The following is a 56,769-nucleotide window of genomic DNA, read 5'->3' on the forward strand; positions in this document are numbered from 1 at the left end:
ACGTTGGTGTCACGGTCCGCGCGGCTGAAGCCCAGGCCCGCGGAGAGGAACTCACGGATCTCATCCCCGTCCAGCACCTCCACCCGCCGCCCCTCGCCACGGAGCCGCTCGGCCAGCGCGTACGCGATGGTCGTCTTGCCCGCGCTGGGCAGGCCGGTCAGCCAGACGGTGGCTCCGCTCACGGAGGTGTCCTCCCGCTCCGATCGGTTCTGATGATCCGTCACAGGTGTATCCCGCACTCGGTCTTGGCGCTGCCCGCCCAGCGGCCGGCCCGCGCGTCCTCGCCCGCCAGGACCCGGCGGGTGCAGGGCGCGCAGCCCACGGAGGCGTAGCCGTCCATCAGCAGCGGGTTGGTGAGGACGCCGTGCTCGGTCACGTACGCGTCGACGTCGTCCTGCGTCCAGCGGGCTATCGGGGCGACCTTGACCTTGCCGCGCCGCTCGTCCCAGGCGACGACCGGGGTGTTCGCCCGGGTCGGGGACTCGTCGCGGCGCAGGCCGGTCGCCCAGGCGTCGTACCCGGCCAGGCCCTCTTCCAGGGGCGCGACCTTGCGCAGCGCGCAGCACAGGTCGGGGTCGCGGTCGTGCAGCCGCGGGCCGTGCTCGGCGTCCTGCTCGGCCACCGTCCGGCGCGGGGTCAGGGTGATGACGTTGACGTCCATCACGGCCTCGACCGCGTCCCGGGTGCCGATGGTCTCGGGGAAGTGGTAGCCGGTGTCGAGGAAGACGACGTCGACGCCGGGGCGGGCGCGGGAGGCCAGGTGGGCGACCACCGCGTCCTCCATGGAGGAGGTGACGCAGAACCGGGGTCCGAAGGTGTCGGCGGCCCAGCGCAGGATGTCCAGCGCGGAAGCGTCCTCGAGCTCGCGGCCCGCGCGCTCGGCGAGCGCGCGTACGTCCGTACTCTGACTCTGACTCTGACTTTGACTCTGTTCGAGCGTCATATCCCTTCCTCTCCGCTGTCGTTGCGCGGCACGCCGCGGCTGAGCAGGCCGAGGAACTTCAGCTGGAAGGCGCGGTTGCAGGCGGCGCACTCCCAGGCGCCGTGGCCCTCCTCGCTGGGGCGCAGGTCCTCGTCGCCGCAGTAGGGGCAGTAGAACGGGGCGGCTCGCTCGCTCATGACAGGGCCTCCTCGGAGGCGCGCGCCGCCCAGGTCGCGAAGCGCTCGCCGTCCTCGCGCTCCGCCTGGAAGCGGGTCAGCACGCGCTCGACGTAGTCGGGCAGGGCGTCGGCGGTCACCTTCAGGCCGCGCACCTTGCGGCCGAAGCCGGCCTCCAGGCCCAGCGCGCCGCCCAGGTGCACCTGGTAGCCCTCGACCTGGCGGCCCTCGTCGTCCAGGACCAGCTGCCCCTTCAGGCCGATGTCGGCGACCTGGATGCGGGCGCAGGCGTTGGGGCAGCCGTTGATGTTGATGGTGATCGGCTGGTCGAACTCCGGCATGCGGCGCTCGAGTTCGTCGATCAGCGTGGAGCCGCGGCCCTTGGTCTCGACGATGGCCAGCTTGCAGAACTCGATGCCGGTGCAGGCCATCGTTCCGCGCCGGAACGGCGACGGGGTGACCCGCAGGTCCAGTGCCTCCAGGCCGGAGACCAGCGAGTCGACCTGGTCCTCGGTGACGTCGAGCACGATCATCTTCTGCTCGACGGTGGTGCGCAGCCGGCCCGAGCCGTGTGCCTGGGCCAACTCGGCGATCTTGGTGAGGGTGGCGCCGTCGACCCGGCCGACGCGCGGCGCGAAGCCGACGTAGAAGTTGCCGTCCTGCTGGCGGTGCACGCCCACGTGGTCGCGCCACTGCTGGACGGGCTGCGCGGGGGCGGGGCCGTCGACCAGTTCCCGCTCGAGGTACTCCTCCTCCAGGACCCGGCGGAACTTCTCCGCGCCCCAGTCGGCGACCAGGAACTTCAGCCGGGCGCGGGTGCGCAGCCGGCGGTAGCCGTAGTCGCGGAAGATCGAGATGACCCCCTCGTACACGTCAGGGACCTCGTCCAGCGGGACCCAGGCGCCCAGGCGCACGCCGATCTTGGGGTTGGTGGAGAGGCCGCCGCCGACCCACAGGTCGAAGCCGGGGCCGTGCTCGGGGTGCTCCACGCCGACGAACGCGATGTCGTTGATCTCGTGCGCCACGTCCAGCAGCGGCGAGCCGGAGACGGCGGACTTGAACTTGCGGGGCAGGTTGGAGAAGTCGGGGTTGCCCACGATGCGGCGGTGGATCTCGTCGACGGCGGGCGTGCCGTCGATGATCTCGTCCTCCGCGATCCCGGCGACCGGCGAGCCGAGGATCACGCGGGGCGTGTCACCGCAGGCCTCGGTGGTGGACAGGCCGACGGCCTCCAGGCGGTTCCAGATCTCGGGGACGTCCTCGATGCGGATCCAGTGGTACTGCACGTTCTGGCGGTCGGTGATGTCCGCTGTGCCGCGCGCGAACTCCTGGGAGATCTCGCCGATCACCCGCAGCTGCTCGGTGGTGAGCCGGCCGCCGTCGATGCGGACGCGCAGCATGAAGTACTCGTCGTCCAGCTCCTCCGGCTCCAGGATCGCCGTCTTGCCGCCGTCGATCCCGGGCTTGCGCTGGGTGTACAGGCCCCACCAGCGCATGCGTCCGCGCAGGTCGTTGGGGTCGATCGAGTCGAAGCCCCGCTTGGAGTAGATCGTCTCAATGCGTGTCCGCACGTTGAGACCGTCGTCGTCCTTCTTGAACTGCTCGTTGCCGTTCAGGGGCGTGAAGTGACCAGCGGCCCACTGGCCCTCGCCGCGGTGGCGTCCGGCCTTGCGGCGAGGCGTGGCGGGGGAGGGCTGTTCCGGGGTGGCGGCCATGGAGGTACGTCCTTCGGGACTGCAGGAGGGCGGCTCTGACCTGCACACTTCAACGCCAACAGGGCGTCGGTGCGCAGCGGTTCAGGGTAGTTCGGGGAGGATGCGAAAGGTGTCGGGAAAACGCGGGACGCGGCGGAGCTGGTGGAATCAGCTCGCCGGACAGATGGCGCTGGACACGCGGCCGAGGTCGACGTGCCGCCGACTCACCAAGGCAATCCCAGTTCCAGACATGGCGGAAGCGTGTCACGCGGATCCGACGGCAGTCCACCATCATCCAGAATGTGGACGACACAGTCCCGCATCATGGGACGGTGTGTCGCGGGTCACGCCGCTCACGGTTCCGGAGCCCGGAGCCGGTCCAGGTTCCGGAGCCGGGTCCTGTCCGTGTGACGGAGCCGGGGCCACGGTCGGGGTCAGCCGTGCGCGCCCGGCCATGGGCCGGGGGTCGCGCCCTCCTCGGCCTGCTCCACCTTGGTGTCGAACAGCCGGAAGCCCCGCCGGAGGTAGTTGTCCATCGCGTGCTCGCCGTCCAGCGAGCAGGTGTGCACCCACACCCGCTTCGTCGCCGTCCGCTCGTCCGGCCAGCGGTCCGCCAGGTCCCAGGCCCGCGCCACCCCGTACGACAGCAGGTGGCCGCCGATGCGCCGGCCGCGGAAGGCCGGGATCAGGCCGAAGTACATGATCTCCACGACCCCGTCGGGCTGCGGGTCCAGCTCCACGTACCCGGCCGGCGTGCCGCGGTCGTACGCCACCCAGGTCTCGGCCGCCGGCCGCTCCACGATCGCCCGCCACTCCTCGTAGCCCAGGCCCAGCCGGTCGCCCCAGTGGATGTCGCCACCCACCGCCGTGTAGAGGAAGCGGCTGAACTCGGGCGAGGGCACCTCGGCCCGGATGACGCGGACGTCCCCGTCCGGGACCGCCGCCGGGCGCAGGTCGTCGGGCGAGGTCTGTTCCAGGGACCAGGTGGTCAGCGTGATGCTCATGCGCCCCATCGGATCACGCGTGCTCCACGGCCACCTGCCCGGGGCCCGCGCCCGCCGCCCGCGCGCCCAGCACGGCCGGCGCGGTGGAGTGCGGCAGCAGGTCCCAGGGGTGCTCCGGCCGGACCACCTCCACCCGGACCTCCTCGGCGAAGCGGTACGGACGGTGCGCGAGGACCGCCGCGAGGTTGCGCCGGATGCGCGACATCTCGGCGCGCACCGTCACCGTGCGGGTACGGTCCCCGAACACGTCCTCGGCCAGCTGCGCCGCGCTCCGCCCGCCCGGGTGCAGCGCCAGCACGTACAGCAGCTCCGCGTGGCGCGGGCTCAGCTCGTGCGTCCACGACCCGGCGGGCCCCGACACCGACAGCGACCAGCGGCGCGCCCGGCTCAGGTCGAGCACCACCCGGCTCGCCTCCTCCGGCTCGCGCGGCGCCTCCGCCACCCGTACCAGCCAGCCGCCCGGCAGCGGCTCCACCGCGCACATCCCGAGCCGGGGCAGCCACACCCGCCCGGCCCGGAAGGACTTGGGCAGCGCGAGCCGGTCCACCGGCGCCATCCCGGTCACCGCCGCCGTCCAGCCGTGCGCGTCCACCGCCACCGCGCGCCCGCCCACCCGGCACAGGATCGGCGCGGCCACCGAGCGCAGCCGCTCGATCGTGCGCAGGTGCCGTTCCCGCAGCTCCGCCTCGGCCAGCTGGGCCACCGAGTGCACCAGGGCCAGGGTCGCCGGGTGGAAGCTGGAGGCGGGCCCGCTCACGTCCACCACACCGAGCAGCGCCCGGTCGCGCGGGTCGTGCACCGGGGCGGCGGCGCACGTCCAGTTGTGCAGCGAGTGCACGAAGTGCTCGGCGGAGTGCACCTGGACGGGGCGGCGCGCCGCCAGCGCCGTACCGATCGCGTTCGTCCCCGTCGTCTGCTCGCTCCAGGCCGCGCCCTCCTCCAGGCAGATCGCGCTGGCCTGGCGCATCACCCCCGGGTTCCCCTCCCGCCACAGCACCCGGCCCTGGTCGTCGGTGACCACCATGATCTGCATCGAGGCGTCGGCGATCCCGGTCAGGCCCGCGCTCAGGGTGCGCATCACCTCGCCGAGGACCGTGGTGCGCCTGCGGTGCTCCAGCTCGTCCTGCTGCAGCAGCACGCTCACGGTGCTCCGGTCCGGGTCCAGGCCGAGGCGGACCATCCGCCGCCAGGACGCGTCGATCACCGGCCGCGGCGCGACCGGCGGCCGCTCGCCGGCCAGCGTGGCCGCCCGCACCTGGTGCAGCAGCCGGCTCGCCCGCTCGGCGTCCAGCGAGGCCAGCCGGGCCAGGTCGAGCTCGGAATCGGTCATCGGGTCCCCCCGCCTGCGGTCGTGCCGGTCCGGTGCTGCGAAGCGGTGGCGTGCGGGCCGCCGCCCCGGCCCCGCGGAGCCCCCGGTTCCCATCGTGCCGCCGGTACGCCCCCGCCGAGGGGCGCTTCACATAATCCTGCAACGGTTTGCAACTCTGGCGGACCGGGGCGCGGTCCAAGAAGGTGGCAGCAAGCAGGGGGTGGTGCCGTGTCGGCGCAGCACCACCCCCGGCTTCCCGGGCGAACCGGACCGGACGCCTCCGCGGGGCGGAGGCCCCCTCAGACCGCGACCCGCGCCCGCTCCACCACCGACGCCAGGTCCAGCGTGTGCGGCAGCGTCCCGAACGCCGCGCCCCAGTCGCCCCCCAGGCGCGACCCGCAGAACGCGTCCGCGACCTCCGCCGGCGCCCAGCGCACCAGCAGCGACCCCTGGAGCACCAGCGCCATCCGCTCCACCAGGCGGCGCGCCCGCGCCTCGATGCCGTCCAGGTCCGACAGCTCGGTCAGCAGGTCCTTGATCGCCGCGTCAAGCCGGTGGTCCGCGCCCCTGGCCCGGCCCACCTCCTTCAAGTACGCGTCCAGGGCCCGGGGTTCACGCCCCAACGCCCGCAGCACGTCCAGGGCCTGGACGTTGCCCGACCCCTCCCAGACCGAGTTCAGCGGCGCCTCCCGCAGCAGCCGGGGCATCCCCGACTCCTCGACGTAGCCGTTGCCGCCCAGGCACTCCAGGGCCTCCGCCGCCACCGGCGTACAGCGCTTGGTCACCCAGTACTTGGCCGCCGGGAGCGCCAGGCGCAGGAACGCCCGCTCCTCCTCCGTGTCCGCGTCGTACGCCGCCGCGAGCCGCATCGCCAGCGTCGTGGCCGCCTCCGACTCCAGGGCCAGGTCCGCCAGTACGTTGCGCATCAGCGGCTTCTCCACGAGGAGGCCGCCGAACGCGCTCCGGTGGGCGGCGTGGTGGACCGCCTGGACCACCGCCTGCCGCATCAGCCCGGCCGAGCCGATCACGCAGTCCAGCCGGGTCGCCGCCACCATCTCGATGATGGTGCGCACCCCGCGGCCCTCCTCGCCGACCCGGCGCGCCCAGGTCGTGCCGTCGAACTCGACCTCGCTGGAGGCGTTCGAGCGGTTGCCCAGCTTGTCCTTGAGCCGCTGGATCGCGAACGCGTTGCGCGTGCCGTCCTCCAGGACCCGGGGCACCAGGAAGCAGGTCAGCCCGCCCGGCGCCTGGCCGAGCACCAGGAACGCGTCCGACATCGGCGCCGAGCAGAACCACTTGTGGCCGGTGAGCAGGTACGCGCCGTCGTCCGCCAGCGGCGCCGCCGCCGTGGTGTTCGCCCGGACGTCGCTGCCGCCCTGCTTCTCGGTCATCCCCATCCCGAACAGCACGCCCGCCTTCTGCCCGGCCGGCCGCAGCCCCTCCTCGTACACGTGCGAGGTCAGCCGGGGCTCCCACTCGGCCGCGAGCTCCGGGTCGGTGCGCAGCGCGGGCACCGCCGAGTGCGTCATCGACACCGGGCAGCCGTGCCCGCCCTCGGCCTGCGTCCACGCCATGAACCCGGCCGCGCGCCGCACGTGCCCGGCGGGCCGGCCCCAGGCGTCGGTCAGGCCGGAGGTGACGGCGTGCCCGAGCAGCCGGTGCCAGGCCGGGTGGAAGTCCACCTCGTCGATCCGGTTGCCGTACCGGTCGTGCGTACGCAGCCTCGGCGGGTTCTCGTTGGCCTGCGCGCCCCACTCCTGGGCCTGCGCCGAACCAGCCGCCGTGCCCAGTTCGCGGAGCTCGGTGCGCACCTCGTCGAGCAGTTCGGGGGCGACGTGGCGCTCCACGGACTCCACGAGCACGCGGTCGGACGTGAAGACGTCATGTCCCACCAGGGGCGGAGCCTGGTTGGTCACGGTGTGGGTGCTGGGTGCCATACGGATACGGTAAGGAGGTGCAGGCAGCAAATGAAACACCCGAGCGGCAACTGGGCAGGCTCCACCGCGCCCGCGTCCTCTACCGCAACGTCTCCAAGCGGAAGATGGCCTGGCTGCTCCTGAAGGACACCGTCAACTCGTGCGTGGAGTACCGGATCCTCGGGCTCGCGGCCGAGGCGGCGTTCTTCACCCTGCTGTCCCTGCCGCCGCTGCTGCTCGGCCTGATCGCCCTGCTCGGCTACGTCGACGGCTGGACGAACACGGACACGGTCTCCAGCATCGAGGAGAACATCCTCAACGCAGCCTCCGCCGTCCTGTCCGACCGCGGCGTGCAGGACATCGCCCGGCCGCTCCTGGAGGACGTCACCCAGGGCAAGCGGCCCGAACTGGTCTCGCTGGGCTTCGCGATCGCCCTGTGGTCCGGCTCGCGCGCGGTCAACGTCTTCATCGACACGATCACCGTGATGTACGGGCTCGACGGCCACCGCGGCATCGTCAAGACCCGGCTGCTCGCCTTCCTGCTCTACATCGTGGCCCTGCTGATCGGCGCGGTGGTGCTGCCGCTGGCGGTGGTCGGCCCGGACCGGGTGGTGGAGCTGATCCCGTGGGGCACGGAAGTGGTCTCGGTGCTGTACTGGCCGGTGGTCATCCTGCTCTCCATCGCCTTCCTGACGACCCTCTACCACGTCTCCGTACCGGTCCGTTCGCCGTGGATCGAGGACATCCCGGGCGCGCTCGTCGCCCTCGCGATGTGGGTGCTCGGCAGCTTCCTGCTGCGGATCTACCTGACCAGCCAGGTGGAGGGGCCGACGATCTACGGCTCGCTGGCCGCGCCCATCGCCGTACTGCTCTGGATCGGCATCTCGGCGTTCGCCGTGCTGGTCGGCGCCGCCGTCAACGCCGCGATCGACCGGGTCTGGCCCTCGGTCGCCACGGCCGCCGCCCGCGCCGAGACCGAGCGGGCCCGCACGGCGGAGGCGGTGGCGATAGTCGCCCGCGCCAAGGCCGCGGTGGAGGCGCTGGACGACGGGGACCCGGACATGCCCTCGGAGTTCCCCGAGCGCTGGTCGAAGTTCCTGCCGCCGGACGACGTCCGGGCCCGCCTGCACACGCACCGGGACCGGGTCGAGAAGCCGGAGAAGGGCGAGAAGGCGGAGAAGTCCGACAAGCCGGGGCCGTACTCCGGGGACTAGCCTCGTCAAGGTGTACGAGGAGTGGGCGTCCCGGCTGGACGGGGCCGTCGTCTGGACCCGGAGCCCGGGCCGCGCGGAGCCCGGCGCGCCGGACCCGGTGCGGCCGGTGCTGCCGGACGGCTGCATGGACCTGCTGTGGAGTGGGGGACGGCTGTACGTCGCGGGGCCCGACACCCACGCGTACGTGCCGGGCGGCCAGGCCGCCCACTGGGCCGGGGTCAGGTTCGCGCCCGGCGTCGCCCCCGCCCTGCTCGGGGTCCCCGCGCACGAGCTGCGCGACCGGCGCGTGGACCTCGCCGAGCTGTGGCCGGCCGCCGAGGCGCGCCGGCTGGCCGCCCGGGTGGCGGGGGCGGGCGATCCGGTGCGGGCCCTGGAGGAGGTGGCGCTGCGCCGGGCCGCCGAGGCGCCGGAGCCGGACCCGCTGATGCGGGCCGTGGCCCGGTCGCTGGACGGCGGCGCGAGCGTCGCGGGCACCGCCGACGCCCTGGCCCTGAGCGCCCGGCAGCTGCACCGCCGCTCCCTGGACGCGTTCGGCTACGGCCCGAAGACGCTGGCCAGGGTGCTGCGACTACAGCGTGCACTGTCACATGTGCGCGGTGGCACGTCATACGCCACCGCGGCCCTGGCGGCGGGCTGCGCCGACCAGGCGCACCTGGCCCGCGAGATGCGGGCCCTGGCCGGGACGACGCTGAGCGCCTACGTGGCGTCGGCGAACAGCGAGACGCCGAGCCCGTCCGGGTCCAGCACCACCGCGTAGCGCTGCCCCCACACGGCGTCCCAGGGCTTCAGGTGCCCGCGGTGGCCCGCGGCGAGCAGCGCGTCGTACGTGGCGTCCACCTGCGCCGGGCTCTCGCACAGGAAGGCGAGGCCCAGGCGCTCGCCACCGGCCTCGGGCCGGGTCCAGGACGGGTCGAAGGAGCGGATGACCTCCTCGGTGTCCCACAGGAGGCGCAGCCCGCCGGGCAGCGCGGCCTCGACGTGCGGGGCGGACGCGGCGTCCTCGGGCAGGTCGACGCCGAGGAGCCGGTAGAAGGCGAGGGAGGCCGCCAGGTCGGCGGTGACGATGCCGATGGCGTCGAGTCGCGGTCGCGGGGTCAGTGGATTCTGTGCGGTCATGGGGGAACCGTAGGCCGCGGGAGCCTCCGCGGTCTTGAAGGAATCGGACGCGGCGGGGGGCCCGGGCGGCCCGGGGGAGGGCCGACGTAAGACTCCTGTCATCTTTCGACGGGAGTGCGGGCCGCGGCCCGGGCCGTTGAACAGGGCGGGAAGCACACATCCGACCCGAGGAGACGGCGATGCGCGGAGTACGGAAGTCAGGACGATTCCTGCGAGGCCCCTGGGGCATCGGGGCCCTGACGGTGGCGGTCCTGGCGGTCGGGCTCGGCCTGTACTGGTTCCAGCCCTGGAAGCTGGTGACCGACACGACGGTGCGGGAGGCGCTGCCCACGGCCTCCGCCCCGGCCGCCCAGCCGAAGCCCGGCCAGGCCGCGCGGGGCCCGGTGACCGAGGCGACGGGCACGTTCATCAGCCACGAGCACGCCACCAGCGGCACGGTCAAGATCCTCCGCCTCCCCGACGGCACCCGCACCCTGCGCCTGGAGGGCCTGAACACCAGCGACGGCCCCGACCTGCGCATCTGGCTCACGGACGCGGAGGTGAAGGAGGGCAGGGACGGCTGGCGCGTCTTCGACGACGGCGAGTACGTGAGCCTGGGCAAGCTCAAGGGCAACAAGGGCGACCAGAACTACGCCCTGCCGGCCGGCCTGGACCTGGACGCGTACCGCAGCGTGACGATCTGGTGCGACCGCTTCGACGTGTCGTTCGGGGCCGCGGAGCTCACGAAGGCGTGACGGGGCCCTGGCCGGCGCCCGCGCCCAGCGGGGCGTCGACCTCCAGGAGGACGAGGTCCTCGCCCATCAGGACCGCCACCCGGCGCCCCGCGGCCGACAGCGCCCGGGCCGGAGCGGGCAGGGCGATCCGCGCGACGAGCGGCGCGAAGCGCGGGCCCTGCGACGACAGGTCCCAGACGCACAGGGTGCCGGTCGTGTCGGCGGACGCCGCGAGGCTCCCGTCCGGTGACAGGGCCACGGCCGCGACGGTGGCGCCGTGGCCGTGCAGCCACTTGCCGAAGCCCGGTTCGCTGACCGTGAAGACGTGCAGGCCGCCGTCGGCGTAGCCGACCGCGGCACCGCCCCGGTCCGAGCAGGCCAGCGCGGACACCGTCACCTCCCCGTTGAGCTGGCGCGCGTACTGGGGGCCCGCCGACGTCCGCCACACCAGGACGTTGCGCTCGACCGCCGCGAGCAGGTAGCGGCTCCCGTCCATGCGCGTACAGGCCAGGTGGTGCGCCCGGTGGCCCTGCCAGCCGCCGGGGAGCTCCGCGGCGTCCCCCGAGAGCCAGATCCGGGGGCTGCGGTTCCAGAACCTGGCGGCGACCAGGGGACGGTCCGGTGCGTGCGAGCAGTCGAGCGAGACCAGCCGGTGGTCGCCGCGCACCAGGGCGGCGAGCGGGGCGGCCTGGTCGAGCCGCCAGGGCAGCACGGTGCCGTCCTCGCCCCCGGTCACCATGAGCCCGGGTTCGCCCGCGCGGCTCGACCCCGCCATGTGCGTCACCGCTCCCCGGTGGGCGGCGACCGTCGAGCGCTTGCCGCCGCCCAGCGGGTCGCGGAAGCGCACGAAGCCGTCGGAGTGCCCCGTGACGACCGTCGACGGGCTCTCGGCGACCAGTACGGAGCTGACGTCGCCCGCCGTCCACGCGGCCCGCCAGGCGTCGGCGCGGAACCGGGCGGCGACCCCCGGCTCGCCGAGCGCGCAGGCCGTGATCGCCAGCACGTCGCCGCGCTCGCGCGGGCCCAGGCCGGTCAGCCGCGCGGCGCAGGAGGCGTACACGTGGGCGAGCGAGTGGCCGGCCACCTCCGGCTCGGTGCGCAGCACGGCGGCCAGCGGCTCCGGTTCGGCGTGCAGCACGAACCCGGTCTCGTCCAGGAGCCGGTCCGCCACGCCTCCCCGGACGGCGTGCTCGATCAGGTGCTCGCGCACGTAGGCGCTCGCGGCGGCCCACTTCGGGGCGGGCCCGCCGGGCACGGTGCGCAGCAGGGCCTGCGTGAACTGCGCCTGCGCCGCCACCGGGTCCGTCCCGGCCCGCAGTTCGCGGCGCAGTTCGGGGTCCACCAGCCGGTAGCCGCCGCCGGTGAACGCGACGCGGGAGTCCGCGGAGGCGAACAGCGCCCGCACGTCCTCCTGGGTGTAGGTCCGCAGCGACAGCGCGGTGGCGAGGGCGGCCCACAGCGCGACGTCGGGCAGCCCGCTCCCCTCGGCGAAGGCCAGCGGGCGCAGCAGGTCCTGCTGGCCCTGCTCGACCAGCGCGCGGGGCCGGACCCCGCGCGTCGCGCCGCGCCAGTCCAGGCTCGTGAAGTCCACCTCGCCGGTGAGGACGAGGGTGGTCCGCTCCCGCGCGTACCGCAGCGACCCCGCCGCCGACCCGGCGATCACGGCGGCGACCTCGCCCGCCCGCCCGGGGTCCCCGGCGAGCGGGGAGGGGTCGTACGGCGCGGGCGGGGCGAGCAGCAGGCGCCGGACGTGCTCCCGCAGGTCCGATTCCCGCACGGGTGCCCGGTCGAGGTCCACCACGCGCGTCACCCCGGCGGGCTCCAGGGACCGGTCGGTCAGCACCAGCCGCGTGAGGGGACGGGCGGTGAGCTCCTCCAGCACCCGCTCCCGCTCCCAGGGCATCACGTGCCCGATGTCGTCCAGGACGAGGACCACGGGCCGGGGCGGACCGGGGAGTCCGGCCAGCTGCTCGCGCAGCCTCGTCAGCCCCTGGTCGACCCGCGGCCGCGCGAACCACAGGCCGGGCGGCGGCAGCGCGTGGACCGGTGCCACGGCGCGCCACGGGCCGCCCGGCTCGGCGAGTTCGACGAGCCGCCGCACGAGCGTGCTCCTGCCCGAGCCGGGGGAGCCCGTCACCACCAGGCACTCGCCGTGCGGCGCCTCGCGCAGCCAGGCGCAGACCTCGCCGAGCTGTTCGTAGCGCGGCGCGAAGAACCAGTCGCCGGGCTCCCGCGGAACCGGTACGTGGTCCGGGTTCGGGAAGTACCCGACGTTCCCCGCCCCGACGGTCGTGCGCAGGATCCCGGAGCCCGTGCCGCCCCCTTGCTCCAGCACCCGCTTGGCCTCGCCCACCAGCGTGCGCGGCTCCAGGTACGGGGAGTCCTCCGCGCCGGGGCGTGCCAGTACGGTGGCCAGCGCCCGGGTGAAGGCGCCGGGCCCGCCGGACGGCGACGACAGCGGGGTCAGCACGCTGACGGACCCGCCGCGCGGGGGCGGCGCCAGCTCCATGGCCCGGACCGCCGGTGACAGGGCGGCGTCCAGGAGCAGGAGCACGTGGCCCAGGTGCGGGCCCAGCTGGGCGAGGAGGTCGTCGACCAGCAGCGGCCGGCCCGGGTCGGTGTCCCTCAGGACGAGCCCGGGGCGCCCGCGCCGGCGGCTCGGCTCGCCCTGGACGTGCAGCACGACCAGGTCGCCCGCGCCGAGCTCCGCCGAGCGGGCCCAGCCGCCGAGGGCGCTCAGCGTCTCCAGCTGCCCGGGCGACCGGGTCAGGTCGGGCAGCACGATGGAGTACCCCCGGCCGCGCAGGGCCCTGGCCAGCTGCCGGTGGTCGTCCCGCGCCCCGTCGCCCGCCGCGTCCCCGACGATCCCGATCAGGAACCGCCGCCGCACCACGGGCGCACTTTCGACGGTCTTGGGAGCGGGGACGGCCTCGGGAGCGGGGACGGCCTCGGAGGCGGGCGCCTGCTCAGGAGCCGCACCCGAACCCGAAGCCGGGACCGGCCCCTCGCCCCGCCGCCCCCGCACCAGCCGCTCCACCTCCGCGAAGTGCCGCGCCCCCACCGGCAGGAGCAGCGGGCCCTCCGGGTCGGTGAGGGCCGCGGTGAAGCGGGCCGCGGTCGTCGGGGCGTGGCGCTCCACGTACGCCGAGACCGTCGCGAGGACCTCGTCCGCCTCGTCACGGCGCAGCGTGCCCAGCAGCCGCTCCCGCGCCCCCGGCACGAACTCGTACGCCTGCTCCAGAGCGTCCCCGGTGCGCGGGCCTGGGACGCGGGTCAGCAGGCCGCTGAACACGATCTCCGCGAGGTCGGACGGCGGGCTGTCCGGCAGCATCGCCGTCTGCACCAGCCGCATCACCGCCAGGTTCAGCGGCGCCGCCGACAGGAAGGCGGCGAGCCGGTACACGTCCGGCTCCGCCCTCGCCCTGAACTCCTCGATGCCGGGGGCCCGCCCGGGCGGACCGGGCTCGGGCGGCGGCGCGGTCCCGAGCAGCACCGCCGCGCCGTCGAACGCCCCGGCCCCCGCCACCGCGCGCGCCCACGGCCCCAGCCACTCCGGCGTCACCCCGAGCACCGGGACCGTCAGGTGCGAGGCGCCGGGCCGGTACGGCTCCAGGCCGTACGGGTCGTACCGCAGGCGCGAGTTGGGCGCGCCGGGCTCGGTGGAGCGGAACCGGCCCGGGCGCGGCGGCAGCGCCGTGCGGTCCCAGGTGTGCTCGGGAAGCGTCTGCAGCAGGGCCGTCGGCCCGTGCCCGGCCCACGTGCGCAGCGCCCCGCGCAGCGCGGGGGTCCGCCACGCCGGGTCCACGCCGTCCGTCAGGACCAGGGTCACCGTGCGGCCCGACGGGTCGATCAGCGCCCCGGGCGGGCGGGGCAGCCGCGCCGCGGCCGGGGTCAGCCCGGGCCGCCCGGCCCGGCCGTGCGGCCGCAGCCAGTACGTCCGTACGTCCCCGAAGGCGCCGAGGCGGCCCAGGAAGGCGGCCAGTTCACGGGCCAGCGGCTCCCAGAACAGCGCCCCGTCCCCGTACGCGTCCACCACCAGCGCCACGTCCAGCCAGCGCTCCCCGGCCGGGGCCAGGACCGGCGTCCAGTGCCGCCGCTCGTGCTCGGCGATGCGGGCCGCCGTGGCCTCCTCGTCGAGGACCCGGCGCGTCGCGGACGGCACCCGACGCTTCAACGGGCGCAGGGCGCGCGCCAGTTCGCGGCGCCGGGCCAGGGCGGGCGCCGCCGGGACCCGTACCGGCGACCCGCGCTCCACCGCGCCGGCCGCCGCACCGCCGCGCTCCGGCAGGTACAGGCGGCCCGACTCCGGTCCCGGCCCGCGCGGCCGGGGCGCGGGAGCACGGTCGCCCGGCGCCTCCGGTGCGCCCGGCGCCTCCGCCGGGGCGGCCCGTGGCGCGTCGGGTCCCGGTGCGGGAGGCGGCCCGGGGGCCGGGCCCGCCGCCGGTTCGGGCGTCGGCAACGCGCCCGCGAGCCACACCAGTTCGGCCAGCTCGCGCGGCGAGGCGGGCCCGCCGCCCACCGCGTCGAGCAGCGCCGCCAGCGCGCCCAGGGCCCGGGAGGTCACGGCTGGGCCGGGACCGTCACGTCGAGGTGCTGGAACACCAGCTCCGCCAGCCGCTCCGGGCCCGGCGCGCCGTCGCCGGGGGTGCGGCTCATCAGGTACACCGCGTTCAGCAGCTGGTCCGTCGCCAGCTCGCCCGTCGCCGCGTGCTCGCGGAACCGGCGCACCACCTCCGCCGCGTCCTCGTCCGCCGTGCCCAGGTGCGCCCGGACGATCGCCCGCAGCCGCTGGTCGTCGTCCACGGCCGGCAGGTGCAGCCGCACGCAGCGGCGCAGGAACGCGGGCGGGAACTCGCGCTCGCCGTTGCTGGTCAGGATGACGAACGGGAACGTCTGGCAGCGCACCACCCCGCCGGTGACCGTCACCGGCTCGCCCTCGTCGGCCGGACGCACCCGCACCACCGGCTGTGCGTCAGCCACCCGGGACAGCTCGGGGATCTCGAACGCGCCCTCCTCGAAGGCGTCCAGCAGGTCGTTGGGCAGGTCGATGTCGCTCTTGTCGATCTCGTCGATCAGCAGCACGCGCGGCAGGGCGTACGGCGCGAGCGCGGTGCCCAGCGGCCCCAGGCGCACGAACCTGCCGAGGTCGCTGCGCACCGCCGCCTCGCCCGACTCCCGCGCCACGCCCGCCTCTTCGAGCCGGCCGAGCGAGTCGTAGCGATACAGGCCGTCGCGCAGCGCCGTCTTGCTGTTCACCGGCCAGCGCAGCACCGGACCCAGGCGCAGCTCCCGCGCCACCGCGTGGGCCAGCGTCGACTTGCCGGTGCCCGGATCACCCGTCACCAGCAGCGGACGGCGCAGGTACAGCGCGGTGTTGACCGCCTCCACCGTCCCCTCGTCGGCACGGTAGGCGTCCTGGTGCGGAAGCCGCCGCCCCCCGTCGGGCTCGGCGTCCCGGTCGAACGGGGTCGGCTCGCCCGGGTGCGCGAAGTCCCGCCACGGGGGCGGCGGGGGCAGCCGCCCGATCCCGTCGTGCGGCGTGCCGACCCCCTGGTAGATGCGCCACTCACTCATCCTGTGCCCCTTCCGTTCCCGCTGTCGTCCCGGCGGCCGTGCGCAGCGGGGCACCGGGGATGCGGCGGCGCGGGTCGTCCCACAGCAGCACGACCCGCCCGCCCACGTGCGCGTCCCCGTCCTCGTCCCCGCACGCCGCCGCCTTGACCGCCTCCACGCGCAAGTGCCTGATCCGGTCGGGCAGTTCGTCGCGGGTGGCGTCCGTCAGCGCGGAGCACACCCCGGAGTAGAAGGAGTCACCGGGGCAGGCGTGCCGGCCCGGCAGCCCGCACACCCCGCCGTCCTCGCGCGCCGGGGCCCCGCCGCCGTGCCGCCAGACCATCAGCGGCACCCCGGACGCCACCGCCACCTGGTACGCCGACGACACCGGGTCCTCGTGCGGGGAGCCCGCCAGCGCCAGCGCGGCCAGCGAGGGGTCGCTGTCGAAGCTCGCCCCCAGCACCTCCTGCCCCTGCCGGTCCCGCCCGCACACGCACACCAGCGCCCCGCCCACGCCCTTGCCGTCCAGGTGCTCCCAGCGCTCGGCCCAGGCCGCGTGCAGCGTCGGCGCCTCGTGCCGCTCCAGCGGCCGCACCACGACGTTCTGCTTGCGGCCCAGCGCGAACCACGACTGCGGCCACAGCCGCCACTGCGCGACGTCCACGTCCAGTGCCTCGGCGGGCAGGATCAGCTCGACCAGGCCCGGCCGGGCGACGCCGCCCATCAGGTCGATCTGCTCCGGGAGCAGCGCGGCGAGGTGCTCGAAGGCCGCCGCCAGCGGGAGCGCGGGGGACTGGGCGGCGGCGGGCGCGATGTCGCCCTGCGACAGGTAGCGCCACACGGTGACGTGGTACAGGCTCCGGTCCCGCAGCGAGTGCCTGATCCGCGCGATGACCGACGGCAGCGGGGCCTCCACGGGCCCGCGCCGCAGCAGGCGCTCCGCCTCGTCGCCGAGGCCCAGGCGCCCCGCCGTGATCAGCACGCGGTGGCGCAGCGCCCGCGCGTCGTGGCGGCGCGCGAGGTCGGCGGCGTAGGCCAGCGCGTACGGCAGCCGCCCCGGCCCGGCGGGCTCCCGCGCGCCCAGCTCGGTGAACACGTCCCGGTGGTCGAGCAGCGGGAACCGGTCGGGCGGCGGGGTCCCGGGTGCGGCGACCGCGAGGAACGCGGCCGCGTGGGAGGGGCCGGGGTCGGCCGGCGGGCCCGGGGCCGCCGACGCGTCGCCCGGGTGGCCGGGCGCGGGGCCGGGCGGCGGGCTCCCGCCGTGGCCGGTGGGGTGGCCCCGGTCCCGTAACTCCGCGATCAGGGCGAGGAGGTGCCGGGACTCGGCGCGGGTCAGGTCGTACGGTCCGTCCTCCTCCGGCCGCCGCACCCGGTCCGCCAGGACCGCCCAGCGGGGGTCGCCGGCGTGGAACAGGTCGTGCGCGCGCACCAGTTCGCGGTAGACGTCCGCGTCGAGCAGCCGCAGCGCGCCCACCGGAGTGCCGACCCCGCCCATCGTGCTGTCGGGCTTCCGCGTCGCCTTGACGACCGCGAAGACCCCGCCCGTACCGTGGTTGAGCGCGGGACCGCCCGACAGGCCCCGGTTGACCTCGCCGCCGACCAGCCCCGTCATCCGCGCGCCGTGCGGCCCCTCGCTCCCCCTGCGCGTCAGTTCGGCGGTGCGCTCGCTCAACCCCTGCCCGTAGACGTCGGAGTAGCCCACCACGGTCACCTCGGAGCCGGACGGCGGCTCCGAGTCCTCCAGCCACACGCACGGGTGTCCCGCGACCTCCGGCACCCGGACGACGGCCAGGTCGGGGAACGGCCACAGACCGCGCGGTCCCGCCGGCGCGGGCGACGCGGCGAGCACCACGCCCGCGTGCTCACGGCCCCGCCAGTGCACCGGTACCTCCGCCCCGGCGGTGGCGCCCGCCACGTGCGCGCACGTGACCACGAGCCCGGGCGCGACGAAGAACCCGGTCCCGTGGGTGGGTCCGCTGACGCGCACGCGGCAGTCCTCCAGGAGGCCCTGGAGCGCGGTGAGGGCGGTGGCCGGGTGCATGGCGCGGTCCGTGTCGTGAGGGGCTCGGCCGTGGTCCGTACGGCCGGCCGGGCTGGTCAGGGGGCCGGGGCGGCGGGCGGCGGGCCCACCGGGAGCGGCCGTTCCGCACCGCTCCAGGTGAGCGTCACCGTGAACGCGGCCGAGCCGCCCGCGCCCACCAGGGCCGCCATCACCCCGTCCCGGCCCACGGCCAGCTCGACGCCGAACTCGACGCTCACCTCGTCCGGGCGGGCCGGGGCCACCGCGTCGCGCACGTTGGTCGCGACCGCCCGCAGCGACTCGTGGAAGCCCTGGAGCTTCTCGACGACCCGCTCGCCCAGGCCCACGTCGCCGGGACCGGTGTCCTCGGCGACGGTGGCCCAGACCAGCTGGCCGTCCGGCATTTCAAGTCGTACGAGCTCTCCCATGACCGCTGCCCCCGCCCCCGAGATCCGTCAGGAACCACATGGTAGGAGGGCGGGGCGGGCCGGGGGTGCCGGTCGGGGAAAACAGGTGCCGGCCGGGGAAGACGGGTGCCGGGTGGGGAGGACGACCGTGCCGCGCGCCCCGGGCCCGGGGCGCAAGGACCCCCGCGCGCGGGTCCAACGGCCCTGGTCCGGGCCGCCGCGGGCGGAGGAGGCTGGAAGTCATGCCCGCACACCGTCCCGCCACCGAAGCCCGCGCGGACACCCGCGCCGGAAGCGAAGCCTCCGCCGGGACCGCAGGGTCCACGGGCGCCGAAGGCCCGGCCGGGACCGCCGGACCGGGTGGTCCCGGCGCCCCCGTGCGCGCCGGCCGCGTCCTGAGCCTGCTGCTGCTCCTCGCGGGCGCCCTCGGCACGTTCGCCTCCGCGGTCCTCGCCTACGACCGGATCCAGTCGCTCGCCGACCCGTCCTACGCGCCCGGCTGCAACATCAACTCGGTGCTCAGCTGCGGCGACGTGATGGACGCCTGGCAGAGCAACGTCCTCGGCTTCCCCAACACCCTGCTGGGCATCGCCGGCTTCGCCGCCCTGGGCGGCCTGGGCGTCGCCCTGGTCGCGGGCGCCGCCTTCCCCCGGTGGCTGTGGCTGGCGGTGCAGGCCGGGGTGACGGCCGCGTTCGTCTTCGTCGTGTGGCTGATCAGCCAGTGCCTGTTCGTCATCGGGGCGCTCTGCCCCTGGTGCATGCTCGTCTGGGCCGTCGTGCTGCCGCTGTTCTGGTACGTGACGCTGCACTGCCTGCGCACCGGGGTGGTCCGCGCGCCGCGCCCGCTGGTGCGGACCCTCACGGAGTACGCCTGGGTGGGCCCCGTACTGCTCTACGGCGTCGTGGTCGTGCTCGTCCTGGCGCGGTTCGGCACCCGGCTGTTCTGAGTCGGCCGCGCCCGAACGGGCCGGTCACGCGGCCGGTCACCAGGCCGGTCACGCGGGGGTCGAGCGCTCCTCGACCGATCCTCGACAGGCCCTCGACCAGCCCTCTACCGACCCTCTGGCGGTCCTCGATTTAATCGATGGCGAACCGGGACGCACCCCCGTTATGGTGTGCGCAGCCGACCCGCAGCGGGTCCGGCCCGAGACGAGCCGAACCGGAGGTGGACCGTGGTGACTGTCCCCGCACTGGGCGCTGCCCAGACCCCCGCACTCATCGACTCCATTTCCGTGGCCACCGGCTGACCACTCGTTCGCCGAACTGCCGCGCCCCGCACCGAAACCGGTGGGGCGCGCGCCGGGGCCACCCCTTGTGAAGGGTTCCCCTTGTCTCTCACCTCTGCTGCTCACACCGCGCTGACCCCGTACGGCTGGGACGACGCCTGGAGCGCCGAGTTCGCCCCCCACGCCGCGCAGGGCCTCGTGCCCGGGCGGGTCGTGCGGGTCGACCGCGGCCAGTGCGACATCGCCACGCCCGACGGCACGGTGCGGGCGGACACCACCTACGTCACCCCGCACGACCCGCTGCGCGTCCTGTGCACCGGCGACTGGGCCGCCGTCGACGCCGTCGGCAGCCCCCGCTACGTCCGGTCCTACCTGCCGCGCCGCACCGCCTTCGTGCGCTCGACGTCCTCGTCGCGCTCCGAGGGCCAGATCCTCGCGGCCAACGTCGACCACGCGGTCATCGCGGTCTCGCTCGCCGTCGAGCTCGACCTCGCCCGCGTCGAGCGCTTCCTGGCCCTGGCCTGGGAGAGCGGCGCGCAGCCGCTGGTCGTGCTCACCAAGTCCGACCTGGTGCCCGACCCGGTCGGCCTGTCCTACCTGGTCGAGGACGTCGAGACGGTCGCTCCCGGCGTGCAGGTCCTGCCGGTCAGCTCCGCCACCGGCGAGGGCGTCGACGTGCTCGCCGCCGTCGTCGGCTCCGGCACCAGCGTGCTGCTCGGCGTCTCCGGCGCCGGGAAGTCCACCCTCGCCAACGCGCTCCTCGGCGAGGACGCCATGGAGGTCCAGGCCACCCGTGACGTGGACGGCAAGGGCCGGCACACCACGACCACGCGCAACCTGTTCGTGCTGCCGGGCGGCGGCACCCTGATCGACACGCCCGGACTGCGGGGCGTGGGGCTGTACGACGCCGAGGCGGGCGTCGGCCAGGTCTTCTCGGAGATCGAGGAACTGGCCTCCCGCTGCCGCTTCCACGACTGCGCCCACGAGACGGAGCCCGGCTGCGCCGTGCTCGCGGCCCTGGAGGACGGCTCGCTCCCGGAGCGCCGCCTGGAGAGCTACCGCAAGCTGCTGCGGGAGAACCAGCGGATCGTCGCCAAGACCGACGCCCGGCTGCGCGCGGAGATCCTCAAGGACTGGAAGCGCAAGGGCGCCGAGGGCCGGGCCGCGATGGAGGCCAAGCGGGGCCGTACCCGCTGACGCCGCACGCGGGGGAGGGGGCCTCCGGGCCCCCGTCCCCGCGCGGCCCCGGGGCGTGTCGCGAGAGTCGCGCCCGCGACGCCCGGCACGCCCGAGACCCGTGTCCGATTCCCGCCAGCCGTGCCCCGCGCCCCGGCGCACACTGGACGGTGTGATGGACGAGGACACCAGGTACGAGGCGGTCACCAGCCGCGACGCCCGCTTCGACGGCGAGTTCTTCTTCGCCGTCGCCACCACCGGCATCTACTGCCGCCCGAGCTGCCCGGCGGTCACCCCCAAGCGCCGCAACGTCACCTTCTTCCCCACCGCCGCGGCCGCCCAGGGCCACGGCTTCCGCGCCTGCCGCCGTTGCCGCCCCGACGCCGTCCCCGGCTCCGCCGAGTGGAACGTGCGGGCCGACGTGGTGGGCCGCGCCATGCGCATGATCGGCGACGGCGTCGTCGACCGCGAGGGCGTCCCCGGGCTCGCCGGGCGCCTCGGCTACAGCCCCCGCCAGGTCCAGCGCCAGCTCAACGCCGAACTGGGCGCGGGGCCCGTCGCCCTGGCCCGCGCCCAGCGCGCCCACACCGCGCGGCTGCTCCTGCAGACGACCGGCCTCGCGGTCACCGAGATCGCCTTCGCGGCCGGGTTCGCCAGCGTGCGGCAGTTCAACGACACCATCCGGCAGATCTACGCCCGCACCCCCAGCGCCCTGCGCGCCGAGTCCGGTACGAGGACGGCGCCCCGGTCCGCCGCGGACGCCGCCGGGATCCCGCTCAGGCTCGCCCACCGCGGCCCCTACGCCGCCGCGCAGGTCTTCGGGCTGCTCGCCGCCGAGGCCGTCCCCGGGATCGAGGAGGTGCGGGGGGAGCCGGGCGCCCGGACCTACCGGCGCACCCTGCGGCTGCCGTACGGCTCCGGGATCGCCGCCGTCGACGAGCGCGCGCCCGGCGCCTGGCTGGAGGCCCGCGTCCACCTCACCGACCTGCGCGACCTGACGACCGCGGTGCAGCGGCTGCGGCGGCTCTTCGACCTGGACGCCGACCCGTACGCGGTGGCCGAGCGGCTGGGCGCCGACCCCCGGCTCGGGCCGCTGGTGGAGGACCGCCCCGGGGTGCGCTCGCCGGGCGCGGCGGAGCCGGAGGAGTTCGCGCTGCGGGCCGTCGTCGGACGGGCCGGGGCGGCGCGCCTGGTCGCGGAGCACGGGAGCGCCCTGGACGCGCCGTGCGGCGGCCTCACGCGCCTGTTCCCCGAGGCCCGGGCCCTGACCGGCCACCCCGTGGCGGGGCCGCTGGCCCGGGCGCTGGCGGAGGGGACCGTACGCCTGGACCCCGGCGCCGACCGGGAGGAGGCCCGGCGCTCCCTCGCGGCGGTGCCGGGCCTGCCGGAACCGGTGGCGGCGGCGATCCTGATGCGGGCCCTGGGCGACCCGGACGTGGCGCTCACGCCGGACGCGGACCACGAGGCGTACCGCCCCTGGCGCTCGTACGCCCAGCGCCACCTGGAGGCGTCCCGGACCGACCGTCCCTAGGGCGACTCCTCCTCAAGGCCCTCCTCAAGGCCCCAGCTCATGATCTTGCGCGGGTGGATCCGGATCAGCTCCTCGCTGAAGTGGGCGCCCAGCTCGTGCGGGCCGGTCAGCAGCTCCGCCTCGCCCCGGATGTCGATCCCGCGCACCCGCCAGGGCGTGAGGCTCACGATGTCGTCCACGACCAGGGCGACCTTCGGGTTGGCCCGCAGGTTGCGCCACTTCTTGGTGTTCCCCAGGTCGTAGCCGCCGACCAGGATCGTGCCGTCCTCCTGCGGGAAGAAGCCCACCGGGTTGGCCTGCGGCTGGCCCTTGGGGTCGACGGTGGCCAGCCGCCCCAGGCGCTGGGAGGCGAGGTAGGCGCGCTCGGCGTCGCTGAATTCGCTCATGCGCCAAGGATGGTCCCGCCGGGCCCGCCCGCGCATCGGTACCGGGACCGACCCAGGTCCTAGGACCTGCGGCCCGCGACCGCCCGATCCGCGCCCCGCCCCGGATTCACCGCACCCCACTGCTCCGATCGCGGCACGCGCCCCCGCACGGAGCACGGCGGCCTCACCCCCAGAGCACCGCGCCCGCCCACGCCCCCACCACCAGCAGGCACGCGAAGAGGTCCACCAGCACGCTCGTGCCCACCGCCCGCATCACCGCACGCGTCGACGCGACGGCCTCCCCGTGGCGGCCCAGGCGCAGCCGCTCGCTGCCGTAGATCCCGCCGACGTACCCCGGCACCGCGCCCACCACCGGCACCAGGACGAAGCCCAGGAGCGCGCCCGCCCCGGCGAACACCGCCATTCGGCGCGTCACCCCCACCCCGCGCAGCCGGCGCGGCGGCAGCTGCCACACCACCACCTGGGTGACGAGCAGCAGCACCGTCGAGGCCACCAGGAGCACCCAGGCGAGCCCGGTCTGCACCTGCAGCGCCCACCAGAGCATCGCCGCCCACACCAGCCACGGACCCGGCACGCCCGGCACCAGGACCCCGAGCAGGCCGAGCAGCATCACCAGGCCCACCATCAGGAGCTGCCACACACCCATGGGCCAAGACTGCGGTACTCCGCTCATCCGCGCAGGTCGCGGGCCACCCACCCCTTCTCGTACGCGTGCCAGCCCAGCTGCAGCCGGGTGGTCACCCCGGCCAGCTCCATCAGGCCCTTCACCCGCCGCTGCACGGTCCGCAGGCCCAGGTCCAGCTGCTTGGCCACGCTGGCGTCCGTCATGCCCGCAAGGAGCAGCGAGAGGACCTCCAGGTCGGTGGCGTCCGGGGCGTCCGGCGGCAGCTCGCGGGCCTGCCCGCCGGGGCCCAGGCGCAGCGGCAGCGCGTCCCGCCACACCGCCTCGAACAGGCCCGTCAGCGACTCCAGCAGCCCGCTGGCGTGCACCACCAGGGCGGCCGGCTCCGCGCCGCGCCCGGTCAGCGGCACCATGGCCAGCGAGCGGTCGGCGACGACGAGCTTGGTCGGGACCCGGTCGACGACCCTGACCTGCTCGTCCCGGCCGAGGGCGGCCGACAGCTCGATGATCCCGTTGGGCAGCGACAGCACCTCCCGCTCCAGGACCACCCGGTAGGACACGCCCCGGACGGCGGCCCGCTCCTCGGCCTCGTTGTCCATGCCGGTGACCGCGATGGGCCTGCCGGTGACCAGGGCGCACACCTCCTCGGCGGCGCCCAGCTGGAGCTGGAGGAAGCGGTGGGCGACCGCGCTCGCGCCGGTGACCACCTCGACCAGGTCGTGGACGGCCGGCTCGGCGGCCTCCGCGCGGTACTCCTCGGCCAGCAGCGCCGCCGCCAGCTCCGCCCGCTCCAGCTCGTGCCGCTGCTGGGTGAGCAGCGCGCCCAGCGCCACCGCGGGCGGCGCCGCGACCCAGCGGCCGGTGCGGGCGGAGGACTGGGCGGCCAGGCCCTGGCTCTCCAGCCTGCGCAGCGCCCGCTCGGTGTCCGTCTCCGGCAGCGCGAGCCGATGGGCCAGGTCACGCACCTCGGCCGCGCCCAGCGCCACCAGCGCGCGGTACGCCGACTCCTGGCGCTCGTCGAGTCCTATCGCTCCCAGCACCCTGTTCCCCACCCCTCCCGGACGCCACCGGACGCACTCGTTCCGTGGCGGGTGTGGCGGAAAGAGGCCACGGCATAAACCCGCCGCGCCCATCATCCCTTTACCCCCCGTCCCTTTGGCAATGTGGCGCCACCGCAGCACCAACAGCCTCCGGACATGCGGCCTTTGCGGGCCGGTGTCCGGGAATTCACTGGGGAGAGCGATGCGCCCGATATCGCGTACGGCCCTGGGCGCGGCGACAGCCGCCGTCCTGGCCGTCACCGCCGCCGTGCCCTCCGCGGCCGCCCGGCCGCAGGAGGACACGGCCGGGAAGAGACCGCTGGTCGGCAGCCAGGCCGCCGGGGCCGCGGGGGAGCGCCCGGTGGCCGTCACCCTGGTGACCGGCGACCGGGTCCTGGTCACGCACGACGCGGCGGGCAACCCGGCCGCGACCGTGCTGCCGGGCGCCGACGGCTCCGTACCGCTGGTGCAGACCCGCCGCTCGGGCAAGGACCTGTACGTCTACCCCCGGGGCGCCGTCGCCGCGCTCGCCGCGGGCCGCGTCGACCAGGAGCTGTTCAACGTCACCGGCCTGGTCCGCCAGGGCTACGACGACGGGCACACCGGGGCGCTCCCGCTGATCGCCACCTACGGCCGCAGCCTGGCCCGCTCGGTGCCCGCCGCCCCGCGCGGCGCCCGGCGCGGCCTGGTCCTCGACGCGGTCGACGGCGTCGCGCTCACGGCCGACAAGAAGCAGGCCGCGGCCTTCTGGGCCGACGTCTCGGCCCCGCTCTCCGCCCCCGCGACCCGCGCCGCGGGCACCGGCCCGGCCAAGCTCTGGCTCGACCGCAAGGTCAAGGCCACCCTGGACCGCTCCACCAAGCAGGTGCACGCCCCCGAGGCCTGGGCCGCCGGGTACGACGGCAAGGGCACCAAGGTCGCCGTCCTGGACACCGGCACCGACCTGGACCACCCCGACCTCAAGGGCCGCGTCGTCGCCTCGGAGAACTTCACCGACTCCGACACCGACCGCGACCGCCAGGGCCACGGCACCCACACCATCTCCACCGTCGGCGGCTCCGGCGCGGCCAGCGGGGGCGCCAAGAGGGGCGTCGCGCCCGGCACCTCGCTGCTCAGCGGCAAGGTCCTCGACGACTCCGGCTCCGGCGCCACCTCCTGGATCATCGCGGGCATGGAGTGGGCCGTCGCACAGGGCGCCGACGTCGTCTCGATGAGCCTCGGCAGCGCCGAACCCACCGACTGCACCGACCCGATGAGTGCCGCGGCCGAGGAACTGGCCTCCCGCAACAAGGCGTTGTTCGTCATCGCGGCCGGGAACACCGGCCCCTCGCTGAACTCCGTGTCGTCCCCCGGCTGCGCCCCCTCGGTGCTCACCGTCGGCGCCGTCGACCGCGACGACTCCACCGCCTCCTTCTCCAGCGGCGGCCCCACGCTCGTGCACCACACGCTCAAGCCCGAGATCGCCGCGCCCGGCGTGGACATCTCGGCCGCCGCCGCGGGCGGCCGCGGCGTGTACGCGTACCGGTCGATGTCCGGTACGTCGATGGCCACCCCGCACGTCGCGGGCGCCGCCGCCGTGCTCAAGCAGCGCCACCCCGACTGGAGCGCCGACCGGCTGAAGGCCGCGCTGGTCTCCTCGGCCGACAGCGGCGTCCCCGGCGACGCGCGCCGGGTCGGCGGCGGCCGGCTCGACGTCAAGGCAGCCGTCGACCAGCGGGTCCTGGGCGCCCCCGCCGTCCAGGGCGGCACGTTCGACTGGCCGCAGGACCGCACCGACCGCACCACCGTGCAGGTGCCCTACACCAACACCGGTACGACACCGGTCACCCTGCGCCTCGCCGTGGACCGGGTCACCGGCAACGACGGCTCCCGGGTCCGCTCGGCCGTCGCCCGGCTCGGCCGCACCAGCGTCACCGTCCCGGCCGGGGCCACCGTCCAGGTGCCCCTCGCGCTCGACCCCACGGCCCGCCTGGAGCGCGCCCAGTACGGGGACGTCACCGGCCGCGTCACCGCCACCGGCCCCGGCGGCACCCACGTCTCCACGCCGTTCTCCCTCTACGTCGAGCCGCAGACCGTCACCCTGCGGGTCAAGCTGATCGACCGACAGGGCAAGCCCGCCGACGGGGTGTCCTCCCTCGACGTGATCGGCACCGACACCGCCACCGGCGAACGCCGCTACAACGAGGGCGCCGCCGACCAGGTCTTCCGGGTCCGCCCCGGCTCCTACTTCGTCTCCAGCTTCGTGGAGTCCCCCGACGTCACCGTCAGCTATCTGGGCCGCCCGCAGTTCGAGGTGAAGAAGGACACCACCCTCGTCCTGGACGCCCGGGCCGCCCACCGCCTGCAGGTCAGCACCGACCAGCCGTCCGTGACCCGCTCGGCCACCCTCTCCTTCGCCCGCAGCTGGGACGGGAGCTGGCTGCACGCCGGCACCCTCAGCGGCGGCAGCGCGGTGCGCGGCTACTACGCCGACGTCCAGGGAGCCGCCCGGGACGGCGCGTTCGAGTTCGGCAGCTACTGGCGCCGGTTCGCCCCGCAGATCTCGTCGCTGGCCACCACCGACGGCCTCGCCCTGCACCCGGTGACCGCGTCGGCGGGCTCGGTCAACCTCGACGGCACCGGCAGCGCCGCGCTCGTCGACGCCGGGTCCGGCACCCCCGCCGAACTCGCCGCCGCCCAGGCCGAGGGCAGGATCGCGCTGGTCCACGTGCCCGACGGCGAGCCGAACGTCATCACGCTCGGCCGCGCCGCCAAGGCCGCCGGAGCCGTCGCCCTGCTCGTCCACCGCGACGCCCCCGGCAGCTGGACCCCGTCCGTCGGCTGGGGCAGCGGCGACCTCCCGTCCCTGTCGGTCCCGGCCGACGAGGCCGCGTCACTTCAGGCCAAACTCGCGACCGGCCCGGTGACCCTGCGCTGGAAGGCCACCGCCAAGAGCCCGTACGTCTACAACCTGGCTTTCCCCGAGGACGGCCAGATCCGCTCGGAGCGCAGCTACCGCGTCCACGACCGCGCGCTCGGCCGCACCGACGCCACGTACCGCGCCATGGGCGTCACCACCGACTACATCGACAACGCCTTCGCCCAGCGGCCCATCGGCGGCGGCGCGGTCTACGTCGGCGCCCTGTTCGACCCGGTCCCCGCGCCCGGCACCCGCGCCGAGTACTACACCACCGGCACCACCGCCTGGGGCCACAGCGTCTCCAGCAGCTTCCCGTGGGGCGAGTACCTGCACGACACGACCCGTACGTACAAGTCAGGCCAGCGCCGCGCCGAGACCTGGTACGGCGGACCGCTCGCCCCGACCGCCCCCGAGGACGCGACCGGCGCGCCCGCCCTCGCCGCCGAGCGCCAGGGCAACCTGATCGGCGCCGCCCCCGCCTTCTGGGGCGACGGCGAACACGTCGGTGAGCAGGGCTCGTTCGGCGACCTCGGCAACCTGGAGCTCAGCCGCGACGGCGAAGTGGTCGGCGACAGCGGCTACCCGTTCGGGGTCTTCGAGGTCCCGGCCGGACCGGCCTTGTACGAACTCACCCTGTCCACGCAGAAGTTCGGACAGCCCGCCACTGTCTGGAAGCGGTCCACCGCGACGCGGACCGTGTGGAAGTTCCGCTCCCAGCTCGACGAGAACGCCTATTCTCAAGGCATTCCGCTGCTGTTCCCGGTCTACTCGGTACCGGAGGACGGGCTGAAGACCGTCGCCGCCACCAGCGGCCAGAAGATCGCCCTCTCGGTCAAGGGCCACGCCGGCTACCAGCCCGGCGCACTCACCGCCGCGAAGCTCGCCTACTCGTACGACGACGGCGAGACCTGGACCCAGGCGGCCACGGCACAGCAGGGCGGCAGGTGGGCGGCGACCGTGGACCACGCGGGCGCCTCCGGCAAGCCGGTCACGCTGCGCCTCGAACTGACGGACGCCAAGGGCAACTCCGTCACCCAGACCGTGGTCCGCGCCTACGACGTGCGCTGACCGCGAGCCGGTCCGCCGGGCGTCCTTCCCGTGGGGGGTGGGGTCGCCCGGCGGACTGCATTTTGCCCCCGTCCCGTTTCCGCACCGGTCGATCCGTGGACAATAAGGGCATGAGCCAGCAGGGGGAGAGGCCCGCCAAGGGCGACGACTGGTGGGACAAGCTGTACGACGACTCCGTGGCCGACACGGCCCCGGCCGCGTCCGGCGACAGCCTGGACGAGCGCTTCGACTCCGTGCCCCACGACGCGACCCGCCCCGACGGCGCCCTGGGCCCGGCCGCCCCGGCGCCCCCGGTGCCGCAGGCGCCGCCGCCCGTCCGCGAGGCCCCGGCCGCGCCCGCCGGGGAGCCCGTGCGCGAGCCCAGGGCCCGCGCCCCGTGGGAGCCGCCCGAGGACCCGGAGCCCCCGCGCACCTTCGCGGACGCGCCCCCGGTACCCCTCGCCGCACCGCCCCCGCCGGAACCCCCGGCGCCACCGAGGCCCCAGGCCCCGCCGCCGACCCTCGCGGACGAGGAACAGGGCGTACGGGAACGGGAGTTCGGGCCCCCTGAACCCCAACCCGTCGACCCGTACGAGAAGGCGGGCGAACAGCCGTCCGGCATCGACCCGCGCTCCGTGAAGCCGCAGCCGCAGCCTCAGCAGGAGCCAGAGCCAGAGCCGGAGCAGGAGCCGGAAGCGCAGCAGGAGCCGGAGACGCGCGAGCCGGTGACGGCCGAGATGCCCCCGCCCCCCGCCGCGCCACCCCGTGCGCCCCGACTGCCGCACCCGCGCGCCGCGTTCGTCGGCGACGGGCCGCCCACCTACGACGCCGAACCCACCGCCCTGCCGACGGCCCGGCCCCGCGCCCTCGAGGAACTCGTGGCCGACACCGTGCTGGACGGCGCCCGGTACGGCACGTACACCCTGCGCGCCGCCTCGGTGCGCGGCGACTCCGCGCGCTACCGGGGCGAACCGCGCCGCGACGCGCTGCTCACCGCCCGCTTCGGCGCCGGCGACGCCGCCCTGGTCCTGGTCGCCGTGGCCAGCGGCGCCCGCGCCGCCGAGGGCGCCCACCTGGCCGCCCGCGACGCCTGCCACTGGATCGGCGAGGCCGTCGGCCGCAGCCACGCGCGGCTCGGCGAGGACATCCGGGCGGGCCGCCGCGGCGACCTGAAGTCCGGCCTGCACCGGCTCACCGACCGCTCCTACGGACGGCTGCGCGCCCGCGCCGCCGAGCTGGGGGTGGACCCCGAGGAGTACACGGCGGGCCTGCGCTGCCTGCTGCTCTCCACCGATCCGGCCTGTCGCACCCGGGTCTTCTTCGGCGTCGGCGGCGGGGGACTGTTCCGGCTGCGCGACGGGGCGTGGCAGGACATCGAGCCGCTGGTGCCCGAGCCGGCCGCGGTCACCGGGGAGCCCGTCGTCGGGTTCGGCTCGCCGCCCGCCGGGGACGCGGCCGGGCACGGCCCGGAGGGGGACCCGCTGACCATGGACCTGGGGATCGCCACCGGCCCCGGACCCTACGTCGAGGGGCCGGTGCCGCCGCCCGCCGAGCCGTTCCGCTTCCGGGCCTCCGTCGCCCGGCCGGGTGACACCCTGCTGCTGGCCAGCGGGGGGCTCGCCGAGCCGCTGCGCGGGGAGCCCGCGCTCGCCGGGGAGCTGGCCGGACGCTGGGCCGACGGGGAGCCGCCGGGGCTCGCCCAGTTCCTGGCGGACACCCAGCTGAGGGTGAAGGGGTACGCCGACGACCGTACGGCCGTCGCGGTCTGGGAGGCGTAACCGCCCGGGCCGTGGGTTGATGGAGGCATGGCCAGAAAGAACGTGGCGGAACAGTTCGTCGACATCCTCGTGCGCGCGGGGGTCCAGCGGCTCTACGGCGTGGTCGGGGACAGCCTCAACCCGGTCGTGGACGCCATCCGGCGCAACGGCGCCATCGACTGGATCCAGGTGCGGCACGAGGAGACGGCGGCGTTCGCCGCGGCGGCCGAGGCGCAGGTCACCGGACGCCTGGCGGCCTGCGCGGGGTCCTGCGGGCCCGGCAACCTGCACCTGATCAACGGCCTCTACGACGCGCACCGCTCGATGGCGCCGGTGCTGGCGCTCGCCTCGCACATCCCGTCCAGCGAGATCGGCCTGGGGTACTTCCAGGAGACCCACCCCGACCAGCTGTTCCGCGAGTGCAGCCACTACAGCGAGATGATCTCCAACCCGCAGCAGATGCCGCGGCTGCTGCAGACGGCCGTGCAGCACGCGATCGGGCGCAGCGGGGTGAGCGTGGTGACGCTGCCCGGCGACATCGCCTCGCAGCCCGCGCCGGAGAAGTCGGTCGAGCACGCCCTGGTGACCACCCGGCCCTCGGTCCGGCCGGGCGACGCGGAGATCGACGCGCTGGTGCGCATGATCGACGAGGCGTCGAAGGTGACGTTGTTCTGCGGCAGCGGGACCGCCGGGGCGCACGCCGAGGTGATGGAGTTCGCCGAGCGGGTGAAGTCCCCGGTCGGGCACGCCCTGCGCGGCAAGGAGTGGATCCAGTACGACAACCCGTTCGACGTGGGCATGAGCGGGCTGCTCGGCTACGGCGCCGCGTACGAGGCGACCCACGAGTGCGACCTGCTGATCCTGCTGGGCACCGACTTCCCGTACAACGCCTTCCTGCCCGACGACGTCAAGATCGTCCAGGTCGACGTGCGCCCCGAGCACCTGGGGCGGCGCTCCAAGCTGGACCTGGCGGTCTGGGGCGACGTGCGCGAGACGCTGCGCTGCCTGACGCCGAGGGTGCGGGCCAAGTCCGACCGGCGGTTCCTGGACAAGATGCTGAAGAAGCACGCCGACGCGCTGGAGGGCGTGGTCAAGGCCTACACCCGCAAGGTGGAGAAGCACGTCCCGATCCACCCCGAGTACGTGGCCTCCGTCCTGGACGAACTGGCCGACGACGACGCGGTGTTCACCGTCGACACCGGGATGTGCAACGTCTGGGCGGCGCGGTACGTCTCGCCCAACGGCAAGCGCCGCATCATCGGCTCCTTCAGCCACGGCTCGATGGCGAACGCGCTGCCGCACGCGATCGGCGCGCAGTTCACCGACCGGCGCCGCCAGGTGATCTCGATGTCCGGCGACGGCGGCTTCTCGATGCTGATGGGCGACTTCCTCACCCTGGTGCAGTACGACCTGCCGGTGAAGGTGGTGCTGTTCAACAACTCCTCGCTCGGCATGGTCGAACTGGAGATGCTGGTGGCCGGGCTGCCCTCGTACGGCACCACGAACCACAACCCCGACTTCGCCGCGATCGCCCGGGCGGCGGGCGCCTACGGGGTGCGGGTGGAGAAGCCCAAGCAGCTGGCGGGGGCGCTGAAGGACGCGTTCCGGCACAAGGGCCCGGCGCTGGTCGACGTGGTCACCGATCCGAACGCACTGTCCATCCCCCCGAAGATCAGTGCGGACATGGTGACCGGCTTCGCCCTGTCCGCCGGCAAGATCGTGCTGGACGGGGGCGTGGGCCGAATGCTCCAGATGGCCCGCTCCAACCTGCGGAATGTCCCCAGGCCCTAACTCCTTACGAGTGGAAGACGGGTCGGGGCGGCTCGCTTCACCCTGCGTCGCGGAATCTTCACATCACGTGATCTTCACGCTTCATCCACAGGAAAGGTCTGTGACGCGCATGTCTTCCCTCCGTCGCTCCGGCCGCATCACCGCCGCGGCCGTCGCCGCCGTCGTCATCACGGGCCTCGCGGCCCCCTCCGCCTTCGCCGCCGCCCCCGCCCAGGCCCCGGCGGCCGTCGCGGTCGCGCCGTCGCCGGACACCCCGGTCAAGGGCGGCGTGCTGGCCCTGGACCTGGCCGCCGCGCTGGACCTGAACGCCCACGGCGTGGTGCTCGCCGGCGTCAACGGCGCCGTCGACCTGGACGCGGGCGTCGGCCTGAAGGTCGTCGCGGGCAGCAAGCTCGTCCACCAGAACCGCAAGCTGGTCGGCGGCAAGCTCGTCCTGGCCGGTGGCATCAAGCTGAACAAGGGCGCCAAGTCGGTCCTGATCTCCAACGTCAGCGTCGACCTGGCGACCAAGTCCCTCTGGGCGACCGTCGGCGCCAAGGTCAACGTCAAGCTGGGCACCCTGGGCGTCCGCGACACCGAGGTCATCAGCGGCAGCGGCTCGGTCAACGCCGACATCCTCGTGGGCGGCGCGCTGCACCTGGACGCGACGGCCGGCGCGGCCATCGACGCGGCCCTGGACACCTGCGTCTTCGCCGACGCGGACGTCGAGGTCGGCGTCGGCCTCAACGCCAACGTCGACCTGGACGTCGACCTGGCCGTCGCCCTCGGCCTGGACGCCGACGTGGACATCGACCTCGGCATCGGCGGCCTGCTCGACGCCGACGTCGACGCGCACATCAGCCTGCTCTAGCCGGAGCCGGCAGCAGCCCGCCGCCGCCCTGGTCCCCGCTTGCTGGGGGGACCGGGGCGGCGGCGCGTTCAGCCGCGTCCGGGCGTCAGCCGTAGCGTCAGGATCTGGAACGGGCGCAGCGCGAGTGGCAGTTGACCCTCCGTCATCTCCGCCTCGCGCAGCGGGCGTTCCAGCAGGTCGGTGACCTGGGCCCGGGCCACCGGGAAGCCCGGGCGCAGCGCCGTCGAGGCCCGGTCGCCGCACGACTCGTACAGCCGCACCACCACGTCGCCGCTGCGGTCGTCGGCGAGCTTCACCGACTCGACCGTGACCCCGGGGTGCCCGGTGTCGAGCAGGGCGGCGGCCCCGGTGCCCGGCCCGGGGCGGACGCGCAGGGGCAGGTTGAGCGCCAGGCCCTCGCGCACCGCGTCGGAGGTGGAGGCGCCGGGCAGCAGCGCGTACGTGAAGCGGTGCACGTCCACGTCGGTGTGCGGGTCCGGACTGTGCGGGGCGCGCAGCAGCGTGAGCCGCACGGTGGTGCCCAGGCCCTCCTGGTGCGCGAGACGGGTCACGTCGTGCCCGTACGTGGAGTCGTTGAGCACCGCCACGCCGTACCCGGGTTCGGCCACCCGCAGCCAGCGGTGCGCGCAGATCTCGAAACGGGCCGCGTCCCAGCCGGTGTTGGCGTGCGTGGGCCGGTGGACGTGCCCGAACTGGATCTCGGCGGTGGACCGTTCGGCGTGCACGTCCAGCTCGAACGCCGCCTTGAGCACCTTCTCCGACTCCCGCCAGTCCACCTCGGTGACCACGTCGACCCGGCGGCTGCCCGCGGCGAGCCGGAGGTCCTGGACGACGCGCGAGGCGCCGAAGGCACGGGTCACCCGTACGGTCGCCCGCAGCGGGCCGTCCTCGGCCAGCTCGACGCCGGACGCCCCGGTGAGGTCGGTGCGGCTGTGCCGGTAGTGGCGGTCGATGTCCCAGGCGTCCCACCGGTTGGGGTGGTCGGGGTGCAGCTGGAGCAGGTTGCCGCGCCCGCCCGGTGCCAGCGCCTCGCGCCGGGCCGCCGTGTCGTACACCGAGGACAGCAGCCCGTCGGCGTCGACCACGACCCGCAGCACCCCGTTGTCCAGCACGAACCCGCCCCCGTCCGGTACGGCCGTGACGGGGGTGAACAGCCCCGGGGCGAGCGGTGCCGGGGTGGTGAGTGGTGCCGGCGTGACCGGTGACACGTCACGCGTCACCGGTGCCGCGGCACCGAGCGCGGGCACCACCACCAGGGCCGGGCCCGCCGTGCCCGCCGGGCCCGGCACGTCCACCACCTCCGCGCGCGGGTACGGCGAGGCGTTCCAGACCACCGCGCCGCCTCCCGCGCCTCCCGCGCCACCCGGGTCTCCGGCCTCCCCTTCCGCCCCGCCGAGCGCGGCCAGTGCCGCGTCGATGACCCCCTCCAGCTCCCGGCGTACCCCCGCGTACGTCTCCCGGGCCTCCCGGTGCACCCACGCGATGGACGACCCGGGCAGGATGTCGTGGAACTGGTGCAGCAGCACCGTCTTCCAGATCCGGTCGACGTCCTCGTACGGATAGGCGTACCCGGGCACGCGCAGCGCGGCCGCCGTCGCCCACGACTCGGCCTCCCGCAGCAGGTGCTCGGCGCGCCGGTTGCCCTGCTTGGTCTTGGCCTGGGTGGTGTACGTCGCCCGGTGCAGCTCCAGGTACAGCTCCCCGGACCACACCGGGGCCCGCGCGCCGTACTCCCGCTCGGCCGCGGCGAAGAACGCCGCGGGTGCCTCGACGCTCACCCGGGGCGAACCCTCCAGGTCGCGCAGCCTGCGGGCCTTCTCCATCATCTCCCGGGTCGGCCCGCCGCCCCCGTCGCCCCAGCCGAACGGCGCCAGCGAGCGGGTGGCCCGGCCCTTCTCCGCGAAGTTCCTCTCCGCGTGCGCCAGTTCGCGCCCGTGGAAGTGCACGTTGTAGGTGTCCACCGGCGGGAAGTGGGTGAAGACCCGGGTGCCGTCGATGCCCTCCCACCAGAAGGTGTGGTGCGGCATCCGGTTGGTCTGGTTCCACGACAGCTTCTGGGTCAGGAACCAGCGCACCCCCGCCAGCCGCGCCAGCTGCGGGAACGCCGCCGTGTAGCCGAAGGAGTCCGGCAGCCAGACCTCCTCGGTCTCCACCCCCAGCTCCTCCAGGAAGAAGCGCTTGCCGTGCGTCAGCTGCCGGGCCAGCGCCTCGCCGCCCGGCATGTTGGCGTCCGACTCCACCCACATCGAGCCCACCGGCGCCCAGTTGCCGTCCGCCACGGCCTTCTTGATCCGCTCCCAGACGTGCGGCTGGTGCTCCTTGACCCAGGCGTACTGCTGCGCCTGCGAGCAGGCGAAGACCAGCTCCGGGTAGTCCCGCGCCAGCGCCGTGACGTTGGCGAACGTGCGCGCGGCCTTGCGGACCGTCTCGCGCAGCGGCCACAGCCACGCCGAGTCGATGTGCGCGTGCCCGGTGGCCGAGAGCCGGTGCGCGCTCGCCGACGCGGGCCGGGCCAGCGCCGGGGCCAGCCGGGCCCGCGCGGCCGCCGCCGTACCGGCCACGTCGTGCAGGTCCAGCGCGTCCAGCATGTCCTCCAGGGCGCACAGGACCTCCCGGCCCCGCGAGCGGTCCGGCTCCAGCTCGCGCACCAGCTCCGACAGCACCTCCACGTCCAGCACCAGGTGCCACACCTCTTCGTCCAGTACGGCGAGGTCGGCAGCGGCGAATCGGTACAACGGCCGGTCGCCCGCGGTCAGTACGTCTCCCAGGAGCGTCGGCGCGAAGCCGTGCAGCACCGCCGGATTGGCGGCCGCCTCCAGGAGCAGGTCCACCCGCTCCCCGCCCGCCGCGGGGGCGGCCACCGGCACGTGGCGGTTGCGCGGGTGCACCCCCTTGACCGGCACGCCCCGGGCGTCGTAGACCATGCCCTCCGCCTGGAAACCGGGTCCGTCACCGCTGAATCCGGGGTCGAGGACCACTTCCACCCGGCGCCCGGCCCACTCGTGCGGCACGGTGCCGCGCAGCCGGAACCAGCTCGTCGACCAGGGCGCGCCCCACTCCGTGCCGGTGCTGAAGGGCTCGTACGACGCGGCCAGTGCCCGCGCCACCGGGAGCGGCTCGCCCGGCGCGTGCCAGACGGAGAGGGACAGCGGCGCACGTCGCGCGTACACCGCCGGGCGGACGAACTGGTTCACGGCCCGTTCCAGGCGCCCTTCCACCAGTTCGCGGTCGTCATGCACGGCGGCTCCTCTCGGTCACTGCGGGATGTGTCACGCGGCGGACTGCCGACTGTGGACTACCCCCTCGCGTACTCCCGTGCGCCCTCGGGCCCCGGGGCCGGCAGGCGTGGCGGGGCCGGGGCGGGGCATGCATCCCCGTGTGCCTGTTCGAGGGGAAAGGCAGTGGAGACGTGCGGGTGGGGGTTATGAGTGGGCGTCAGGGAGAGGCCGAGCCCGTGCGGAGCGGGCCAGTCCGTGAACCTGGGGCGGATCCGGAAGAGTTGGGGCAGCTGTGCCGCAGGGTCGGCTGCGCGGACCTCACGGCGGTACCGGAGGTGAGGCGTGCCCTGCGCGAACTGCTGCGGCACTGGGGCCATACCGACGCCGCCCACGTGGCGGAGCTGCTGACCAGCGAGCTGGTCACCAACGCCCTGGTCCACACCGACAGCGGCGCGGTCGTCACGGCGACCGTCGTCCCGGCCCGGCTCCGGGTCGAGGTGCGGGACTTCGTGGCGGCGCTGCCCAGGCCGTACGTACCGATCGCCGACGACGGTACGCACGGCAGGGGACTCGTCCTGGTCCAGGCCCTGGCCGACTCCTGGGGAGTACGGGCGCAGGGGATGGGCAAGGTGGTGTGGTTCGAACTGGAAGGGGGGTCCGCCCGGCCTTAGCCGGACGGACCCCCGGGCGGGAGGCGTGGTGCGTGGTTCCGTCGCGTACGCGACGACCGCCGGTGCGCGTGCTCGTGGTACGCACATCGGGCCACCGTCTCCTCAGCGGCGACATGACGTCCCGTCAGCCGAACTGCTGCTCCAGGTCCTTCAGCTTCTGCTCCAGTGAGTCGAGTCGGGGCAGGGTCTGGGTGTCGTCCTCAGCGGTGAGGTCCACCGTGCGGGGCTCGGCGCCCTTCACGGCCTGCAGGGAGGGCCGGTGTCGAAGCGGCAGTTGTCCTGGTTCCGCTATGGCGGGCTCCGCGACCGGCCCCACGGCCGGTGCGGAGCCCGGGCCGCCCGCGGCGGCCGGAACCTCGATCTGACGGCCGCCGCGACGGCCCCAGGCGCGGTGCTGACGGCTGATCGCCTTCAGGTGCGCCCGCTCCAGCTTCTCCTGCTCGCGGCGGCGCAGCTTGTTCGCCTGCGTCTGCCGCCGGTCCTCGCGCACCTCGTCGACCGCCTCGTCCAGGGTGCGCACGCCCTCCAGGAGCATCAGCGACCAGGCGCCGAAGGTCTCCCGGGGCGCCCTCAGCCACCGGACGATCCGGATCTGCGGCAGCGGACGGGGCACCAGGCCCTGCTCGCGCAGCGCCGCCCGGCGGGTCTGCTTCAGCGCCCGGTCGAAGAGGACCGCCGCCGACAGCGACATGCCCGCGAAGAAGTGCGGGGCGCCCGCGTGGCCCAACCCCCGTGGGGCGTGCACCCAGTTGAACCAGGCGGCCGCGCCGGCGAAGGTCCACACGAGCAGTCGTGAGCCGAGGGCCGCGTCGCCGTGGCTGGCCTCGCGCACCGCGAGCACCGAGCAGAACATGGCCGCGCCGTCGAGGCCGAACGGGACCAGGTACTCCCAGCCCCCGTCGAGGTTCAGGTTCTGCTGCCCGAAGCCCACCAGGCCGTGGAAGGACAGGGCGGCGGCCACCGCCGCGCAGCAGAAGAGCAGCACGTAGGAGGCGGTGCCGTAGACCGCTTCCTTGCGTCTGCGGCGCTCCTCGCTGCGCTCCCAGGAATCCTCGGTCGCGGCCTTGTCACCGGCGCGCTTGCCGCGCGCGAGCACCGCCACCGCCGTCAGGACTCCCAGGAGCATCACGCCGCCCGGAAGCAGCCAGTCCAGCGATATGTCGGTCAGTCTCATGCGGTGTCCCTTGCATCGCGTAGGGCGTTTCGGCGAGCCATACTTGCCGAACTCCGAACGCCCACAGGGGTTTTCGGTGCAAGAGAAGGGAAAAGGGCCGACGGGACATACGAATAGGTGTGATCTGCTCGAACTCCCTTGGGGGAGGCGGGATCCGAGTTCGATTCGGCTCACCCGAACGAGTGGCGTGAGGATCATGCCCCGGGTGGACGGCAGGACTTGACGTCCTGTCACGCCCCCGGGGCCGGACCGTCCGGGGTCAGCCGGCCTCGCTGAGGCGCCGGACGCGCTCGGCGTCGCAGGTGCGCGGGCAGGTGGAGCAGGTGTCCTCGGGCCGCAGCGTGTAGAAGAGGCAGCAGCTCGCCCGGTCCCGGGTGGGCAGCGGCCGGCCCTCGGGCCCGGCCAGCTCGCGGAAGCCCGGAGTGCCCACGTACGGCTTGGCCGTGCCCGGCAGCAGCAGCTCCAGCTCCCGCATGCCGCGCGCCTCCTCGCCGAGCAGGTGCGCGACGTACCACAGCCCCTCGACGATCTCGTCGGTCGCCATGCCCCACAGCGCGCGCCGGCCGCGCCGCATGCGCGGGCCGAAGCCCTCCAGGACCGGGCCGAGGTGCTGGGCCACCGCGTCGCGCACCTCGGCGCGCAGCGCGTCCTCGTCCGGCAGCACCCGGGCGCCGGGCAGGGCGGCGGCCGGGTCGCCGGGCAGACAGGCGAACTCGGTGACGGACACGGTCATGTGGCCCAGCGCGCGCTGGAACGCCACGCCCTCCACGGGCAGCCGGGGCACCCGTCGCTGGAGGAACCAGGGGACGGTGACCAGCAGGCAGGCGGGCCAGGCGTACCGGTGGAAGCCGAAGCTGGCGATCACGTCGGGCCGGGCCTGCTGCCCGTAGTCCCGCAGCACCTGCGCGTTGTCCCAGGCGAGGAAGGCGTCCAGGGCCGGGCCGCCCGCGGCGAGCTCCCAGGCCCCGACCCAGCCGCCGTCGCGCGGCGCCGCCTCGCCCTCGGCCAGCTCGCGCACGCGCAGGCCTGAGAAGGCGTCGGAGAGGCGTTCGTACGCTTCCGTGACGGGGGAGGAGAGCGCGGGCAACAGGGCGGGGACGGTCATGCGGGACCACCGAATCGCGATCGTTGGCAGGTAAGCCTTACCTTACCCGATGCGCGTGATGTTTGGCTCGGCGGCGCCGCGGGGACGTCCCGCCGCCGCGCCCCGGACGCCCACGGGGCGGCCCTGTTCGCCTATGGTGCACAAGGGGCCCTTTCACCGCGAGCCGGGCCCGGCAGGAAGCCGCAGGAGGGACCCGAGTGGAGCAGGGCAGAGCGCGCGAGGACGTCGCGTCGCAGGCGCGCGCCCGCGTGCGCGTGCCGCAGCAGGCCCGGGGGGAGTTCCCCCCGGACGCCGTGCGCGCGGCCGCGGCCGGACCCGCGGGGGCGCGGGGCGCCGTCCCGCCGCCCGCCGGGAGGCACGACGAGGTACGGGACACCGGGCCCGGAACCCCCGGCGCGGCGGACTCCCTCCCCGAACCCGGCCCGGCCCGCCCCGCCGACCCCGCGCGCGGGGAGCACGTCCACAGCGAGCCCCCCGCGCCCCGCCTCGTCCAGCGCCACTCGGTGCGCGGCCAGGTCCTCGACGCCCTGCGCACCGCCCTGGTCAGCGGCGACCTCGTCCCCGGCGAGGTCTACTCCGCCCCCGCGCTCGGCGAGCGTCTCGGCGTCTCCGCCACCCCGGTGCGCGAGGCCATGCAGCAGCTCGCCGTCGAGGGCGCCGTCGAGGTCGTCCCCAACCGGGGCTTCCGGGTGGTCCGCCGCACCCCGCGCGAACTGGCCGAACTCGCCGAGGTCCGGGCCCTGATCGAGGTCCCCGTGATGCTGCGGCTGGCCCGCAGCGAGCCGGCCGCGCGCTGGGACGAGCTGCGCCCGCTGGCCGAGGCCACCGTCGCGGCCGCCGCCCGCGGCGACCGCGCCCGCTACGCCGAGGCCGACCGGGCCTTCCACCGCGCCGTGCTCCGCCTCGCGGGCAACGAACAGCTGGTCGCGGTCGCCGAGGACCTGCACAGGCGCTCGCAGTGGCCACTGGTCAGCGCCCCGGTGGCGCGCCGGGCCGACCTGGTCGCGGACGCCGCCGAGCACACCGCGCTGCTCGACGCGCTGGCCGCCCAGGACCTGCCGGTGGTCCAGTCACTCGTAAGGGAGCACTTCACGGGGGCGCGGGGCTGACGGCGTGCGTGACGAGGCGGACCGGGACACGACCGGCCGCGCCGCCGTGTGGGGCGCGGCCAACCGGCTCGGCGTGGTGGCCGGGACCCCCGGCGAACTGATGGCGGCGCTCCTGGCCGCGGGCCTGGCCTGGGACCCGGAGGCCCTGGCGGACGACCCGGGCCCGGACACCGGCCCGGGCGGGTGCGGCGCCGACCTGGACGACCCGCGCGCCGTGTGCGCCGCCGCCCCGCTGGAGGTCACCGCGGCCTACGAGCGCTCCGGCGACCCGCACGGCGGGCTGCGCCCCGCCTGGCTGCGGGCCGGGCAGTCGCTGATCCGCGACCAGGACCCCGGCCGCCGCGCCCTGGTCCTGCTCACCGCCCTCGGCGACGGCGCCGACCCCCGGCTGCGCCCGGCCCTGCGGGAGCTGGCCCGCGCCGAGGAGTTCGAGGTGTCCTGGGCCAGGGTGCGGGACGACACGGCGCCGCCCTGGCCCGGGCCGGTCGCCGCCCTGGCCGTCGGGCCGGGCGGCCCCGTCGCGGCCGACGACCACGGCCTGGTCCGCACCCTGGACGCCCGCACCGGCGCGCCGCTCGGCGACGCGGCCCCGAGCGGCAGGCGCGTCAAGGCGCTCGCCCCGTTCCCCGACGGGACGCTGCTGCTGCTCGACGAGCGCGGCCGGGCGCTGCGGCCCGTCGGACGCGGCCCCTCCGCACGGCTCGCCGACGCGGTCGCGGCCACCCTGGAGCGCCACCCCTGCACCGCGCTCACCGCCACCGGGGGGCTCGTGGTGGCGGGGGACCGGATGGGTTCGCTGCACGCCTTCGGTCACGCGGGCGTGGAGCAGGCCGCCGTGCACGCGGGCCGGGTCACCGCCCTGGCCGTGGAGCCGGGCGGGGGCGCCGGGGAGCCGCCGGTGGTCTTCAGCGGCGGCGCCGACGGGGCCGTGCGCGCCTGGGTGCCAGGCCGCGCCCCGGCCCGCAAGTCCGTCGTCGAGCGCGGCTGCCCCGTGCGCGCCCTGCACGCGGCGCACGGCGCGCTCGCGGTGGCCTGGGCCGACGGCCTGGTCGCCGTGCACCCCCAGGAGGCCGGAGTGGTACGGGAGTTCAGGCCGGGGCCCGCGGTGCGCGCGGTGGCGGTGCTGGCGGGGGAGCGGGTGGTCGTGGGCACGGCCGAGGCCGTGGCGTGCCTCAGATGGGCGAGTCCAGGTCGGTGAGCAGCCGGGCCACCGACAGGCCCGTGTCCAGGTACTCGACGAACGTCTCGTTGTGCAGCGCCCACGGCGAGCGGCGGCGCCGGATCAGGGCGATCGCCTCGTAGGGGTCGAGCCCGCCCAGCTCGATCAGCGCCTGCGCGGTGACCAGGCCCGAGCGGTTGTAGCCGGAGAAGCAGCGCACCAGCGTGGGGCGCCCGGCCCGGACCGCCTCGGCGGTGGCGTGCGCCGCGTCCAGCACCTGGTCGATCTGGTGCGGCCCCAGCGGGCCGTCGGGAATCTCGTGGATCAGGTGCGGGACGCCCGGCGAAGGACCGTGTCCGGAGCGCGCGTAGAGGCTGACGACCAGGCCGAACTCCGCCTCGGGGACGGCCGCCTGGAACTCGCCGCGCTCGTCGGTCCAGTAGTGGCCGCCCATCCAGAGGTGCTGGATGACCTCGTCCCAGGGACTGCGCGGAGCCGGGACGTCCCGGTCCTTCTGACGGGTCCTCGCCATGGCGTTCCCCCTTTGCCGTCCCCTCAACGTACGGACGGGGGGCGGGAGTTCCCGTACCGGGGAGCGGACGCGGTACGGATCCGGCAGCCGGGCCCGTGCCGCGCGCCGGACCCGGCGTCCCCGTACCGCGCGACCTGCCCCGGGCCCGGCGCCCTCGTCAGGTCGCCGAGAAACCGCCGTCCACGAACACCGTCTGGCCGGTGACGTAGCGCGCGGACTCGCTCGCCAGGAACACCGCGATCCCCTGGAAGTCCTCCAGTTCGCCGTTGCGCCCCGCCATCGTGCGCCCCGCCAGGGCCGCCACCCGCTCCGGGTCCTCGAAGACCGGGCGGGTCAGCGGGGTGCGCACGAAGCCGGGGGCGATCGCGTTCACGCACACCCCGTGCCGCGACCAGGCCTCCGCCTGGGAGCGGGTGAGCGCGCTGACGGCGGCCTTGGACACCCCGTACGCCCCGCTGTTGCCGAAGGCGCGGACCGACTGCTGTGAGGCCAGGTGGATGATGCGGCCCCAGCCCCGGCGGGCCATGCCCGGGCCGAAGCGCTGCCCGAGCAGGAACGGGGCGTCCAGGTTGACGGCCATCGTGGTGTCCCAGTCGGACTCGGAGAGCTGCTCCAGCGGCGGGCGCAGGTTGACCCCGGCCGAGGCGACCAGCACGTCGGGCTCGCCGAACGGCTCCACGGCCCGCTCGGCGGCGGCCCGCAGCGCCTCGCGGTCGCCGACGTCCGCGGCCACCGACGCGGCCTCGCCGCCCGCGTCCCGTACCGCCGTGACCGCCTCGGCCAGCCGCGCCTCGTCGCGGCCGAGCAGCACGACCCGGGCCCCGGCCGCGGCCAGGGCCTGCGCGATGGCCCGCCCGATGCCGGAGCTGGCGCCGGTCACCAGCGCCGTGCGGCCGTCGAGCCCGAACTGTTCCCGCAGGAAGGAAGGTGCGTCGTTCATGCCCGCCATCCTGGCCGGGCCCCGCGCGCGGTGATCGTCCGGGGCCGCCGGGAGCCGGGAATCACCCGGTTCGCGCCCCGGGCTCCCGCACGCGCCCGCTACGCCGTGGCCGGGCGGGGCGGCGGGACCTGGTTCAGCCGCCGGGCCAGCCAGGTCGGCACGCCGTCGAGCAGCCGGAACAGCCGCGCCGCCTCCGCGAGCAGCCGGCCCGACTCGGGCTCCGGCTCCGCGTCGGCGAGGGCGGCCAGCGCCGGGGCCGTACCGACCAGGTAGCCCAGCTCCTCGCGGATCCGCAGCGACTCCGCGAAGCCGTGCCGGGCCTCCGCCAGCTCGCCCTCGCGCAGCGCGAGGCCGGCCAGGTGGCGCCAGGTGGAGGAGAGCAGCAGCGGGTCGTCGTGGGCGGTCGCGCCCGCGTGCGCCCTGCGGTACGCGGCCCGGGCGGCCTGCGGCGAGTCGCCCAGGTTCTCCGCGATCAGCCCGCGCCGGAAGTCCAGCAGGGCCCGCCCCGGGGCCTCGGGCGGGATCAGCGCGGCGGCCCGGCCCAGCGCCGAGCGGGCCTCGTCGGCCCGGTCCCGTACGCCGAGCAGGGTGGAGGCGTAGGCCAGCGCGCCGCGCTCGCAGGCGGCGGCGCCGCGCTCCTCGTCGCCCTGGGCGACCGCCTCGGCGGCCCGCAGCGCGTCCTCGGCCTCGGGCCAGCCGCGCTCGGTGTACAGGCACTGCTCGACCAGCAGCGCCGCGCGCTGCAGCGCGGCCGCCGGGTCGGCGGCGCGGGGGGCGAGCAGTGCGGCTGCGTCGGTCCAACAGCCGCGCGAGCGCAGCCGCCATACCGCGGTCTGGAGTGGATCGGGAGCCGCTGTCGTTCCGGAACCAGACATGGCGGTATCCGCCACATTGCCCTCCCCGAGCGCGCCATTGTGCTGTTGAGTGGATGCATCTCAGCACGGATCGGGCGGCTGGGCCAAGGGGTCAGGTGAAAAGTTTCACAATCTTGGGTGGTGGCGCGGGCCGTCGCTCGCACGGATCGCCGAGGGCGCCGCTCCTGTTCGGAAGCGGCGCCCAACTCGCCCTCAGAGGGCGACAGTTCGAAGATCAGATCGAGGCCCCGGGAGCGGGGCCCCGGTCGCTCAGCTCATCCGCAGGGCCAGGAAGAAGTCCAGCTTGTCCTCCAGGCGGGACAGGTCACGGCCCGTCAGCTGCTCGATGCGCCCCACCCGGTAGCGCAGCGTGTTGACGTGCAGGTGCAGCCGGGTCGCGCAGCGGGTCCAGGACCCGTCGCAGTCCAGGAACGCCTCCAGCGTCGGGATCAGCTCGGCGCGGTGGCGCCGGTCGTAGTCGCGCAGCGGGTCGAGCAGCCGTGCCGTGAAGGCGCGGCGCACGTCGTCGGGGACGAACGGCAGCAGCAGCACGTGCGAGGCCAGCTCGTGGTGCCCGGCCGCGCAGACCCGGCCGGGGCGGGCCGCGGCCACCCGGCGGGCGTGCCGGGCCTCCTCCAGGGCGCCGCGCAGCCCCTCGGCGGAGTGCACGGCGGCGCTGACGCCGATGGTGAGCCGGCCGTCGTCGGCCAGGCCCGCGGCCAGCGGCTCGCGCACCGCGGCCAGCAGCACGTCCGCGTGCAGCCCCGCGTCGGCCCCGCCCTCCGCGTCGGGCGCGGGCACCGCGGGCAGCGGCACCAGCGCGATGGCCTCGTCGCCGGTGTGCGCCACCGCGATCCGGTCGGCGGTGTCGGCGCCGCTGGCCGCCGGGTCCACCAGGATCTCCTCCAGGAGCGACTGGGCGACCGGGCCGCCCGGCACCGCGCCGCCGTCCGCGCCCCACTCGACCCGGGCCACCACGACCTGCCAGTGCGGGGCGGTGCCCAGGCCGGGCAGCAGCACCGGGGCGGCCACCCGGAGGCGGGCGGCGATCTCGGCCGGGGCCGCGCCGGTCTGCACCAGCTCCAGGACCTCCTGGGCGAGCCTGCGCCGGACCGTACGGGCCGCGTCGCGCCGGTCGCGCTCCACCGCGATCAGCTGGGTGACGCCCTGGAGCAGGTCCAGGCGGGCCGCGGGCCAGTCGGAGGCGTCGGCCTCGACGGCGAGCAGCCAGTCGGAGAGCACGGTCTCCCGCACGTCGCGCGAGGCCGGAACCGCACCCCGTCCGGTGTTACGGATCGGGAAGAGCGAGTACGTGCTCCCGCCCGTGCTCACCCGGTGCGGCCCGCGCCGCCCGGTGCGGGTCGCGGCCAGGTGCTCACCGGCCAGCGAGGCGCTCAGCGCGGGCGGCAGCGGCTCGCTCGCCCCGGCCACCTGGCGGCCCGTGGGGGACAGCACCCAGGCCCGCAGGTCCAGGTCGGAGCCGAGGAGGTCCAGGACGACCTCCGGGCCGCCACCGGCCGGTCCCGAGGTCATCAGGCGCCTGTGGCGATCCACAACGGCGGCCAGGTCCCCGGCCCGCTCGCCCGACACCTGGCGCACCACGTGCTCGGTGATCGTTGCGAAAGCTACCGATTCGTTTACTGCGAACAGGGGAAGCCGATGGCGCAAACACGCCGCCACCAGATCGTCGGGAACGTCCCCCAGCTCGGCCTCGCCGGCCGCCAGGCCCGCCACCCCGGCACTCGCCAGGATCCGTACGAACGGCTCCGAGTCATCGGCGTCGCGCCGCCAGGCCAGACCGGTCAGGACGAGCTCGCCGCCCGACAGGTAGCGGCTCGGATCCCGTAGATCCGTAGTCATCACGCCACGGACCGTGCGGTCCAGCTCGTCGTCGCCGCCGAGCAGCCGCAGCCCCAGCGCGTCGGTCTCCAGCAGTGCGCGCAGCCGCATCTTCTCGCCGTCCGATCTCTCTCGTGGTGGTCCTTGGAACGGGCCCAGTAGGTGTCTCGTTGTCGATGGTGACCCGTGGCCACGGTTTCCTCCGGAAAACGGAGGGGTTACTGAGCTTCGCCTTTCGTTCGAATCTACAAGACGAGGAAGGCGACCAGCCAACTCCTTCATGGTTTCGGTGACTGCACCGGGTGGACGACGGCGGCGTGTACTTGGCCCACACCGCGTTAACACCACATGAATAAGAAGTCGAGGGCCGGCCGTCCCCCGGGGCCTCAGCGAACGACCCGATACGTAGAAGAGAGCCACTCATGGACTTCCTTCGCCCCGCCAGCTGGGAGGAGGCGCTCGCCGCCAAGGCCGAGCACCCCACCGCTGTGCCCATTGCGGGTGGCACCGATGTCATGGTCGAGATCAATTTCGACCACCGGCGGCCCGAGTACCTCCTGGACCTGAACCGCATCGACCTGCTGACCCAGTGGGAGGTCGGGGAGGAGGACGTCCGTCTGGGCGCCTCCGTTCCGTACACCCAGATCATGGAGCACCTGAGGACCGAGCTGCCGGGTCTGGCGCTCGCCTCGCACACCGTGGCCTCGCCGCAGATCCGCAACCGCGGCGGTGTCGGCGGCAACCTGGGCACCGCCTCCCCGGCCGGTGACGCCCACCCCGCGCTCCTCGCGGCGGGCGCGCAGGTCGAGGTCGAGTCGGTGCGCGGATCGCGGCTGATCCCGATCGACGAGTTCTACACCGGCGTGAAGCGCAACGCGATGGCCCAGGACGAGCTGATCAAGTCCGTGCACATCAAGAAGGCGGACGGCCCCCAGCAGTACTCCAAGGTCGGCACCCGCAACGCCATGGTGATCGCCGTCTGCGCGTTCGGCCTGGCGCTGCACCCCGAGACCCGTACGGTCCGCACCGGCATCGGCTCCGCCGCCCCCACCCCCGTGCGGGCGAAGGCGGCCGAGGAGTTCCTGAACGCCGCGCTCGACGAGGGCGGCTTCTGGGACAGCGGCAAGATCATCACCCCCTCGATCGCCAAGCAGTTCGCCGAGCTCGCCTCCGGCGCCTGCAACCCGATCGACGACGTCCGGGGCACCGCCCGGTACCGCCGCCACGCGGTGGGCATCATGGCCCGCCGCACGCTCGGCTGGACCTGGGAGCAGTACCGCGGCAGCGGCCGCACCCTCGAAGGAGCTGCATAACCATGCGCGTGAATTTCACGGTCAACGGCCGTCCGCAGGAAGCGGACGACGTCTGGGAGGGCGAGTCCCTGCTGTACGTCCTGCGCGAGCGCATGGGCCTGCCCGGTTCCAAGAACGCCTGCGAGCAGGGTGAGTGCGGCTCCTGCACCGTCCGCCTGGACGGCGTCCCGGTCTGTTCCTGTCTGGTCGCCGCCGGCCAGGTCGAGGGCCGCGAGGTCGTCACCGTCGAGGGCCTCGCCGACTACGCGACCCACCGCCAGGACGCCCACCCGGGCGGCGGCTGCGCCTCCGGCGCCTGCGGCACCTCGCTGGACTCCGCGCAGCGCTGGCAGGCCAAGCCCACCGACTCGCAGACCGGCGAGGGCGGCGAGCTCTCCCCGATCCAGCAGGCCTTCATCGACGCGGGCGCCGTGCAGTGCGGCTTCTGCACCCCGGGCCTGCTCGTCGCGGCCGACGAGATGCTGGAGCGCAACCCGTCCCCGACGGACGCGGACATCCGCGAGGCGCTCTCCGGCAACCTCTGCCGCTGCACCGGTTACGAGAAGATCCTCGACGCGGTCCGCCTGGCGGCCGCGCGCCAGGAGCGCCAGGGAGAGGCGGTCTGACGATGGCTCAGAAGACTGTTCCGGCCGGCACGCCCACCAGCGTCAGCCAGAAGTCGCAGACCAAGGGCGGCATCGGCGAGTCCACGCTGCGCCCCGACGGCACGCTGAAGGTCACCGGCGAGTTCGCGTACTCCTCGGACATGTGGCACGAGGACATGCTCTGGGGCCAGACGCTGCGCTCCACCGTGGCCCACGCCGAGATCCGCTCGATCGACATCTCCGAGGCCGTCGCGATGCCCGGCGTGTACGCCGTGCTGACCTATGACGACCTCCCGGCCGAGGTGAAGAACTACGGCCTGGAGATCCAGGACACGCCCGTCCTGGCCCACGGCAAGGTGCGCCACCACGGCGAGCCGGTGGCCCTGGTGGCCGCCGACCACCCGGAGACCGCGCGCCGCGCCGCCGCCAAGATCAAGATCGACTACGTCGAGCTGCCGCTCATCACCGACGAGGCCTCGGCCACCGCGCCCGACGCGATCCTGGTCCACGAGGGCCGCGACGACCACCACATCGGTCACGTGCCGCACCCCAACATCGTGCACCGCCAGCCGATCGTCCGCGGGAACGTGGAAGAGGCCCGCGAGCGGGCCGACGTGATCGTCGAGGGCGAGTACACCTTCGGCATGCAGGACCAGGCCTTCCTCGGCCCGGAGTCCGGCCTCGCCGTGCCCTCCGAGGACGGCGGCGTCGACCTCTACGTCGCCACCCAGTGGCTGCACTCGGACCTCAAGCAGATCGCCCCCGTCCTCGGCCTGCCCGAGGAGAAGGTGCGCATGACGCTCTCCGGCGTCGGCGGTGCCTTCGGCGGCCGCGAGGACATCTCGATGCAGATCCACGCCTCGCTGCTCGCGCTGCGCACCGGCAAGCCGGTCAAGATCGTCTACAACCGGTTCGAGTCCTTCTTCGGCCACGTGCACCGCCACCCGGCGAAGCTCTACTACGAGCACGGCGCCACCAAGGACGGCAAGCTCACCCACATGAAGTGCAAGATCGTCCTGGACGGCGGCGCCTACGCGTCGGCCTCCCCGGCGGTCGTGGGCAACGCCTCGTCCCTCTCGGTCGGCCCGTACGTGATCGACGACGTCGACATCGAGGCCATCGCGCTCTACTCCAACAACCCGCCCTGCGGCGCCATGCGCGGCTTCGGCGCGGTCCAGGCGTGCTTCGCCTACGAGGCGCAGATGGACAAGCTCGCCGCCAAGCTGGGCATCGACCCCGTCGAGTTCCGCCAGCTGAACGCGATGGAGCAGGGCACGATCATGCCGACCGGCCAGCCGGTCGACTCCCCGGCCCCGGTCGCCGAGCTGCTGCGCCGCATCAAGGCCCGCCCGCTGCCGCCCGAGCGCCAGTGGGAGACCGCCGGCCAGGGCGCGGACGTCCGCCAGCTGCCCGGCGGCCTGTCGAACACCACCCACGGCGAGGGCGTCGTGCGCGGCATCGGCTACGCGGTCGGCATCAAGAACGTCGGCTTCTCCGAGGGCTTCGACGACTACTCCACCGCCAAGGTGCGCATGGAGGTCATCAACGGCGAGGCCGTCGCCACCGTGCACACCGCGATGGCCGAGGTCGGCCAGGGCGGCGTCACCGTGCACGCCCAGATCGCCCGCACCGAGCTCGGCGTCACCCAGGTGACCATCAACCCGGCCGACACCCAGGTCGGCTCGGCCGGATCGACGTCGGCCTCCCGCCAGACGTACGTCACCGGCGGCGCCGTCAAGAACTCCTGCGAGCTGGTCCGCGAGAAGGTCCTGGAGATCGGCCGGCGCAAGTTCGGCTCGTACCACCCGGCCTGGGCCACCGCCGAACTCCTGCTGGAGGCCGGCAAGGTCGTCACCGACGGCGGCGAGGTCCTCGCGGACCTGGTCGAGCTGCTGGAGGACGAGGTCGTCGAGATCGAGGCCGAGTGGCGCCACCGCCCCACCGAGGCCTTCGACCTGCGCACCGGACAGGGCTTCGGCCACGTCCAGTACTCCTTCGCCGCGCACCGCGCGGTCGTCGAGGTCGACACCGAGCTCGGCCTGGTCAAGGTCATCGAGCTGGCCGTCGCGCAGGACGTCGGCAAGGCGCTCAACCCGCTGTCCGTCGTCGGCCAGATCCAGGGTGGCACCACCCAGGGCCTGGGCGTCGCGGTCATGGAGGAGATCATCGTCGACCCCAAGACCGCGAAGGTGCGCAACCCCTCCTTCACGGACTACCTGATCCCGACCATCCTCGACACGCCGACCATCCCCGTCGACGTGCTGGAACTGGCCGACGAGCACGCGCCGTACGGACTGCGCGGCATCGGCGAGGCCCCCACCCTGTCGTCCACCCCGGCCGTCCTCGCGGCGATCCGGGCGGCGACCGGACTGGAGCTCAACAAGACGCCGGTGCGCCCCGAGCACCTGACCGGCACCCTGTAGGACCCGCGGGACCCGGGCCGCTCGCCCGGGTCCCCGCCGGGACCCCGGCCCCCGTCAGGGCCCCGGTCCCGCCCCAGGCTCTCCGGGTGGCGCGCGCCTCCCACGGAACGTCACACTTCCCCGCCCGCGCCGCCCGGAGCAACCCCCACACCCGAACCGCACCGCTCGCGGTCGGGAGCATCCCCGTACCACCCCGTTCGTCTCGGGCCGTCCCCCGGGTCGTGCAGCCCACCCAAATCCCGCAGCTCGCCGCCTCGTCGTCGAAGTTCCAGCGGGTGCCCCTTTGAACCTTGGGAGTAGGCACCATGACCCAGTCGTCAGTGGAGCCGAAGACCGTCGCACAGGACGCGGGCAGTGGCTCGCGCGTCCCCGCCGGCAGGTCTTGGCTCGACCGGTACTTTCACATATCCCAGCGAGGATCGACCGTCGCCCGCGAGGTGCGCGGAGGCATCACCACCTTCATGGCGATGGCCTACATCCTGCTGCTCAACCCGCTGCTCCTCGGCGGCGAGGACGTCCTCGGCCACAAGCTCAGCCAGCCGGCCCTGATCACCGCCACCGCCCTCGCGGCGGCCGTGACCACCCTGGCGATGGGCCTCATCGGCAAGGTCCCGCTCGCGCTCGCGGCCGGCCTCAGCGTCTCCGGCGTGATGGCGACCCAGGTCGCCCCGGACATGACCTGGCCGCAGGCCATGGGCATGTGCGTCATCTACGGCGGCGTGATCATGCTCCTGGTGGTCACCGGCGTCCGCGAGATCATCATGAACGCCATCCCGCTCGCGCTGAAGCACGCGATCACCATGGGCATCGGCCTCTTCATCGCGATGATCGGCTTCGTCAACGCCGGCTTCGTCGGCAAGGGCGAGGGCGGCCCGGTCACCCTCGGCGTCGGCGGCCACCTGGCCGGCTGGCCCGTGCTGCTGTTCTCGGTCACCCTGCTGCTGATCTTCATGCTCCAGGCCCGCAAGGTGCCCGGCGCCATCCTGCTGGGCATCGTCGTCGGCACCATCGTCTCGGTCATCGCCACCTCCACCGGCCTGATCAGCGAGAAGGAGTGGGGCGGCAAGGCCCCCACGCTGCACGGCAACTTCGTGTCGATGCCCAACTTCGACCTCATCGGCAGCGTCGAGTTCGGCGGCTGGGGCAAGCTCGGCGTCACCACCGTCGGCATGATCGTCTTCACCCTGGTCCTCGCGGGCTTCTTCGACGCCATGGCGACCATCATCGCCGTCGGCCAGGAGGCCAAGCTCGCCGACGACAAGGGCCGCATGCCCGGCCTGAACAAGGCGCTCTTCATCGACGGCGCCGGCGGCGCGATCGGCGGCGTCTCCGGCGCCTCCGGCCAGACCGTCTTCATCGAGTCGGCCACCGGCGTCGGCGAGGGCGCGCGGACCGGCCTGTCCGCCACGGTCACCGGCCTGTTCTTCGCCGCCTGCCTGTTCTTCACCCCGCTCACCCAGCTCGTCCCCGGCCAGGTCGCCTCGGCCGCCCTGGTCGTCATCGGCGCGATGATGCTGCAGAACGCCCGGCACGTGGACTGGACCGACTGGTCCGTCGCCGTCCCGGTCTTCCTGACGGTCGTCCTCATGCCGTTCACGTACACCATCACCACCGGTGTCGGCGCCGGCGTCATCGCCTACTGCGCCATCAAGGGCGCCCAGGGCAAGTGGAGGGAGCCGGGGGTCTTCATGTGGATCCTCTCGGCGGTCTTCGTCTTCTACTTCGCCTCCGGCACCGGACACTGATCACGAGAACCGCACCAGCGCACCACTGACAGCCACCAGGTGCCCCGGGAACCCTCCCGGGGCACCCGGGAACATCCCGGGCCCCACCGGGGTTCCCCGGACGTACCAGGAACGGAGACGACCATGCTGGACATCGCCGACGAGCTGAACCGGTGGGTCGAGCAGGGCCGCGACTTCGCCGTCGCCACCGTGGTGGCCGTCGGCGGCAGCGCGCCCCGCCAGCCCGGTGCGGCGCTCGCCGTCGACGCCGACGGCACGGCGATCGGCTCCGTGTCCGGAGGCTGCGTCGAGGGCGCGGTGTACGAACTGTGCCAACAGGCCCTCGAAGACGGCGAGACCGTCATGGAGCGCTTCGGCTACAGCGACGAGGACGCCTTCGCGGTCGGCCTGACCTGCGGCGGCATCATCGACATCCTCGTCACCCCGGTCCGCGGCGGGGTCTACCCCGCCGCCCTGGCCGCCGCCGTCCGGGGGGAGGCGGCGGCCCTCGCGCGCATCACCGAGGGCCCGTCCGACCTGATGGGCCGGGCCCTCCTGGTGCGCCCCGACGGCAGTTACGAGGGCGGGCTCGGCGGCCACCCCGAACTGGACCGCACCGCCGCGTCCGAGGCGCGCGCCCTGCTCGACGCGGGCCGCACCGGCACCGTGACGATCGGCGAGGACGGCTCGCGCTGCGGACAGCCGCTCACGCTCCTGGTCGAGTCGTCCGTCCCCGCGCCCCGCATGATCGTCTTCGGGGCCATCGACTTCGCGTCCGCGCTGGTACGGGTCGGCAAGTTCCTCGGCTACCACGTCACCGTCTGCGACGCCCGGCCCGTCTTCGCCACCAGGGCCCGCTTCCCCGAGGCCGACGAGATCGTCATCGACTGGCCGCACCGCTACCTGGAGGCCACCACCACGGACGCGCGCACGGTCCTGTGCGTGCTCACCCACGACGCCAAGTTCGACGTGCCGCTGCTGAAGCTGGCCCTGACGCTCCCGGTGGCGTACGTCGGCGCGATGGGCTCGCGCCGCACCCACGTGGAGCGCAACGAGCGGCTGCGCGAGGTCGGCGTCACCGAGCTCGAACTGGCCAGGCTGCGCTCGCCGATCGGCCTGGACCTCGGCGCCCGTACGCCGGAGGAGACCGCGCTGTCGATCGGCGCGGAGATCGTCGCCAACCGGCGCGGCGGCACCGGCGTGTCGCTGACCGGCGCGCACACGCCGATCCACCACGACGGCCCGAGGGCGCCGGCGGGGCGGATCGGTTCGGTGGCCTGAGGACCCGCTCGCGGGGGCTTCCGGGCTTCCGGTCCTCCGGGCTCCGTCGCGTCGGGGCCCGCTGGCTCCGACGGAAATTCGGTTGCGGCGGACCGGACGCCGCACGTCTCATGGGGGCGTCACCGGGTAGCGCACCGCGCCCGGGGGCGTCCCCGTATGACGTGATGCGTGACATGTCACGGTGTGACGTGACCTGTCACGCGACAAGGTGGTGTTGTATGCCCAGTGCCCCGTGGAACCGCCCTCGCACCCGGGGAAGGGCTCCCGCGAGCCCGCGGCGCACCGGCTGAGACCGGCACCCGCGGACCCGCGCGGACGCGAACTCCCCTGCTGTGAGGCGGCGTCGACCTTCCACGCTGGCACACCTCACGAGGAGACGTCCCGACGATGTCCCGCAACGGCAACACCTCCAGACGCGCCCGCACCGAGGCGCGCGCCCGCTCCTTCCGCTGCCTCCAGTGCGGTCTCGACGTACCGATGACCGCCGCGGGCACCGGCCACCGCAACCACTGCCCGCACTGCCTGTGGAGCCGTCACCTCGACGACACCCCCGGCGACCGCGCGGCGGAGTGCGGGGCCCGGATGGAGCCGCTCGCCATCTCCGTGCGCGGGGACGGCGAATGGGTCCTGATCCACCGCTGCGTGCACTGCGGCGTCCTGCACGCCAACCGCACGGCGGGCGACGACAACGCCCTGCCGCTGACCCGCCTCGCGGTGGGCCCGCTGGCCAGACCGCCGTTCCCGCTGGAGCGCCTCGCCGCGCTCTGACGCCCGGGGCGCCGCCTCCCGCGGGCGGCGCCCCGCCCACGCGTTCCGGGCGGGCGTGGCGAAATACGGATGCCCGTCCGAAATGCGCGAGTTACAGTCCGCAGTATGGACATCCGTGCCGTGCCCGAAGCACACATCGACCGCGCACTCGAACTGGCCTACCTCGTCTTCCACCACCGCCCCGACGAGGCGCGGCGCAAGCACTACGCCCAGCTGATGCTGGACTGCGAGCGGATCGGCGCGTACGACGGGGACGTACTGGTCGGCTTCGCCGCCGCGTTCCGCTTCACCCTCTCCGTACCGGGCGGCGAACTCCCCTGCCCCGGGCTGACGTTCGTCTGCGTGGCACCCACCCACCGGCGGCGCGGCGTGCTCACCGCGATGCTGCGCGAGCTGTTCGCGCGCTGCACCGGGCAGGGCGCCCCGGTCACCGCGCTCTGGGCCTCCGAGGACGTGATCTACGGCCGCTTCGGCTTCGGCACCGCCACCCAGGGGCTCACCCTGGAGGTCGACTCGCGGCGCCCGCTGGCCCTGCGCGTCGAGCCGGACGAGCGGCCGCTGCGACTCGTCGACCCGGCGGACGCGCCCGCGCTCCTCGGCCCGTACTACGAGCGCACCCGCGCCGAGCGGGCCGGCCGGATCGCCCGTGGCGCGTCCTGGTGGGCGGACGAGTGGCTGGTGGAGGAGGACGAGGACGACGACGAGCTGAGCCCGCCGCGGGTGGTGGTCCTCGGCGACCCGGTCGCGGGGTACGCGGTCTACCGCACCAAGGGCGAGGACGAGGACGCGCACCGGCCGGGACTGGTCCGGGTGGACGACCTGGAGGCGGACGGCCCCCGGGAGGCCGCCGCGCTCTGGCGCTACCTGGCGTCGATCGACCTCACCGGCCTGGTGCGGGCGTGGGGCGTGCCGCTGGACGAGCCGCTGCTCAGGTTCGCCGGAGACCGCGACCAGGTGCGGATCACCTCGTGCTTCCCGGCGCTGCGCCTGCGCCTGGTGGACGTGGCGGCGGCGCTGACCGCCCGCTCCTGGGCGGCGGAGGCGGACCTGGTCCTGGAGGTGCGGGACGCGCACGTGCCGGCCAACGCGGGCCGCTTCCGCCTCCTCGCCTCCCCGGGCGGTGCGACGTACGGCCCGACGGACGCGGCGGCGGACCTGGTCCTGGACGTCCGCGACCTGGGGGAGTGCTACCTGGGCGGCTCGGAGGTGGGCGCGCTGGTGGCGGCGGGGGTGGTGGAGGAACGCACGAAGGGGGCGGCGCGGGCACTGGACGAGGCGCTGCGCACGCCCCGGCTGCCGCACACGGTGGACGCGTTCTAGGGCCGCCGGCATCCATATGTCGACATGATTAAATGGCGCCGGGCCGTGACTGGCGCTGAGGTGGATCACCACCGGGGAGCGGCCCGGCACCGAGTGCCGCAGCCGCGCGCCTGGGCGACGTAGGACGACTTACGACCCAGGAGCCGCACCCGTGTCCCTTTCCGAACTCCCGCGCACCGCCCGCCTGATGGACGGCACCGCCCTCGCGCGCCGCACCACCGAGGAGACCGCCGCCGAGGCCGCCCGCGTCCTGGAGCGCACCGGCACCGCGCCCTGCCTGGCGACGGTGCTGGTCGGCGAGGACCCGGCCTCGGTGACGTACGTACGGATGAAGCGCCGCCGCTGCGAGCAGGCGGGCATCCGCTCGAAGCACGTCCCGCTGCCCGCGACGGTCACCACCGCCGAACTCGTCGACACGGTCACCGCCCTGTCCGAGGACCCCGGGGTGCACGGCATCCTGCTCCAGCACCCGGTGGGCCCGCACATCGACGAGCGCGCGGCCTTCGAGGCGATCTCCCCGGCCAAGGACGTGGACGGGGTGACCATGCACTCCTTCGCCGCGATGGGCTTCGGCCTGCCCGGCTTCGCGTCGTGCACCCCGGCGGGCATCATGCGCCTGCTGGCGGAGTACGAGGTCGACCTGACCGGCAAGCACGCGGTGGTGGTGGGCCGCAGCGCGATCCTGGGCAAGCCCGCCGGGATGCTGCTGCTCGGCCGGGACGCCACGGTCACCTACTGCCACTCCCGCACCACGGACCTGTCCCGCCACCTCCGCGAGGCCGACGTCCTGATCGCCGCGGTGGGCCGCCCGCGCTTCATCCGGGGCGAGGACCTGAAGCCGGGCGCGGTGGTGATCGACGCGGGCTACAACGAGGGCAACGTCGGCGACGTCGACTTCGCCTCCGCGTCGACCCGCGCGAGCCTGATCACCCCGGTCCCGGGCGGCGTGGGCCCGATGACGATCGCGGTGCTCCTGGAACAGACGGTCCACGCGGCGAGGACCCAGCTGGGCCTCTAGGACCTGTCCGGTCGCTCACGCCTGGGCCGCGGCGCCTGGCACTTCCCCAAGCTCTCGGCTTCGCTCGAGCAGGGGAGACCCCATTGCTCGCTGCGTTCTCGTCGGTCGACAACGCTCCGCGTTGCTTCCCTCCTCCGCCTTGCGATCGCACGCACCAGCCACCGCTCACCAGGACCAGAAGTCGCCCGGCACCGATGCCGGCGTGATCGACCGGACAGGTCCTAGCCACGACGGCCCCGCTCACTGCACGAAACTGCTGAAGGCGGCGAGGGCGGAGTCGAGCGCGGACTGCATGGTCGACGCGGCGGAGGTGTCGGCGAGGTAGAAGCCGAACCCGGCGCAGATCAGCACGTGCGACAGCTTGACGCCGCCCTTCCGGAACAACAGGAACGCGGCAACTGCCAGCACCAGCAGTATCGGCAGATGCAGGGAGTTCATGGAGGTTCACCTCGGCTGCCTCCCCCCGGCTTCATGGGTGCGGCACAACGCTACGTCGACCGGTGACGTCCTGCCATTCGGGCGAACACGGTGGGTGATGGGCGCAGGTGGGGGCCACCGTCGTGGATCGCGTCGGGCCGTCGGTCGGGCGAGCGGGGCCCTACCGGCTGCCCCGTAGGCGCATGTCCTGTGTCCAGGCGCTGGGACGCCCGGACGGCGTTGCCTTGCACGTGGTGTCGTAGCAGCGCCAGAACCAGTTGCCGTTCCTCCGCCGCCGGATCTCGATCTGCGTTCCCCGACACCGGCCGCACTTCGGCGGGCGGGCGAAGGCCTCCGCGTGCTCGTGCGCCAGCAGCTTGCGGGCGAAGTACGCGCCGCGCATCGTGATCATCACCTCTCGCGTCCAGCTCTGGGACAGGGCGTTCAGGCTGCCGAGCAGCACGGTCCGCTCGTCGAACACCGCGATCTTCTGGTGCATGACGTTCATCGGGACCACTGTCCGGGCCACGGTGCGGAGGTCCGTGATCAGTGCCTGGCTCTCGGGCTTGCGCTGCAACTGGTCGGTGTCGTCACGAATGAAGACAGTGATCCGTACGCCCCGGCCGGCGGCGGCCGCGAGGAGCGGCAGCAGGGAGCGGAGCCGCTTCGCGACCCACGGCGCCCAGAGCCACAGGGAGTGCTGTGTCCGGTTGATCTCCTCGGCGAAGGTGTCGTAGAACGTGGTCTCGTCGTGGACGTCGGTCACTTCCACGTGCCGACCCAGCACCTCCGCCAGAGCCGTTCCGAACTCGCCGCGCAGCGGGACAGGGGCCGTCGGCGGAACGACGAGCTGCTTGGCCTTCAGGACTCGCACGCCCGGGGAACCGATCAGCGCGGCGAGCCGCGACAGGGCTGTTCCGGGCTTCGCGTTCTTGACGCGGGCCCCGCCGG

46 protein-coding genes and 1 riboswitch (1 of these 47 only partly in view) are annotated in these 56,769 nt (G+C 74.6%); of the genes, 21 read left to right on the forward strand and 25 right to left on the reverse strand.

Annotated elements, in window-relative coordinates; all coding sequences use genetic code 11:
- The 8 genes from ABT160_RS03685 to ABT160_RS03720 all read right to left on the reverse strand — a co-directional run.
- On the reverse strand, positions 1 to 182 hold a 182-nt coding region (locus tag ABT160_RS03685), incomplete at its 3' end, for an adenylyl-sulfate kinase (protein ID WP_351643066.1).
- A 38-nt stretch (positions 183 to 220) separates the two neighbouring features.
- Positions 221 to 943: a phosphoadenylyl-sulfate reductase gene (locus ABT160_RS03690; RefSeq protein ID WP_351643069.1), complete on the reverse strand. Its 723-nt coding sequence runs from the start codon at positions 941 to 943 to the stop codon at positions 221 to 223.
- Positions 940 to 1,119 carry a PDDEXK family nuclease gene (locus ABT160_RS03695; protein WP_351643072.1) on the reverse strand — a complete coding sequence of 60 codons (180 nt, stop codon included), beginning with the start codon at positions 1,117 to 1,119 and terminating at the stop codon, positions 940 to 942. Before ABT160_RS03695 ends, ABT160_RS03690 begins: the two co-directional genes overlap by 4 nt.
- On the reverse strand, positions 1,116 to 2,813 hold the full coding sequence (locus ABT160_RS03700; protein WP_351643074.1) for a nitrite/sulfite reductase: 1,698 nt from the start codon (positions 2,811 to 2,813) through the stop codon (positions 1,116 to 1,118). The genes ABT160_RS03695 and ABT160_RS03700 overlap by 4 nt, the downstream gene beginning before the upstream one ends.
- A 147-nt stretch (positions 2,814 to 2,960) precedes the next feature.
- Positions 2,961 to 3,044, reverse strand: coding sequence for a putative leader peptide (locus ABT160_RS03705; protein WP_311203059.1), 84 nt, complete (start codon positions 3,042 to 3,044; stop codon positions 2,961 to 2,963).
- A 182-nt stretch (positions 3,045 to 3,226) separates the two neighbouring features.
- Entirely contained in the window at positions 3,227 to 3,796 is a 570-nt protein-coding gene (locus ABT160_RS03710; protein WP_351643077.1) for a GNAT family N-acetyltransferase, read from the reverse strand.
- Between the two features lie 13 nt (positions 3,797 to 3,809).
- Complete coding sequence (locus tag ABT160_RS03715; protein WP_351643079.1) at positions 3,810 to 5,126, reverse strand: helix-turn-helix domain-containing protein; 1,317 nt, start codon at positions 5,124 to 5,126, stop codon at positions 3,810 to 3,812.
- 278 nt (positions 5,127 to 5,404) lie between these two features.
- The gene (locus tag ABT160_RS03720; RefSeq protein WP_351643082.1) at positions 5,405 to 7,042 is read right to left on the reverse strand and encodes an acyl-CoA dehydrogenase family protein; all 1,638 of its coding nucleotides are present in this window, start codon (positions 7,040 to 7,042) and stop codon (positions 5,405 to 5,407) included.
- A 17-nt stretch (positions 7,043 to 7,059) separates the two neighbouring features.
- Here ABT160_RS03720 and ABT160_RS03725 point away from each other — a divergent pair, with 17 nt between their 5' ends.
- Positions 7,060 to 8,235, forward strand: a complete 1,176-nt coding sequence (locus tag ABT160_RS03725; protein WP_351643084.1) for a YihY/virulence factor BrkB family protein — start codon at positions 7,060 to 7,062, stop codon at positions 8,233 to 8,235.
- A gap of 10 nt (positions 8,236 to 8,245) precedes the next feature.
- Positions 8,246 to 8,992, forward strand: coding sequence for a helix-turn-helix domain-containing protein (locus ABT160_RS03730; RefSeq protein ID WP_351643086.1), 747 nt, complete (start codon positions 8,246 to 8,248; stop codon positions 8,990 to 8,992).
- Here ABT160_RS03730 and ABT160_RS03735 read toward each other — a convergent pair.
- Complete coding sequence (locus tag ABT160_RS03735; protein ID WP_351643089.1) at positions 8,932 to 9,351, reverse strand: VOC family protein; 420 nt, start codon at positions 9,349 to 9,351, stop codon at positions 8,932 to 8,934. The genes ABT160_RS03730 and ABT160_RS03735 overlap by 61 nt on opposite strands.
- 179 nt (positions 9,352 to 9,530) lie before the next feature.
- Here ABT160_RS03735 and ABT160_RS03740 point away from each other — a divergent pair, with 179 nt between their 5' ends.
- The gene (locus ABT160_RS03740; protein ID WP_351643091.1) at positions 9,531 to 10,085 is read left to right on the forward strand and encodes a DM13 domain-containing protein; all 555 of its coding nucleotides are present in this window, start codon (positions 9,531 to 9,533) and stop codon (positions 10,083 to 10,085) included.
- Here ABT160_RS03740 and ABT160_RS03745 read toward each other — a convergent pair.
- Genes ABT160_RS03745 through ABT160_RS03760 form a run of 4 tightly spaced genes read right to left on the reverse strand, consistent with a single transcriptional unit; the run spans position 10,072 to position 18,065 of the window.
- Positions 10,072 to 14,628: an SAV_2336 N-terminal domain-related protein gene (locus tag ABT160_RS03745; RefSeq protein ID WP_351643093.1), complete on the reverse strand. Its 4,557-nt coding sequence runs from the start codon at positions 14,626 to 14,628 to the stop codon at positions 10,072 to 10,074. The two genes, ABT160_RS03740 and ABT160_RS03745, sit on opposite strands and share 14 nt — an antisense overlap.
- Complete coding sequence (locus tag ABT160_RS03750; protein WP_351643095.1) at positions 14,625 to 15,638, reverse strand: AAA family ATPase; 1,014 nt, start codon at positions 15,636 to 15,638, stop codon at positions 14,625 to 14,627. The genes ABT160_RS03745 and ABT160_RS03750 overlap by 4 nt, the downstream gene beginning before the upstream one ends.
- Positions 15,631 to 17,658, reverse strand: a complete 2,028-nt coding sequence (locus tag ABT160_RS03755; protein WP_351643097.1) for a VMAP-C domain-containing protein — start codon at positions 17,656 to 17,658, stop codon at positions 15,631 to 15,633. Before ABT160_RS03755 ends, ABT160_RS03750 begins: the two co-directional genes overlap by 8 nt.
- 56 nt (positions 17,659 to 17,714) lie before the next feature.
- On the reverse strand, positions 17,715 to 18,065 hold the full coding sequence (locus ABT160_RS03760) for a CU044_2847 family protein (protein ID WP_351643100.1): 351 nt from the start codon (positions 18,063 to 18,065) through the stop codon (positions 17,715 to 17,717).
- Positions 18,066 to 18,286: 221 nt separating this feature from the next.
- On the opposite strand from ABT160_RS03760, the gene ABT160_RS03765 reads away from it, so the two are divergent.
- The 3 genes from ABT160_RS03765 (at position 18,287) to ABT160_RS03775 (ending at position 21,977) form a co-directional block, all read left to right on the forward strand.
- Complete coding sequence (locus tag ABT160_RS03765; protein ID WP_351643102.1) at positions 18,287 to 18,991, forward strand: vitamin K epoxide reductase family protein; 705 nt, start codon at positions 18,287 to 18,289, stop codon at positions 18,989 to 18,991.
- A gap of 381 nt (positions 18,992 to 19,372) precedes the next feature.
- Positions 19,373 to 20,467: a ribosome small subunit-dependent GTPase A gene (gene rsgA / locus ABT160_RS03770; protein ID WP_351643104.1), complete on the forward strand. Its 1,095-nt coding sequence runs from the start codon at positions 19,373 to 19,375 to the stop codon at positions 20,465 to 20,467.
- A 154-nt stretch (positions 20,468 to 20,621) separates the two neighbouring features.
- Positions 20,622 to 21,977, forward strand: coding sequence for a bifunctional transcriptional activator/DNA repair enzyme AdaA (locus ABT160_RS03775; protein WP_351643108.1), 1,356 nt, complete (start codon positions 20,622 to 20,624; stop codon positions 21,975 to 21,977).
- On the opposite strand, the gene ABT160_RS03780 is transcribed toward ABT160_RS03775, so the two are convergent.
- The 3 genes from ABT160_RS03780 to ABT160_RS03790 all read right to left on the reverse strand — a co-directional run bounded on the left by ABT160_RS03780 (position 21,974) and on the right by ABT160_RS03790 (position 24,025).
- A complete protein-coding gene (locus tag ABT160_RS03780; protein ID WP_351643110.1) occupies positions 21,974 to 22,363 on the reverse strand; it encodes a PPOX class F420-dependent oxidoreductase in 390 nt (129 codons plus the stop codon). The genes ABT160_RS03775 and ABT160_RS03780 overlap by 4 nt on opposite strands.
- 163 nt (positions 22,364 to 22,526) lie before the next feature.
- Complete coding sequence (locus ABT160_RS03785; RefSeq protein ID WP_351643113.1) at positions 22,527 to 23,009, reverse strand: DUF456 domain-containing protein; 483 nt, start codon at positions 23,007 to 23,009, stop codon at positions 22,527 to 22,529.
- Between the two features lie 23 nt (positions 23,010 to 23,032).
- The gene (locus tag ABT160_RS03790) at positions 23,033 to 24,025 is read right to left on the reverse strand and encodes a helix-turn-helix domain-containing protein (protein ID WP_351643116.1); all 993 of its coding nucleotides are present in this window, start codon (positions 24,023 to 24,025) and stop codon (positions 23,033 to 23,035) included.
- A gap of 202 nt (positions 24,026 to 24,227) precedes the next feature.
- On the opposite strand from ABT160_RS03790, the gene ABT160_RS03795 reads away from it, so the two are divergent.
- From ABT160_RS03795 to ABT160_RS03810, 4 genes are all read left to right on the forward strand, one after another.
- Positions 24,228 to 27,992: a S8 family peptidase gene (locus ABT160_RS03795; protein ID WP_351643118.1), complete on the forward strand. Its 3,765-nt coding sequence runs from the start codon at positions 24,228 to 24,230 to the stop codon at positions 27,990 to 27,992.
- Between the two features lie 110 nt (positions 27,993 to 28,102).
- Positions 28,103 to 29,749: a protein phosphatase 2C domain-containing protein gene (locus ABT160_RS03800; RefSeq protein ID WP_351643121.1), complete on the forward strand. Its 1,647-nt coding sequence runs from the start codon at positions 28,103 to 28,105 to the stop codon at positions 29,747 to 29,749.
- A gap of 27 nt (positions 29,750 to 29,776) precedes the next feature.
- The gene (locus ABT160_RS03805) at positions 29,777 to 31,519 is read left to right on the forward strand and encodes a pyruvate dehydrogenase (protein WP_351643124.1); all 1,743 of its coding nucleotides are present in this window, start codon (positions 29,777 to 29,779) and stop codon (positions 31,517 to 31,519) included.
- Between the two features lie 109 nt (positions 31,520 to 31,628).
- A complete protein-coding gene (locus tag ABT160_RS03810) occupies positions 31,629 to 32,369 on the forward strand; it encodes a hypothetical protein (RefSeq protein WP_351643127.1) in 741 nt (246 codons plus the stop codon).
- A gap of 68 nt (positions 32,370 to 32,437) precedes the next feature.
- On the opposite strand, the gene ABT160_RS03815 is transcribed toward ABT160_RS03810, so the two are convergent.
- Positions 32,438 to 35,608: an alpha-mannosidase gene (locus tag ABT160_RS03815; protein WP_351643130.1), complete on the reverse strand. Its 3,171-nt coding sequence runs from the start codon at positions 35,606 to 35,608 to the stop codon at positions 32,438 to 32,440.
- Between the two features lie 170 nt (positions 35,609 to 35,778).
- Here ABT160_RS03815 and ABT160_RS03820 point away from each other — a divergent pair, with 170 nt between their 5' ends.
- Positions 35,779 to 36,258 (forward strand): ATP-binding protein, encoded by a 480-nt coding sequence (locus tag ABT160_RS03820; protein ID WP_351643132.1) that lies wholly within the window; start codon positions 35,779 to 35,781, stop codon positions 36,256 to 36,258.
- Between the two features lie 124 nt (positions 36,259 to 36,382).
- Here the strand turns inward: ABT160_RS03820 and ABT160_RS03825 are convergent, their stop codons facing one another.
- Positions 36,383 to 37,432, reverse strand: coding sequence for a DUF2637 domain-containing protein (locus ABT160_RS03825; RefSeq protein ID WP_351643135.1), 1,050 nt, complete (start codon positions 37,430 to 37,432; stop codon positions 36,383 to 36,385).
- 259 nt (positions 37,433 to 37,691) lie between these two features.
- The gene (locus tag ABT160_RS03830) at positions 37,692 to 38,537 is read right to left on the reverse strand and encodes a (2Fe-2S)-binding protein (protein WP_351643138.1); all 846 of its coding nucleotides are present in this window, start codon (positions 38,535 to 38,537) and stop codon (positions 37,692 to 37,694) included.
- A 197-nt stretch (positions 38,538 to 38,734) separates the two neighbouring features.
- On the opposite strand from ABT160_RS03830, the gene ABT160_RS03835 reads away from it, so the two are divergent.
- Positions 38,735 to 39,646, forward strand: a complete 912-nt coding sequence (locus ABT160_RS03835; RefSeq protein ID WP_351643141.1) for a GntR family transcriptional regulator — start codon at positions 38,735 to 38,737, stop codon at positions 39,644 to 39,646.
- 4 nt (positions 39,647 to 39,650) lie between these two features.
- Positions 39,651 to 40,844, forward strand: a complete 1,194-nt coding sequence (locus ABT160_RS03840; protein WP_351643143.1) for a WD40 repeat domain-containing protein — start codon at positions 39,651 to 39,653, stop codon at positions 40,842 to 40,844.
- Here the strand turns inward: ABT160_RS03840 and ABT160_RS03845 are convergent.
- From ABT160_RS03845 to ABT160_RS03860, 4 genes are all read right to left on the reverse strand, one after another.
- Positions 40,819 to 41,337 (reverse strand): protein-tyrosine phosphatase family protein, encoded by a 519-nt coding sequence (locus tag ABT160_RS03845; protein ID WP_351643146.1) that lies wholly within the window; start codon positions 41,335 to 41,337, stop codon positions 40,819 to 40,821. The two genes, ABT160_RS03840 and ABT160_RS03845, sit on opposite strands and share 26 nt — an antisense overlap.
- Positions 41,338 to 41,494: 157 nt before the next feature.
- Entirely contained in the window at positions 41,495 to 42,277 is a 783-nt protein-coding gene (locus ABT160_RS03850; RefSeq protein WP_351643147.1) for an SDR family NAD(P)-dependent oxidoreductase, read from the reverse strand.
- A gap of 98 nt (positions 42,278 to 42,375) precedes the next feature.
- A complete protein-coding gene (locus ABT160_RS03855; RefSeq protein WP_351643150.1) occupies positions 42,376 to 43,152 on the reverse strand; it encodes a hypothetical protein in 777 nt (258 codons plus the stop codon).
- 249 nt (positions 43,153 to 43,401) lie between these two features.
- On the reverse strand, positions 43,402 to 45,081 hold the full coding sequence (locus ABT160_RS03860) for a PucR family transcriptional regulator (RefSeq protein WP_351643152.1): 1,680 nt from the start codon (positions 45,079 to 45,081) through the stop codon (positions 43,402 to 43,404).
- 311 nt (positions 45,082 to 45,392) lie between these two features.
- Between ABT160_RS03860 and ABT160_RS03865 the strand changes: the two genes are divergently transcribed.
- The 8 genes from ABT160_RS03865 to ABT160_RS03900 all read left to right on the forward strand — a co-directional run bounded on the left by ABT160_RS03865 (position 45,393) and on the right by ABT160_RS03900 (position 55,401).
- The gene (locus ABT160_RS03865) at positions 45,393 to 46,283 is read left to right on the forward strand and encodes an FAD binding domain-containing protein (RefSeq protein WP_351643155.1); all 891 of its coding nucleotides are present in this window, start codon (positions 45,393 to 45,395) and stop codon (positions 46,281 to 46,283) included.
- Between the two features lie 2 nt (positions 46,284 to 46,285).
- A complete protein-coding gene (locus ABT160_RS03870; RefSeq protein ID WP_351643158.1) occupies positions 46,286 to 46,888 on the forward strand; it encodes a (2Fe-2S)-binding protein in 603 nt (200 codons plus the stop codon).
- 2 nt (positions 46,889 to 46,890) lie between these two features.
- Positions 46,891 to 49,290, forward strand: a complete 2,400-nt coding sequence (locus ABT160_RS03875; RefSeq protein ID WP_351643160.1) for a xanthine dehydrogenase family protein molybdopterin-binding subunit — start codon at positions 46,891 to 46,893, stop codon at positions 49,288 to 49,290.
- 305 nt (positions 49,291 to 49,595) lie between these two features.
- Positions 49,596 to 51,035: an NCS2 family permease gene (locus ABT160_RS03880; RefSeq protein ID WP_351643162.1), complete on the forward strand. Its 1,440-nt coding sequence runs from the start codon at positions 49,596 to 49,598 to the stop codon at positions 51,033 to 51,035.
- A 123-nt stretch (positions 51,036 to 51,158) separates the two neighbouring features.
- Positions 51,159 to 52,295: an XdhC family protein gene (locus ABT160_RS03885; protein WP_351643164.1), complete on the forward strand. Its 1,137-nt coding sequence runs from the start codon at positions 51,159 to 51,161 to the stop codon at positions 52,293 to 52,295.
- Positions 52,296 to 52,682: 387 nt separating this feature from the next.
- Positions 52,683 to 53,063 carry an RNHCP domain-containing protein gene (locus ABT160_RS03890; RefSeq protein ID WP_351643167.1) on the forward strand — a complete coding sequence of 127 codons (381 nt, stop codon included), beginning with the start codon at positions 52,683 to 52,685 and terminating at the stop codon, positions 53,061 to 53,063.
- Positions 53,064 to 53,168: 105 nt separating this feature from the next.
- On the forward strand, positions 53,169 to 54,383 hold the full coding sequence (locus tag ABT160_RS03895) for a GNAT family N-acetyltransferase (RefSeq protein WP_351643170.1): 1,215 nt from the start codon (positions 53,169 to 53,171) through the stop codon (positions 54,381 to 54,383).
- A 35-nt stretch (positions 54,384 to 54,418) separates the two neighbouring features.
- Positions 54,419 to 54,506: riboswitch (ZMP/ZTP riboswitch) on the forward strand.
- A 64-nt stretch (positions 54,507 to 54,570) separates the two neighbouring features.
- Positions 54,571 to 55,401: a bifunctional 5,10-methylenetetrahydrofolate dehydrogenase/5,10-methenyltetrahydrofolate cyclohydrolase gene (locus ABT160_RS03900; protein ID WP_351643667.1), complete on the forward strand. Its 831-nt coding sequence runs from the start codon at positions 54,571 to 54,573 to the stop codon at positions 55,399 to 55,401.
- 240 nt (positions 55,402 to 55,641) lie between these two features.
- Here the strand turns inward: ABT160_RS03900 and ABT160_RS03905 are convergent, their stop codons facing one another.
- A complete protein-coding gene (locus ABT160_RS03905; RefSeq protein ID WP_351643173.1) occupies positions 55,642 to 55,839 on the reverse strand; it encodes a hypothetical protein in 198 nt (65 codons plus the stop codon).
- Positions 55,840 to 55,999: 160 nt separating this feature from the next.
- Positions 56,000 to 56,769, reverse strand: partial view of an AAA domain-containing protein gene (locus ABT160_RS03910; RefSeq protein WP_351643176.1) — the end only. The gene runs 2,521 nt beyond the window's last position; 770 of the gene's 3,291 nt are visible here — the last part of the coding sequence; its start codon lies off the right edge, out of view — the gene reads right to left on this strand; it ends in the stop codon at positions 56,000 to 56,002.

The organism is Streptomyces sp. NPDC001941, from assembly GCF_040296945.1.
Lineage (GTDB): Bacteria > Actinomycetota > Actinomycetes > Streptomycetales > Streptomycetaceae > Streptomyces.

Excerpts from the sequence above, each read along its gene's own strand:
- ABT160_RS03690 (WP_351643069.1), bottom strand. The coding sequence starts at position 943 with ATGACGCTCGAACAGAGTCAAAGTCAGAGTCAGAGTCAGAGTACGGAC.
- ABT160_RS03695 (WP_351643072.1), bottom strand. The coding sequence starts at position 1,119 with ATGAGCGAGCGAGCCGCCCCGTTCTACTGCCCCTACTGCGGCGACGAG.
- ABT160_RS03700 (WP_351643074.1), bottom strand. The coding sequence starts at position 2,813 with ATGGCCGCCACCCCGGAACAGCCCTCCCCCGCCACGCCTCGCCGCAAG.
- ABT160_RS03705 (WP_311203059.1), bottom strand. The coding sequence starts at position 3,044 with ATGTCTGGAACTGGGATTGCCTTGGTGAGTCGGCGGCACGTCGACCTC.
- ABT160_RS03710 (WP_351643077.1), bottom strand. The coding sequence starts at position 3,796 with ATGAGCATCACGCTGACCACCTGGTCCCTGGAACAGACCTCGCCCGAC.
- ABT160_RS03715 (WP_351643079.1), bottom strand. The coding sequence starts at position 5,126 with ATGACCGATTCCGAGCTCGACCTGGCCCGGCTGGCCTCGCTGGACGCC.
- ABT160_RS03720 (WP_351643082.1), bottom strand. The coding sequence starts at position 7,042 with ATGGCACCCAGCACCCACACCGTGACCAACCAGGCTCCGCCCCTGGTG.
- ABT160_RS03735 (WP_351643089.1), bottom strand. The coding sequence starts at position 9,351 with ATGACCGCACAGAATCCACTGACCCCGCGACCGCGACTCGACGCCATC.
- ABT160_RS03740 (WP_351643091.1), top strand. The coding sequence starts at position 9,531 with ATGCGCGGAGTACGGAAGTCAGGACGATTCCTGCGAGGCCCCTGGGGC.
- ABT160_RS03750 (WP_351643095.1), bottom strand. The coding sequence starts at position 15,638 with ATGAGTGAGTGGCGCATCTACCAGGGGGTCGGCACGCCGCACGACGGG.
- ABT160_RS03755 (WP_351643097.1), bottom strand. The coding sequence starts at position 17,658 with ATGCACCCGGCCACCGCCCTCACCGCGCTCCAGGGCCTCCTGGAGGAC.
- ABT160_RS03760 (WP_351643100.1), bottom strand. The coding sequence starts at position 18,065 with ATGGGAGAGCTCGTACGACTTGAAATGCCGGACGGCCAGCTGGTCTGG.
- ABT160_RS03765 (WP_351643102.1), top strand. The coding sequence starts at position 18,287 with ATGCCCGCACACCGTCCCGCCACCGAAGCCCGCGCGGACACCCGCGCC.
- ABT160_RS03775 (WP_351643108.1), top strand. The coding sequence starts at position 20,622 with ATGGACGAGGACACCAGGTACGAGGCGGTCACCAGCCGCGACGCCCGC.
- ABT160_RS03780 (WP_351643110.1), bottom strand. The coding sequence starts at position 22,363 with ATGAGCGAATTCAGCGACGCCGAGCGCGCCTACCTCGCCTCCCAGCGC.
- ABT160_RS03785 (WP_351643113.1), bottom strand. The coding sequence starts at position 23,009 with ATGGGTGTGTGGCAGCTCCTGATGGTGGGCCTGGTGATGCTGCTCGGC.
- ABT160_RS03795 (WP_351643118.1), top strand. The coding sequence starts at position 24,228 with ATGCGCCCGATATCGCGTACGGCCCTGGGCGCGGCGACAGCCGCCGTC.
- ABT160_RS03800 (WP_351643121.1), top strand. The coding sequence starts at position 28,103 with ATGAGCCAGCAGGGGGAGAGGCCCGCCAAGGGCGACGACTGGTGGGAC.
- ABT160_RS03805 (WP_351643124.1), top strand. The coding sequence starts at position 29,777 with ATGGCCAGAAAGAACGTGGCGGAACAGTTCGTCGACATCCTCGTGCGC.
- ABT160_RS03810 (WP_351643127.1), top strand. The coding sequence starts at position 31,629 with ATGTCTTCCCTCCGTCGCTCCGGCCGCATCACCGCCGCGGCCGTCGCC.
- ABT160_RS03825 (WP_351643135.1), bottom strand. The coding sequence starts at position 37,432 with ATGAGACTGACCGACATATCGCTGGACTGGCTGCTTCCGGGCGGCGTG.
- ABT160_RS03830 (WP_351643138.1), bottom strand. The coding sequence starts at position 38,537 with ATGACCGTCCCCGCCCTGTTGCCCGCGCTCTCCTCCCCCGTCACGGAA.
- ABT160_RS03845 (WP_351643146.1), bottom strand. The coding sequence starts at position 41,337 with ATGGCGAGGACCCGTCAGAAGGACCGGGACGTCCCGGCTCCGCGCAGT.
- ABT160_RS03850 (WP_351643147.1), bottom strand. The coding sequence starts at position 42,277 with ATGAACGACGCACCTTCCTTCCTGCGGGAACAGTTCGGGCTCGACGGC.
- ABT160_RS03855 (WP_351643150.1), bottom strand. The coding sequence starts at position 43,152 with ATGTCTGGTTCCGGAACGACAGCGGCTCCCGATCCACTCCAGACCGCG.
- ABT160_RS03860 (WP_351643152.1), bottom strand. The coding sequence starts at position 45,081 with ATGCGGCTGCGCGCACTGCTGGAGACCGACGCGCTGGGGCTGCGGCTG.
- ABT160_RS03865 (WP_351643155.1), top strand. The coding sequence starts at position 45,393 with ATGGACTTCCTTCGCCCCGCCAGCTGGGAGGAGGCGCTCGCCGCCAAG.
- ABT160_RS03870 (WP_351643158.1), top strand. The coding sequence starts at position 46,286 with ATGCGCGTGAATTTCACGGTCAACGGCCGTCCGCAGGAAGCGGACGAC.
- ABT160_RS03875 (WP_351643160.1), top strand. The coding sequence starts at position 46,891 with ATGGCTCAGAAGACTGTTCCGGCCGGCACGCCCACCAGCGTCAGCCAG.
- ABT160_RS03880 (WP_351643162.1), top strand. The coding sequence starts at position 49,596 with ATGACCCAGTCGTCAGTGGAGCCGAAGACCGTCGCACAGGACGCGGGC.
- ABT160_RS03885 (WP_351643164.1), top strand. The coding sequence starts at position 51,159 with ATGCTGGACATCGCCGACGAGCTGAACCGGTGGGTCGAGCAGGGCCGC.
- ABT160_RS03890 (WP_351643167.1), top strand. The coding sequence starts at position 52,683 with ATGTCCCGCAACGGCAACACCTCCAGACGCGCCCGCACCGAGGCGCGC.
- ABT160_RS03895 (WP_351643170.1), top strand. The coding sequence starts at position 53,169 with ATGGACATCCGTGCCGTGCCCGAAGCACACATCGACCGCGCACTCGAA.
- ABT160_RS03900 (WP_351643667.1), top strand. The coding sequence starts at position 54,571 with ATGGACGGCACCGCCCTCGCGCGCCGCACCACCGAGGAGACCGCCGCC.
- ABT160_RS03905 (WP_351643173.1), bottom strand. The coding sequence starts at position 55,839 with ATGAACTCCCTGCATCTGCCGATACTGCTGGTGCTGGCAGTTGCCGCG.